The 57165-nt window shown below is 50.3% G+C and carries 58 protein-coding genes, 1 tRNA gene and 4 pseudogenes (1 of these 63 running past the window's edge); 58 read left to right on the top strand and 5 right to left on the bottom strand.

The window, feature by feature from the left end:
* The 24 genes and pseudogenes from B9P82_RS22230 to B9P82_RS22345 form a co-directional block, all read left to right on the top strand.
* On the top strand, nt 1-801 hold the 3' portion of the coding sequence (locus B9P82_RS22230; protein WP_040110313.1) for a major capsid protein. 75 nt of this gene lie to the left of the window's left edge; only the last 801 of its 876 coding nucleotides appear in the window; its start codon lies beyond the left edge, outside the window; its stop codon occupies nt 799-801.
* A 74-nt stretch (nt 802-875) separates the two neighbouring features.
* Nucleotides 876-1799, top strand: coding sequence for an Ig-like domain-containing protein (locus B9P82_RS22235; RefSeq protein ID WP_101700942.1), 924 nt, complete (start codon nt 876-878; stop codon nt 1797-1799).
* Nucleotides 1800-1842: 43 nt separating this feature from the next.
* A complete protein-coding gene (locus B9P82_RS22240; RefSeq protein ID WP_000801184.1) occupies nt 1843-2277 on the top strand; it encodes a hypothetical protein in 435 nt (144 codons plus the stop codon).
* On the top strand, nt 2277-3110 hold the full coding sequence (locus B9P82_RS22245) for a hypothetical protein (RefSeq protein ID WP_000057119.1): 834 nt from the start codon (nt 2277-2279) through the stop codon (nt 3108-3110). The genes B9P82_RS22240 and B9P82_RS22245 overlap by 1 nt, the downstream gene beginning before the upstream one ends.
* A gap of 97 nt (nt 3111-3207) precedes the next feature.
* Nucleotides 3208-3552, top strand: coding sequence for a hypothetical protein (locus B9P82_RS22250; protein ID WP_001027662.1), 345 nt, complete (start codon nt 3208-3210; stop codon nt 3550-3552).
* Nucleotides 3543-4016, top strand: coding sequence for a hypothetical protein (locus B9P82_RS22255; protein ID WP_101700943.1), 474 nt, complete (start codon nt 3543-3545; stop codon nt 4014-4016). Before B9P82_RS22250 ends, B9P82_RS22255 begins: the two co-directional genes overlap by 10 nt.
* Before the next feature lies 1 nt (nt 4017).
* A complete protein-coding gene (locus B9P82_RS22260) occupies nt 4018-4401 on the top strand; it encodes a minor capsid protein (protein WP_101700944.1) in 384 nt (127 codons plus the stop codon).
* A 74-nt stretch (nt 4402-4475) separates the two neighbouring features.
* Nucleotides 4476-5222 (top strand): Ig-like domain-containing protein, encoded by a 747-nt coding sequence (locus tag B9P82_RS22265; RefSeq protein ID WP_023180876.1) that lies wholly within the window; start codon nt 4476-4478, stop codon nt 5220-5222.
* Between the two features lie 59 nt (nt 5223-5281).
* Nucleotides 5282-5599 carry a hypothetical protein gene (locus tag B9P82_RS22270; protein ID WP_000163862.1) on the top strand — a complete coding sequence of 106 codons (318 nt, stop codon included), beginning with the start codon at nt 5282-5284 and terminating at the stop codon, nt 5597-5599.
* Between the two features lie 125 nt (nt 5600-5724).
* Nucleotides 5725-5949, top strand: coding sequence for a hypothetical protein (locus B9P82_RS22275; RefSeq protein WP_000952684.1), 225 nt, complete (start codon nt 5725-5727; stop codon nt 5947-5949).
* A 7-nt stretch (nt 5950-5956) separates the two neighbouring features.
* Nucleotides 5957-10537 carry a tape measure protein gene (locus B9P82_RS22280; protein WP_101700945.1) on the top strand — a complete coding sequence of 1527 codons (4581 nt, stop codon included), beginning with the start codon at nt 5957-5959 and terminating at the stop codon, nt 10535-10537.
* Between the two features lie 41 nt (nt 10538-10578).
* Nucleotides 10579-10914 (top strand): phage tail protein, encoded by a 336-nt coding sequence (locus B9P82_RS22285; RefSeq protein ID WP_000440566.1) that lies wholly within the window; start codon nt 10579-10581, stop codon nt 10912-10914.
* An 89-nt stretch (nt 10915-11003) separates the two neighbouring features.
* Complete coding sequence (locus B9P82_RS22290; RefSeq protein ID WP_044790581.1) at nt 11004-11702, top strand: phage minor tail protein L; 699 nt, start codon at nt 11004-11006, stop codon at nt 11700-11702.
* A pseudogene (locus tag B9P82_RS22295) lies at nt 11695-12491 on the top strand (C40 family peptidase). The gene B9P82_RS22290 and the pseudogene B9P82_RS22295 overlap by 8 nt, the downstream one beginning before the upstream one ends.
* Entirely contained in the window at nt 12479-13066 is a 588-nt protein-coding gene (locus tag B9P82_RS22300) for a tail assembly protein (RefSeq protein WP_001293197.1), read from the top strand. Before B9P82_RS22295 ends, B9P82_RS22300 begins: the two are co-directional and overlap by 13 nt.
* Before the next feature lie 20 nt (nt 13067-13086).
* On the top strand, nt 13087-17469 hold the full coding sequence (locus tag B9P82_RS22305) for a TipJ family phage tail tip protein (RefSeq protein WP_235883022.1): 4383 nt from the start codon (nt 13087-13089) through the stop codon (nt 17467-17469).
* 84 nt (nt 17470-17553) lie between these two features.
* Entirely contained in the window at nt 17554-20421 is a 2868-nt protein-coding gene (locus B9P82_RS22310; protein ID WP_246842147.1) for a tail fiber domain-containing protein, read from the top strand.
* 113 nt (nt 20422-20534) lie between these two features.
* Nucleotides 20535-20858: a hypothetical protein gene (locus B9P82_RS22315; RefSeq protein WP_000064174.1), complete on the top strand. Its 324-nt coding sequence runs from the start codon at nt 20535-20537 to the stop codon at nt 20856-20858.
* 13 nt (nt 20859-20871) lie between these two features.
* Nucleotides 20872-21564, top strand: coding sequence for a membrane protein (locus B9P82_RS22320; protein ID WP_006812500.1), 693 nt, complete (start codon nt 20872-20874; stop codon nt 21562-21564).
* Nucleotide 21565: 1 nt separating this feature from the next.
* Nucleotides 21566-21817 carry a hypothetical protein gene (locus B9P82_RS28550; protein ID WP_168188457.1) on the top strand — a complete coding sequence of 84 codons (252 nt, stop codon included), beginning with the start codon at nt 21566-21568 and terminating at the stop codon, nt 21815-21817.
* A 350-nt stretch (nt 21818-22167) separates the two neighbouring features.
* On the top strand, nt 22168-22590 hold the full coding sequence (locus B9P82_RS22330; protein ID WP_101700947.1) for a hypothetical protein: 423 nt from the start codon (nt 22168-22170) through the stop codon (nt 22588-22590).
* Nucleotides 22575-23324: a hypothetical protein gene (locus B9P82_RS22335; protein ID WP_223600244.1), complete on the top strand. Its 750-nt coding sequence runs from the start codon at nt 22575-22577 to the stop codon at nt 23322-23324. Before B9P82_RS22330 ends, B9P82_RS22335 begins: the two co-directional genes overlap by 16 nt.
* A gap of 154 nt (nt 23325-23478) precedes the next feature.
* Entirely contained in the window at nt 23479-24144 is a 666-nt protein-coding gene (locus tag B9P82_RS22340; RefSeq protein ID WP_022649960.1) for a division plane positioning ATPase MipZ, read from the top strand.
* A 5-nt stretch (nt 24145-24149) separates the two neighbouring features.
* Nucleotides 24150-24503 carry a hypothetical protein gene (locus tag B9P82_RS22345; protein ID WP_168188462.1) on the top strand — a complete coding sequence of 118 codons (354 nt, stop codon included), beginning with the start codon at nt 24150-24152 and terminating at the stop codon, nt 24501-24503.
* Between the two features lie 40 nt (nt 24504-24543).
* Here B9P82_RS22345 and B9P82_RS22350 read toward each other — a convergent pair whose 3' ends face one another.
* Nucleotides 24544-25341, bottom strand: a complete 798-nt coding sequence (locus B9P82_RS22350) for a DUF2971 domain-containing protein (protein ID WP_101700949.1) — start codon at nt 25339-25341, stop codon at nt 24544-24546.
* Nucleotides 25342-25603: 262 nt separating this feature from the next.
* On the opposite strand from B9P82_RS22350, the gene B9P82_RS22355 reads away from it, so the two are divergent.
* The 4 genes from B9P82_RS22355 (at nt 25604) to B9P82_RS22370 (ending at nt 30084) form a co-directional block, all read left to right on the top strand.
* Nucleotides 25604-26329, top strand: a complete 726-nt coding sequence (locus B9P82_RS22355; protein WP_101700950.1) for a hypothetical protein — start codon at nt 25604-25606, stop codon at nt 26327-26329.
* 60 nt (nt 26330-26389) lie between these two features.
* Nucleotides 26390-27730 (top strand): DnaB-like helicase C-terminal domain-containing protein, encoded by a 1341-nt coding sequence (locus tag B9P82_RS22360; protein WP_006812582.1) that lies wholly within the window; start codon nt 26390-26392, stop codon nt 27728-27730.
* Between the two features lie 156 nt (nt 27731-27886).
* Nucleotides 27887-29002: a DNA primase gene (locus B9P82_RS22365; protein WP_168188463.1), complete on the top strand. Its 1116-nt coding sequence runs from the start codon at nt 27887-27889 to the stop codon at nt 29000-29002.
* A gap of 413 nt (nt 29003-29415) precedes the next feature.
* Nucleotides 29416-30084 (top strand): helix-turn-helix domain-containing protein, encoded by a 669-nt coding sequence (locus B9P82_RS22370; protein ID WP_101700952.1) that lies wholly within the window; start codon nt 29416-29418, stop codon nt 30082-30084.
* Nucleotides 30085-30180: 96 nt separating this feature from the next.
* Here the strand turns inward: B9P82_RS22370 and B9P82_RS22375 are convergent, their stop codons facing one another.
* A complete protein-coding gene (locus B9P82_RS22375) occupies nt 30181-30771 on the bottom strand; it encodes a hypothetical protein (RefSeq protein ID WP_101700953.1) in 591 nt (196 codons plus the stop codon).
* A 230-nt stretch (nt 30772-31001) separates the two neighbouring features.
* Between B9P82_RS22375 and B9P82_RS22380 the strand changes: the two genes are divergently transcribed.
* The 17 genes from B9P82_RS22380 to B9P82_RS22475 all read left to right on the top strand — a co-directional run bounded on the left by B9P82_RS22380 (nt 31002) and on the right by B9P82_RS22475 (nt 42333).
* Nucleotides 31002-31796 carry a hypothetical protein gene (locus tag B9P82_RS22380; protein ID WP_101700954.1) on the top strand — a complete coding sequence of 265 codons (795 nt, stop codon included), beginning with the start codon at nt 31002-31004 and terminating at the stop codon, nt 31794-31796.
* Between the two features lie 81 nt (nt 31797-31877).
* Nucleotides 31878-32354 carry a hypothetical protein gene (locus B9P82_RS28710; protein ID WP_172687907.1) on the top strand — a complete coding sequence of 159 codons (477 nt, stop codon included), beginning with the start codon at nt 31878-31880 and terminating at the stop codon, nt 32352-32354.
* A gap of 34 nt (nt 32355-32388) precedes the next feature.
* Entirely contained in the window at nt 32389-33711 is a 1323-nt protein-coding gene (locus B9P82_RS22395) for an ATP-dependent DNA ligase (protein WP_101700955.1), read from the top strand.
* Nucleotides 33712-33722: 11 nt separating this feature from the next.
* Nucleotides 33723-33887: a hypothetical protein gene (locus B9P82_RS29075; RefSeq protein ID WP_172687143.1), complete on the top strand. Its 165-nt coding sequence runs from the start codon at nt 33723-33725 to the stop codon at nt 33885-33887.
* Nucleotides 33871-34083 (top strand): hypothetical protein, encoded by a 213-nt coding sequence (locus tag B9P82_RS22405; RefSeq protein ID WP_168188459.1) that lies wholly within the window; start codon nt 33871-33873, stop codon nt 34081-34083. The genes B9P82_RS29075 and B9P82_RS22405 overlap by 17 nt, the downstream gene beginning before the upstream one ends.
* Before the next feature lie 148 nt (nt 34084-34231).
* Nucleotides 34232-34537: a hypothetical protein gene (locus tag B9P82_RS22415; protein ID WP_023180935.1), complete on the top strand. Its 306-nt coding sequence runs from the start codon at nt 34232-34234 to the stop codon at nt 34535-34537.
* A gap of 749 nt (nt 34538-35286) precedes the next feature.
* Nucleotides 35287-35361 (top strand) — tRNA-Asn (locus tag B9P82_RS22420).
* 747 nt (nt 35362-36108) lie between these two features.
* Nucleotides 36109-36837 (top strand): hypothetical protein, encoded by a 729-nt coding sequence (locus B9P82_RS22430; protein WP_101700957.1) that lies wholly within the window; start codon nt 36109-36111, stop codon nt 36835-36837.
* 78 nt (nt 36838-36915) lie between these two features.
* Entirely contained in the window at nt 36916-37470 is a 555-nt protein-coding gene (locus B9P82_RS22435; RefSeq protein WP_101700958.1) for a hypothetical protein, read from the top strand.
* A gap of 40 nt (nt 37471-37510) precedes the next feature.
* Nucleotides 37511-38299, top strand: a complete 789-nt coding sequence (locus tag B9P82_RS22440) for a hypothetical protein (RefSeq protein ID WP_223229471.1) — start codon at nt 37511-37513, stop codon at nt 38297-38299.
* A 113-nt stretch (nt 38300-38412) separates the two neighbouring features.
* On the top strand, nt 38413-39186 hold the full coding sequence (phoH, locus tag B9P82_RS22445; RefSeq protein WP_045339937.1) for a phosphate starvation-inducible protein PhoH: 774 nt from the start codon (nt 38413-38415) through the stop codon (nt 39184-39186).
* Nucleotides 39187-39196: 10 nt separating this feature from the next.
* The gene (locus B9P82_RS22450; RefSeq protein ID WP_000159906.1) at nt 39197-39400 is read left to right on the top strand and encodes a crAss001_48 related protein; all 204 of its coding nucleotides are present in this window, start codon (nt 39197-39199) and stop codon (nt 39398-39400) included.
* Nucleotides 39401-39415: 15 nt separating this feature from the next.
* Nucleotides 39416-39781, top strand: coding sequence for a Gp49 family protein (locus B9P82_RS22455; protein WP_101700959.1), 366 nt, complete (start codon nt 39416-39418; stop codon nt 39779-39781).
* The gene (locus B9P82_RS22460) at nt 39781-40026 is read left to right on the top strand and encodes a GrxA family glutaredoxin (RefSeq protein WP_101700960.1); all 246 of its coding nucleotides are present in this window, start codon (nt 39781-39783) and stop codon (nt 40024-40026) included. The genes B9P82_RS22455 and B9P82_RS22460 overlap by 1 nt, the downstream gene beginning before the upstream one ends.
* A 96-nt stretch (nt 40027-40122) precedes the next feature.
* A complete protein-coding gene (locus tag B9P82_RS22465) occupies nt 40123-40647 on the top strand; it encodes a hypothetical protein (protein WP_101700961.1) in 525 nt (174 codons plus the stop codon).
* Entirely contained in the window at nt 40638-41054 is a 417-nt protein-coding gene (locus B9P82_RS22470; RefSeq protein ID WP_101700962.1) for a type II toxin-antitoxin system YafO family toxin, read from the top strand. The genes B9P82_RS22465 and B9P82_RS22470 overlap by 10 nt, the downstream gene beginning before the upstream one ends.
* 172 nt (nt 41055-41226) lie before the next feature.
* Nucleotides 41227-42333 carry a tyrosine-type recombinase/integrase gene (locus tag B9P82_RS22475; RefSeq protein WP_101700963.1) on the top strand — a complete coding sequence of 369 codons (1107 nt, stop codon included), beginning with the start codon at nt 41227-41229 and terminating at the stop codon, nt 42331-42333.
* Here the strand turns inward: B9P82_RS22475 and B9P82_RS22480 are convergent.
* A complete protein-coding gene (locus B9P82_RS22480) occupies nt 42325-42711 on the bottom strand; it encodes a transcriptional regulator (RefSeq protein WP_000224608.1) in 387 nt (128 codons plus the stop codon). The genes B9P82_RS22475 and B9P82_RS22480 overlap by 9 nt on opposite strands.
* Nucleotides 42712-42975: 264 nt before the next feature.
* Here B9P82_RS22480 and B9P82_RS22485 point away from each other — a divergent pair, with 264 nt between their 5' ends.
* The 7 genes and pseudogenes from B9P82_RS22485 (at nt 42976) to B9P82_RS22520 (ending at nt 51868) form a co-directional block, all read left to right on the top strand.
* Nucleotides 42976-43188, top strand: a complete 213-nt coding sequence (locus B9P82_RS22485; protein ID WP_004110118.1) for a hypothetical protein — start codon at nt 42976-42978, stop codon at nt 43186-43188.
* Nucleotides 43189-43297: 109 nt separating this feature from the next.
* Nucleotides 43298-45663: pseudogene (locus B9P82_RS22490) on the top strand (porphyrin biosynthesis protein).
* A 96-nt stretch (nt 45664-45759) separates the two neighbouring features.
* Nucleotides 45760-46995: an AAA family ATPase gene (locus B9P82_RS22495; RefSeq protein ID WP_058806268.1), complete on the top strand. Its 1236-nt coding sequence runs from the start codon at nt 45760-45762 to the stop codon at nt 46993-46995.
* Nucleotides 46996-47175: 180 nt separating this feature from the next.
* Nucleotides 47176-49539: a DNA polymerase III subunit alpha gene (gene dnaE, locus B9P82_RS22505; RefSeq protein WP_101700964.1), complete on the top strand. Its 2364-nt coding sequence runs from the start codon at nt 47176-47178 to the stop codon at nt 49537-49539.
* Nucleotides 49540-49541: 2 nt separating this feature from the next.
* On the top strand, nt 49542-50237 hold the full coding sequence (locus B9P82_RS22510) for an NUMOD4 motif-containing HNH endonuclease (protein ID WP_168188460.1): 696 nt from the start codon (nt 49542-49544) through the stop codon (nt 50235-50237).
* A 51-nt stretch (nt 50238-50288) separates the two neighbouring features.
* Nucleotides 50289-51428 (top strand): annotated as a pseudogene (locus B9P82_RS22515) (DNA polymerase III subunit alpha); the annotation flags it as partial.
* Nucleotides 51425-51868, top strand: a complete 444-nt coding sequence (locus B9P82_RS22520; RefSeq protein WP_023180925.1) for a DUF7740 domain-containing protein — start codon at nt 51425-51427, stop codon at nt 51866-51868. The pseudogene B9P82_RS22515 and the gene B9P82_RS22520, both read left to right, overlap by 4 nt.
* 93 nt (nt 51869-51961) lie before the next feature.
* On the opposite strand, the gene B9P82_RS22525 is transcribed toward B9P82_RS22520, so the two are convergent.
* Nucleotides 51962-52552, bottom strand: a complete 591-nt coding sequence (locus B9P82_RS22525; RefSeq protein WP_101700966.1) for a hypothetical protein — start codon at nt 52550-52552, stop codon at nt 51962-51964.
* Nucleotides 52553-52797: 245 nt separating this feature from the next.
* On the opposite strand from B9P82_RS22525, the gene B9P82_RS22530 reads away from it, so the two are divergent.
* The 6 genes from B9P82_RS22530 (at nt 52798) to B9P82_RS22555 (ending at nt 57022) form a co-directional block, all read left to right on the top strand.
* A complete protein-coding gene (locus tag B9P82_RS22530) occupies nt 52798-53229 on the top strand; it encodes a hypothetical protein (protein WP_101700967.1) in 432 nt (143 codons plus the stop codon).
* A gap of 119 nt (nt 53230-53348) precedes the next feature.
* Nucleotides 53349-54377, top strand: coding sequence for a hypothetical protein (locus tag B9P82_RS22535; protein ID WP_004110098.1), 1029 nt, complete (start codon nt 53349-53351; stop codon nt 54375-54377).
* A gap of 60 nt (nt 54378-54437) precedes the next feature.
* Nucleotides 54438-55382 (top strand): 5'-3' exonuclease family protein, encoded by a 945-nt coding sequence (locus tag B9P82_RS22540; RefSeq protein WP_101700968.1) that lies wholly within the window; start codon nt 54438-54440, stop codon nt 55380-55382.
* Nucleotides 55382-55648 (top strand): hypothetical protein, encoded by a 267-nt coding sequence (locus tag B9P82_RS22545; protein WP_101700969.1) that lies wholly within the window; start codon nt 55382-55384, stop codon nt 55646-55648. The genes B9P82_RS22540 and B9P82_RS22545 overlap by 1 nt, the downstream gene beginning before the upstream one ends.
* Nucleotides 55649-55650: 2 nt before the next feature.
* Nucleotides 55651-56727 (top strand): recombinase RecA, encoded by a 1077-nt coding sequence (locus B9P82_RS22550; RefSeq protein WP_001051805.1) that lies wholly within the window; start codon nt 55651-55653, stop codon nt 56725-56727.
* Nucleotides 56728-56818: 91 nt separating this feature from the next.
* A complete protein-coding gene (locus B9P82_RS22555; protein ID WP_101700970.1) occupies nt 56819-57022 on the top strand; it encodes a hypothetical protein in 204 nt (67 codons plus the stop codon).
* Nucleotides 57023-57031: 9 nt separating this feature from the next.
* On the opposite strand, the pseudogene B9P82_RS22560 reads toward B9P82_RS22555, so the two are convergent.
* Nucleotides 57032-57165 (bottom strand): annotated as a pseudogene (locus tag B9P82_RS22560) (IS110 family transposase); the annotation flags it as partial.

The following is a 57165-nucleotide window of genomic DNA, read 5'->3' on the forward strand; positions in this document are numbered from 1 at the left end:
GATCGCGATGACCTGTTCGCTGTTCTGCCTTTCATGAAGATTAATTCTAAGGCATACCTCTACAACCGCGAAGCTACCCTGAGCGAAGCAACCTTCATTGATGTGAACGACACCATCACCGAAGGCGCTGCAACCTTCACCGAACACGTTGCGAAGCTGCGTATCCTGGCAGGCGACGTAGACGTCGACAAATTCCTGGCGACCACTATGTCCGACACCAACAACCAGCTGGCAATCCAGGTTCGTCAGAAGGTGAAAGGTCTGGCTCGCGCATTCCGCCGCAACCTGATTCTGGGCGACTCCAGCACCAACAACAAAGCGTTCGACGGTATTCCGAAGCTGATGCACGACGATCAGAAGATCGACATCGAAGGCGCTTCCATGACCTTCTCCATGTTCGACGAGCTGGTCGACGCGGTGAAAGATCTGGGCGCAGACTGCATCATGATGCGTTCCGAGCACCTGCGTGCTTACCGCGCTCTGCTGCGTACCGTTAGCCTCGGCCCGTCCGAAATCATGATGGAAAACTTCGGCCGTCCGATGCTGTGCCACAACGGTGTACCGTTCATCGTGAACGACTTCATCCCGACTGACGCGGGCAAAGCAAGCATCTACTGCCTGCACCTGTCCGAAGAGAACGGTGTGACTGGTCTGTATGGCGGTGAAAACGCCGGTATCGTTGTTGAGAACATCGGTACTGTTCAGAACAAAGACGCAACCCGTACCCGCGTTAAGTGGTACTGCTCTCTGGCGAACAAGCACGACAAGGCTATCGCCGCGCTGACCAACGTAAAAATTTGATCAGTATAGTAGGTAAGTAATTATCTACCGTTTAAGGGTGGGCTATACGCCCACCCTTTTTATAGGAGCGAGAAATGCCAGAACAAAAGATGAAGATCACGGAAGAGGCGTTTGCGGATTTCACGGGGCATATGTGCCGTGCCGGATTCACCAATTCCATCTCCAACGAGCCTCTGAGCGAGCGCCAGCAGAACCATCTTGCGGCTTGCTTCCGGGCAATTCCGTTCACTCAGTCTGTCACCATTACACCGGCTGCGCCGTCCGTATTGGTGGGCAAAACCGTTCAACTTAGTGCAGGTATCACTACGAGCAAAAGCGCAGATTCATTCACCTGGACGTCGGCCAATGACCAGATCGCCACAGTCAGCGGTACGGGTCTGGTTACTGGCGTGACTCCGGGCAAAGTGAAGATCACCGCCACCGATAAGCAGACTCAGCTTTCTGCATCAGTCGAAGTGACCGTTAAGCCTGTCAGCGTGGAGTCCGTTACGGTAACGCCAGACTCTACCTCCGTTGAGAAGGGGAAATCGGTCAAGTTGCGCGTTGATGTACAACCGTCAAACGCAACCAATAAAAGAGTCACCTGGACTTCCAAAAATAGCGACAAAGCGACCGTTGACCAGAACGGTAACGTAGCTGGCGTAGCCGTTGGTACGGCAACCATTGAAGTGGTTTCGCAGGATGGTAGCCATAAAGCTACTGCCACGGTGGAAGTCACTGAGCCTGTCGTTGCTGTTACTGGCGTCTCTGTCGATCCGAGCACCACCAGCGTTGAAGCCAACAAAACGGTACAGCTGACCGCGAACATCGAACCGGCTGGCGCAACCAATAAGCGCGTAACCTGGGCGTCAAAAAATGCCGAGTTTGCGACGGTTGATAGCGCAACTGGACTTGTGACCGGTGTGGCTGCAGGTACTGCCACTATCGAAGTCACCACGGAAGACGGTAGCCACAAAGCCACTGCGACCGTTGAAGTGACCGCAGCACCGGCTGCGTAACGAACACATGGGCGGCTATGCCGCCCATTAAGTGAGAAGAAGAATGAAACCAGCAAAAATTCGTTTATTGGAGCCTCAGTTTTTGGGGTACACGGGCATTCTCTGCGGTATCCAGTTTGTCGACGGCATCTCGGTTGCCGAACTGCCATTCATCGATCAGCAGCGGATTTGTGCCTCCATGCGTGCCACTACCGTTGAAGGCAAAAATGTATCTCCTTCTGCCGCGTACAGCAGCCGCAATGATTTGACTGCGGACGACATTGTCGAGACGGCGGCCCCGGATATTGTGCCAATGAAACGTGGTACGGCTGAAGTGGAAGCCAAACCGGTACAGCGCTTTACTCGTGAAGAGCTGGAGTCGATTGCGGACTGTGAGGGTATTGCGGGTCTGCGTCAGATTGGCAATCAGATTGGCGTGAAAGCCAAAGGCATCGTTGAAATGATCGAAGGCATCCTGAAAGCACAGGGCGGTGAGTAATGGCGCAGATCGACACGTACCGTAGCGGGGAAGCAGTTTCCCTGTCGTTTGCATTTAACGTTCTGGATATTGAGTCGGCCACGTATACCGTCAGAGATGGCGCTGGTGCGATCATCGTCGATAACGAACCTCTCGATATTACTGAGGGGCAGATGTCCATTCCGGTTGTCGTGTCGGCCGAACACAACCTGCTTTCAGATAAAGAGCGCGATCTGCGACACGTCATTGTCAAAGCGGTGGCATCCGGGCTGACGCATGAAGAGCGCAAGATGTACGTTCTGCTGAATAGCTTCGAGTTGTCAATTCCAGGCCAGTCATTCGCAACGGTCGCAGACGCCCAGATGCAAGCTATCGATATGCTGAACGGCGACACCCTGTTAGCTGATGGCGAAGGGCTGATGCGCAAACGTCTCATTGAGGCCACCAGACGCGTCAAAACGTTGCCGTTCTCAATCCGCAAAGTCCTGCGTATCGACTTCGACCGGTACGATCGCCCGCAAAACATGCTGAACGTCTATGACATTCCGTGGGGCGCTGACGGGGCATATCGTCACGATCTGATCGATTGGGAGCAGATGACGCCGGAGAAATTCGACGAGTTCCCGGACTACTTCAAACAGGCATTAATGCTGGCCGTGGTTAATGAAGCCTGCGAAATCGCTAACGGTAATGACGTAGCGGCAGCCCGCGAGGACGGCATTCTGTCTGAGTCCATTGGTGAAACGACCAATATGTACCGCACCGGCAAAGCGGCAAATGTGCATGTGGCTCGCAGTACCTGGCGACTGCTGGTCAGTTACATCAATAACCGCATGATTGTTCGCCGTGCGTAACGCCAGTCGCATTATTTACTTCTGGTCGAAAGGCTCAAGACGAGCAATCGCGCCTTCGCCTGGTAATGAGTGCGGCTGCCAACCACAGGGAGAGTGCATGAACATTTCATGGCAAGCCGAGATAGCGATTTACCGTCTGGGTTCGAAGAATGTCTACGGTGAAGCGCAATTGCAGTTCGTCAGGAAGACGAACGTCGGCGTCGTTAAGTTTGAGCAAAGTAACGAGAAGTCATCGGTACGTGCGGACAGCTCCGGCAGTCGCGGTAAAGCGAATCTGGAATTGTTCGATGCTGTTCTGGTGATCCCACTTGAGGCCGCAGTGCAGCTTGATGACGTTCTCATTCTGGAGGGGCAAAAGCTGAAGGTATCCAGCGTGCATCGTCGCTGGGGACTGCGTGGGCGCCCTGGGCATCTGGAAGTAGGGGCAAACATATGGGTCTGAAGTACGACGCGCATCAGTTTAAGCGTGCTGGCGACAGGCTCAATAACAGCCAGAAAGCCTTTAAGCGTTATCTCATCCGTGACATGGAGAAGCTGGCGCGTCTGGTTGAGCGTCTGGCGCGGGCAATGGCCCCGCTGGAGACTGCCTCACTCGAAAGCGCGATCTTCGCGAGAGTGGTCAAAGAAGGCTATACCGGGCTGCGTATTGAGTTATCGGTATCTGGAGCCAAACCACGCGAAGGGCATCCGGGTGTTGAGGTTGGCGATTATGCGGAGTACATGGAGTTGGGCAAGTATCGTCTCGGCTATCTCTCCCGCATGAAGAGCGTCACCAACCCGCCAGTTGCTGGTGTGAAGCCACGAGTTGGGCCTTTGTTCCTTGAGAGAGCCGTGCAGATCAGTGAGAAGCAGTTCACTCAGACGATAGCAGAAGCGGCAAGGAAAGCAGGTTTTACGAGAGGTTGATGTGTTTATTGAAGCATTTGCGAGCCTGATGCAGAAGGCGAAGATCGGTACAGTCGGCACTGACATTTTCTGTCACTACATGCCAGCCAATGTGAAGTCCGGTGTTCTGTTGGTTACTCCCAATACGGGGATCACCATTGACCATGAGTTAAAAGGCTTCTATCACGACTCTTTCACCGTCATCGTGCGTAATGCGACGATCACAAAGGCGGTGGCGAAAGCCAATAAGATCATGGACATGTTCCCGGTTGAAGAAACCGTGTCAGAGGGCGTTTACTTCCGGTTGGTTCGGCCAATGTCGATGCCGATTACTTATCACAAAAACGAAGGTTCGTTGATTGAAGCGGGTATCCCGATTGAATTTGCGGGCTATTTGTTGAATTAATAAAATAAGTAAGTATATACTTACCATTGGCACCATGAAGGTGCTGATTTAACGGAAAAAGGAGTTTTCCAACAATGTCCAATACCCATGTAAAAAACATCAAACTTGGCGCCTGCAAAGTGTCGTTTGGTGGCGTTGATCTGGGTTACACCAAAGGCGGTGTTCAGGTTGAAGTTGCGACCGAAACTCTGAAAGTCACCGTAGACCAGCTGGGGCAGACCACCATCTCCGAGCTGGTGCAGGGTCGTAACATTACTATCACTGCGCCGCTGGCCGAGTCTGTGTTGCAGAATATGGTCGATCTGATGCCGGGTTCTACTCTGAGCGAAGACGATAACGCTGTGACCATCACTTCCGCACAGGGCGTCAACCTGATCGACGTAGCCAAAGAGCTGGTTCTGACCCCGCAGGATACCACCGACTACGTTCTGACCATCCCGAAAGCTGCGACCGCAGGTAACTTCACCATGACCTACCAGTCTGATGATGTTCGCGTGTTCTCCGTTCAGTTCACCGCTTACCCGGATGACGACGGCGTGCTGGGGAAAATGAGCGGCCCAAAGCCGGTTAAAACCGTCTCTATCTCTCCGGAATCTCCGGAAGTTAAAGCCGGTGAGACCGTGCAACTGACTGCCCAGATCACCCCTGCAGATGCCGGCGACAAAACCGGTGTGTGGGAATCAGACAATCAGGAGAAAGCCACCGTTGACCAGACTGGTCTGGTTCGCGGAGTAGCTGAAGGTTCGGCAAATATCTCCTTTACCAGCAATAGCGGCGGCAAGAAAGCGACCAAAGCAGTAACGGTTAATTCTGCCCAATAATCGCGATCTAACTAAGCAGAGGCTCAGGAAGAGCCTCTCTTTTAAAAGGACTTTAACCAATGACCAAATTACTCGATCTCGACTCCATTCTGCCTCCGAAGAAAAGCATCAAGTTCGGCGGTCAGGAATACCCCATCGTTGAAATGACTGTTGGCCTGTTCGTCTCCATCAAGCAGATGGAAGGCAAAGACCTCCAGAACATGTCGCCTGTTGAGCAGGTAACTGCTTACGCCGACCTGGTTCGCAAGGTCATCCCATCCGTGCCGGACGCTGTACTGGAAAAACTGACTGTTCCGCAGCTCCAGCAGATCTTCACCTTCGCTATGGAAGTGATTGATGAAGAGAACGAAAAAGCGGCTGGTGAAGGGGCAAAGTAATTTCCCGCGATGAATCCGGGGTAAAGACCGTATCGATAGATCTCGGATTCTATTTCAGTCGTGTAGTTGCTCACTACGCCGTGTCGCCATTAGAGCTGCTGGGCGTCCCTCTAACGATGTTCTGGATGCTCAGTCGCAACATCGACCGTCTGCGCGCGGAAGAGGATGTCCGCAACCTGCAAGTCGCTCGCGCTGCCCAGGCAGATGGCGAGGGCGTGAAGGCGTTCATGGAGGGTTTGCAACTCAGGATTGGAAGACCAGTCGTAACCGATAAAGTCTACGATCCACGCAAGGATAAGGCAGACCCTGACGCCAAAGAGCAACTGATGCAAATTTTTGGCAGAGGATGACAAGGGAATGTCACAAAACGTAGAGTTTATCCTGTCGCTGGAAGACAAGCAGTTTACAGCGTCAATCGACCGGGCGGGTAAGCTACTTACCAGATTCGGGGAGCAGGCCACAAAGCCAGCTCAGAAAATTAACAATCTGGAACGCTCGTTGGGTTCGGTCTCCCGCATCATCGGCGTTCTGGAGTCCAAACTCGATGCCACGGCAGACAAACTACAGGATGTAGCTGCCGGCTTCGAGCTTGTGTCCGATGCTTCGCGCAAGACGCGAGGCAACATTACCAGCCTCAACTCAGGTCTCAAAACCCTGATTGAGCGCGTCGACACAACCACCTCATCCGTTAATAAACTCACCACATCGCTGCGCAAGGTTCAGTCTGAACTCAATGAGTTTTCCGATTGGGCAACGTTCGCTGGCAAGAGCGCCAGCCGCTTCGGTACGGAGGTAAAAGAAGCCTCTGCCTCCGTGAGTGGTATGAATACGCGCCTTAACACCACGACGAAGCGTCTCAGTAATTGGGGTGTCACAACTAGCCAGGCTGCCGAGGGGCTGAAGAAAGTCCGCGATCAGATGGATGCCGTGATTGGTCGCCAGCAACTGATCAGCAAGCCGGTACGTGTGCGCACCAGCGGCTACGGTGAGGGCGGTGGTAATGGCGGTGGCGGTCGACACAGCGGTTCCTATGGCCACGGCGGGCGTGGTGCTGAAAGTGGTGTGTTCTCTGGTCTGCGCGGCAACATTTTCCTGCTTGGCGAGATTGGAGATGCGGCAAGAACGGTAACTGACATCCTGTTCGGCTGGCAGAAGCCAATCGTCGAAGCTGCCTCCGAAATGGAGCGTATGCGCGTCATGTTGCGCGGGCTGAACAAGGACAAGGCCAACCCTGGCAAAGCAGCCGCAGAGGATATGCAGTACATCGTGGATATGGCGCAAAACGCCCCGTTTGCGATGCAGGCGCTGACCGATTCCTTCGTTAAATTCCGCTCGGCAGGTCTCGATCCTACTGACGGATCGCTGAAAGCACTGGTGGACTCTGTTGCACGCTTCGGCGGCGATAGCGAGCTGCTTAAACGTGCTGCCGTGGCTGTCCAGCAGATGTCCGGTAAGGGCGTCGTGTCGATGGAAGAACTGCGTCAGCAATTAGGTGAAGCCGTTCCTAACGCGATGAAAGCGATGGCAGACGCTGCCGGTATCACTATGGGGGAACTGACCAAAGCAGTCTCCACCGGTACTGTGGAAGCGAAACAGGCGCTATCGCTGATGTTCGTTGGTCTGCGTGCGGAGAACGAAAACGCCGCCAAAGACATGATGCAAACCTACACTGGTGCGCTGGCGCAACTGCAAACCTCCTTTACGCTATTTGCCGATCGTGTCGGTCAGGCGGGCTATCTGGATTCTCTCTCAAAGGGGATGAAAGAGCTGGCCTCCATCATGAACAGCGCAGAGGGCATTTCGTTCGCTAACTCGCTGGGTTCCGGACTCTCCACGGCGATCGACGGCTTACGCGAGCTGGCGCAGTGGCTGGCTAAAAACCAGGAACTGGTTATCAGCTTGGGCAAAGTCGTTGCTGCAATGGTGGCGTTCAAGCTGATGCGCGCCGGGATTGCTGGCGTGATTGGCACTGCCGGGCAAATGGTTAACACATTTACCAAGATGTCGACCGTTCTCCAGGCTCCGTTCAATCTGGGCGCGACAGCTGTCACCCGCTTTAATCGTGCGGCTCGTATGGGGCTGGCTCCAATCCCATCGCTGATCTTCGCTATCCGTGGCGCGATTACGGGGCTTCAGGGCGCATTTGCTGGGCTAACTGCATTCATTGCAGCAAACCCCATTGGTGCAGCGTTCACCGTAGCTACCGTGGCTGTAGCCGGTCTTATCACGTATATGACCATGCTCCGCAGCGAAACGTCCAAAGTCGTGGACGAGATCCGCAAAATCCCGGAGGCGATGACGGCGGCCAAGCGTGCGCAGATGGCAGCGCGTGCAGCCGAGCTTGAAAAGCAGATCCAGCGAGACCAGCAGGCGCTTAAAACTGGCGAAAGCGTGAACTACTACTCCACAGTGGCTGGCCCTGTCGCCGTGAAGGAGTCCAAAGAGGTTGTTGAGGCTCGCCTGAAGAAAAATCAGGAAGAGTACGAAAGAACAACCGGCACGATGGCGTTGGGTGATGGCGCGGTAGCCAAGCGCCTAGCAAAAGAGGCTGCTGAATCCCAGATTGAGAAAATCCGGGCAGATAACCAGGTCTTCTCTGCGACGTTTGTGAAAGCCCGTCAGGAGGCTCTGGACAAGATCCAGAAAATCAACGACGACAAATCACTTTCGGACGACGAGAAGAACAAGTTGCTCGCGCCGCTTCGCGAGAAGGTGAACAAGTCTTATCTGGAACCTGCACAGAAGCTGGTCGACGACCTGTCTTCTCGTAAAAACGCCACCGAGAAGCAAATTGCCCATTTCAGCGACCTGCTGGAGAAAGCGAAGAAAGAGGGGAACACAGAGCAGGTTCATAAGCTGCAAGGCAGCATTCGCGGGTATCAGGAGCATCTTGAAGCTGTTGCTCAGGAGCTGACTCAGGCGGAGTTCGAGCGTGATAGCGCGGCGAAAACCGGTAAGGGCGTAATGTCCAACCAGGGAACTGTTCTGGGGTTAGGGACGACCGATAAGGCGGCTCAAAAAGCACTGGCACAGTATATGCGGAACCAGATGGACTCCGCGACCTACCAGCGCACACTGCCAGACGGTACGCCTATGATGGACTTCGAAGGCAAGCCGATCATCGGGCCGAAACAGCTCAAAACCCAATTGAACCTGCAGAAAGCCTCCAGCGCCACCTCTCTGGAGAAAATGAGCGACGAGGAGCGGGCCGCCGCGATCGCCGCGCTGACCAAAGCGCGTGAGCAGGATGCCGCAGCAGCGGAAAAAGCCGGGAAGCGCACCGCCAATGCCTCTCAACGTGCAGCGAGGAAGGAAGAAAACGCGCAGCGTAAACTGGCGGCCGGCTACCAGAAAGCTCTGGATAAAGCCGATCAGCTTATGGGGCAGATGGGTGAAAGCTCAAAAGCGACCGTGTCGTTTGATCAGTCTCTCCGCGATACCACCAAATCGCTGACCGAACTGGCCAACGCCGTACCGAATGAGTTCATCACTCAGGAGATGATCGACAAAGCCAAGTCACGCCTGGCTGACCTGGCGAACGCGAGCGACGACTATCGCGAGATGTTCAATCGCCGCAATGTCGAGCAGATGATCTCCACCTGGGCGCCGGAATCCGATTCCATCATCAGCGCAGGTTACAAGCCGTCTCGTGAAGAGAAGGTGGCCGATTTCAACGATACCTACAATCGTAACCTGAAAGCGTTGATGGATCTGCGTTACCAGGCTTCTGATCCGAAAATCGTGGCGCTCTACACCAAGCAGATTAACCAACTGGTGGCGGCAGGCAACACCGCTCTCATCAAAGAGACGGGTACGGCGACACAGAAGCTGGCGCTTGAGTACGAGAATCTGGCCGATCAGTTGGAAAACAGCTGGAGCAACCTGTTCAGCAATATGACGGATACGCTGACCGACTTCGTCATGAAAGGTAAATTGGACTTCTCCAGCCTGGCAGAATCCATTCTCCGCGATATCACCAACATGGTTGTGAAGACGCAGATCACCCTGCCACTCATGAACATGCTGGGGATGGGAACGACGGCAGCGGGCAGCTCTCAGAGCGGTAATCTGCTTTCTGGTGTCGCGTCAGCGGTTGCCAACCAGGGCGTCCGGATGAATGCGATCAATGGCGATAAGAGCGTGGGCGAGGCGACGAAAGAGACCTCCAGCTCAGTCTCCGGTCTGGGGCAGACCACTCAGCAGACGACCAGCGCGATTGGATCTGCAACCAATGCGATCGGCAGCTGGGTAAATGGACTGTTTACCAGTACTGAAGCCAAAGACGCGGAAACCAAAGCGGTGAAGACATCCATCTTCTCCATGCAGAACCTTAGCTCTGTCACTGGCGCGCTTTCTGCCGCGTTTGCCATGCTGGGCGCAAACATGTCCGGCTCTGGCAATAAGTGGTTGAGCTTCGGCGCAACCATTGCCTCCGGGCTGGTGTCTGCCTGGGCTGGTGGTGGCTTCGACAACATCGGATCTGGTTCCTCCGGCTCTAACTCCGGGTTCAACAATCTCACCGGATCGGCATCTGATGGTACTGGCGGCATCCCGGCAATTCCGAAGTTCGCCAAAGGCGGCATTTTCGGGAAAGACGGCGTGGTTCCGCTGCGTGCGTACCAGAAAGGTGGTATCGCTGACTCTCCACAGCTGGCGCTGTTTGGTGAAGGGGATATGAACGAAGCCTACGTTCCTCTTCCGGATGGGCGTTCCATCCCGGTCACGCTCAACGCAGAGAGTGTTAAAGGCGGTGGCGGCGTTTTCTCACCTGTCAGCATTGAGATCAACGTCAACAGCGACGGCAGTGTCTCGGAGAACAGCAATTCCGAAGGCGCATGGAGTCAGGCAGCTCAGCGCATGAAGGCGATCGCGCTTGAAACCATCGCTCAGGAGAAGCGGCCAGGCGGTTCGCTCAACCCTAACTCTCAACGTAACTAACCACGACTGCCCCGTAAGGGGCAGTCTCACAAGGATGTGAGATGGAAAGACTGACTTTTAACTGGTATCCCGACTACGAGTCGGAAAAGACCGTGAAGCCTAACGTGACGGTGCTGAATTTCGGTGACGATTACGAACAGCGCCAGGCCAAAGGTCTCAATCGCATTAAAGAAGAGTGGAGCCTGACATTCACGCGCTCTTACGACGTTATTAATGCCGTCGATGACTTTCTGACGGCACGCGCGGCCGTTGAGTCGTTCTACTGGACGAACCCTCGTGGCAAAAAGATGGTTGTGGTCTGCGACAGCCATACTGTGAAGCGTTACCAGGGCTATCTCGTTCTCACTGCGACCTTCCGACAAATTTATGAAGGATAATTTAACCCACTAGATAAGTAATCACTTATTTATTATTATTTGTAGGCGCTGACAGGATGTTGGCGCCTCTTTATTTCAAGGAAGAAACGATGGGTATTAAAGCTGATATTCAGAGCTTGTCGCCTTCGGCGCACATTGAGCTGTTCGAACTTGATATGTCGAACACCACCTCTGGGGGCAAGCTGTTTTTCCACGCCGGTACAAACGAACTGATGGAGCCAGTCGTTTGGCAAGGTGTGTCCTACGAACCGTGGCCAATCAAAGCGTCAGGCTTTGATAAGACTGGTCAGGGTACTTTGCCGCGTCCAAAAATCCAAGTCTCCAACTTTGCCGGTACTGTCTCCGCTGAAGTCCAGGCAAACGACGATCTGGTTGGTTGTCGCATCATCCGCAAGATGACGCTGGCGCGTTTTCTCGATGCGGCCAACTTCAAAGACGGGAATCCAACCGCAGATCCAAATCAGCATTTTCCGGATGAGATGTGGTTCGTCGAGCAGAAGACTCTTGAAACCCATGAGGTTGTCGAGTTTGAGCTGTCGAGTGTGTTCGATCTGATGGGCGTGCAGCTGCCGTACCGCCAGATCATCAAAAACACCTGCCCGTGGAAATACCGCGGCCCAGAGTGCGGCTACACAGGCCCATATTTCGACAAAAACAACCAGCAAACCACCATGTCAGGCGCGGATTACTGCACGAAACGCTACGACTCATGCAACGCACGCCGTAACTACTTTGCCAATGGCGTAATCCACTTTGGCGGGTTCATTGGAGCAACGCGTTATGGGTAATAGAGCTTTCCCTGAGCTTGGGTCGGACATTATGCAGCAAATCTATCTGACAGCCATCAAACGCTACCCGAACGAAGCGTGTGGCTTTCTGGTGCGTACCACTGGCGAGAAATATCGCTTCATGGAGGCCCGGAACGTGTCGGAAAACCCGGAAAACACGTTTGTTATGCACGCTGACGACATTATCGCAGCGGAAGATGCGGGAGACGTGGTTGCCATCTGGCACTCCCACACTGACGAATCAGCTGATGCGTCAGACGCCGACCGTGCCGGATGCGAGGCAACGGAAGTTCCGGGCTGATTCTGGCAGTTCGGAAGAATGTCGAGGGCGATGCACCATTTCACTTCAGTGAGATGAATGTGATCACTCCAGACGGCTTTGAGATGCCTTATCTGGGACGACCCTATGTGTTTGGTGTCTTCGACTGCTGGATGCTGTGCCGCGACTATCTGAAGCGTGAGTTCAACGTCGAGCTGAATCCGAACCCGCACCTGCATATTCCATCGTGGTACACGGGCGATACCGACATTCTCGATCAGAACTACCGCAATGAAGGGCTTGTTCGTCTGGCGCCGGGGACGGAACCCCAGCGTGGTGACGTTTTCTTCATTCAGTACGGAAAGATGCCTGACCACTGCGCGGTGTACATCGGAGACGGAATGATCCTGCACCACCAGATCGACCGCCTGAGCTGCCGCGCTTATTACGGTGGCATGTACCAGAAACACACGACGCACCACCTGCGTCACAGAGACTTACTCAAGGGAGATGAGACGTGTCTGAGTTAGTTCATGTGCAACTTGGTGGCCCGATGGCCAGACATTTCGGCCGCCACTGGCATTTAAAAGTGCGCAACACCAAACAGGCGTTGGATTTGGTCGAAGCCAACCGTCCGGGCTTAAAAGCCTGGATGAAGCGCAACATGAAGACCTACGACAAGTATCACATCCAGATCACCAATAAGCAGGGGCATAAGTGGTCGGTTGATGAGAGCGAGTTTCAAATGATGGGGCAGTCCGACAACATCGCGAAGATCCGCATCACACCGGTTCCTCGCGGTAGCGGCGGCAAGGCTTTTGGGTGGTTCCAGACAGTTGTAGGGGCACTCGTCATGGTTACTTCATTCTGGTTCCCTGCGCTGGCCCCGCTCGGCTTATCACTGATGATGGGCGGTATTTCTCAGCTAATTTCGCCCCAGGCGACCAATGACAGCGTAAGGCAGGCAGATAACTCGAACTCGTTTTATTTCGACGGGCCACAAAACACCACTAACCAGGGCAACCCGGTTCAGCTCATTTATGGTGAGGAAATTCTGGTCGGCTCACAGGTAGTGAGTTCTTCGATCACCATCGACCAGCTTTAGTAAGAAGGGAATTTTTGAACATGGAACAGTTCAAGAAGAAGAGACTGCCTCTCCTGATTGCAGGTGCTGGCGGTAAGAAAAGCAGTGGCTCCAGCCGCACGCCGGTTGAAGCTGACGATACCGTAAACTCGCGTGCTATGGCGTCAATCCTCGACCTGCTCGGGGAAGGTGTCATTGGCGGGCTGGTGGATGGCGCAAAATCGATCTTCATTGATGATCTGCCAATCCTCAACGAAGACGGGTCACCAAACTTTAGTGGTATCACCTGGGATTTCCGTGATGGTTCACAAGACCAGACGCCGATGGCCGGGTTCGATTTCGTTGAAACGCCGAAGTCGGTCAACATCCAGTTGAAAAGAACTCACGACGTCACGATTGCCATTGATAACGATGAGGCAGACCGTGTCCGCGTCATTCTGAAGTTCCCGTCACTGCGTAGCGTCGACAAAAAGACCGGTGATACCAACGGTACGACCGTGAAGTACAAATTCCAGATTGCCAATGGCGACAATGCCTTCAAGGACGCCATCGCAGAAGGGGAGAGCACTTCCGAAGTTACGCTGACGGCAAAAAAGACAGGCGTCTACTACCGCAGCTATGAACTGAAACTGCCCAAGCCAGGTCGTGCCTACAAAATTCGCGTGATTCGTATTACCGAAGACAGCAACACTCAGTACATTTTTAACGATACGTGGGTGGACTCTATCGGTGAGATCGTCGATACACCGATGAACTACCCGAACTCAGCGTTGGTTGGCCTGAAGGTTAACTCAGAGCAGTTCGGCAGCTCGATGCCGTCTCGTTCGTATCTGGTTCGTGGCCTGAAGATCCGCGTCCCGTCCAACTACAATGAGAATACAAATACCTATATCGGCGTATGGGATGGCACCTTTAAGCTGCTTTCGTCTTCAAACCCAGCCTGGATTCTTTTCGACGTGCTTACCAACGCGCGTTATGGCCTGGGGCAGTTCGTTTCTGAGTCCATGATTGACCTCGGGCAGATCTACCAGATTGGGCGCTACTGCGACGAAGAAGTTGACAATGGGTTCGGGGGCAAAGAGAAGCGCTTTGCTATCAACACCCAGATCACCAGCCGTCAGGACGCGTACCGACTGATTCAGGATATCGCTGGCGCCTTCCGCGGTATGGTCTTCTGGGCTGGCGGCATGGTTAACGTCATGCAGGATAGCCCGTCAGATCCGGTCATGATGTTCACCAACGCGAACGTCAAAGACGGCATGTTCAGCTATAAGGGATCTGCGCGCAAAGACCGTCCGTCAGTGGCTCTTGTGACCTACAACAACAAGGAAGACGGCTACAAACAAAACATCGAGTACGTAGAAGACCAGGAGGCGATGCGTCGTTATGGCGAGCGCAAAACCGAAGTGGTTGCGTTCGGCTGCACTAGCCGCGGCCAGGCGCATCGTGTCGGTCTGTGGTTGCTGTATACCGCACGCATGGAATCGGACGTTATCAGCTTTACGGCAGGGCTGGATGCTTCCTTCCTGATGCCGGGCGAAACGGTGCTGATTCAGAACAAATACCGCGCAGGTAAGCGCAACTCTGGCCGCATTGTGGCGTTCACAAAGAACAGTATCACTCTCGACGCACCGGTTACGCTGAATAAGGCCGGTAGCTACATCCGGATCTTGAATCAGGAAGGTGAAATCGTTGAGCGCGATATTCTTGAGACCGGGGAAGACATTACCAAAGTGACCTTCTCCAAAGCGCTCAATTCCGGCGATATGCCGGTAATGAATGGCGTCTGGACGATTACAGAGCCAGATCTGGAGCCAATGCGTGTGCGCGTTATCAACGTTGCTCAGGGGGATGCCCAGGGGACATTTGACGTTACGGTTGTCCAGAATAACGCATCGAAGTACGAAGCCATCGACAACGGCGCGACGCTGATCCCCGAGAACAACACCGTTCTCGATCCGACTTATTCGAAGCCGACTAACCTGCAGGTGACGGAAGGGACGTATATCTCCAGTCCGGGCAACCTCTCAATCAAACTCGTTGCCACCTGGGAGGGTAAGTCTGCGGAATATTGGATCAGTTGGCGCCGTTCCGATGAGAACAACGTCTCTAACTGGCAGTCCGCACGCGTTACCGAAGAGCAGTTCGAGATCCTCAATATTGCCGAGAATGGTCAATACGACATTCAGCTCTATGCGGTTTCGTTCAGCGGCAAGAAGACGGACATCATCAGCACCGTTTATCAAGTAAAAGGTACGATGACGCCGCCAGGCTCTCCTACCTCTCTGACGGCTGTTGGCGACTACCGCAACGTGATTCTGAATTGGGTCAACCCGGACTCAATCGACCTCGATCACATCAACGTGTACGCCTCCCAGACCAACGATTTGGAAACAGCAAAGTTGATTGCAGAGGCCGCCAGCACAACGTTCACCCATGCCGGTTTGGGAGATAGTGAGACCTGGTACTATTGGGTTCGTGCGGCGAACAAGCGTGGCATGTTAAGCCCGCCGAACTCAAATCTGGGTACGGAAGCGACGACAAGAGACGTTCTTTCATTCCTGACAGGTAAAATTACTTCGTCCGAGTTGGGTCAGGAGCTGCTTGAGGAAATCGATACGAAGGCGTCTCAGGATGCAGTCGACAATCTTCATAAGCAGATGGAAGAGAGCCTTAAGGAACTGGCCGCAGCCGATGAAACTCTCCAGCAGTCTCAAACCGATCTCAAGAATGAGGTTTCAGGCACGCTGGATAAGGTCAATGACGCTCTGCAGCAGGTTGAGGACTCTAATGCGGCTCTGGTTGAGTTGCAGGAGACCGTTTCTGAGCAGGGTAAAGCCGTCGCTGGCGCTGTTGAAGCGGCACACGCTGCGCTCGACAATGCCTCCGCGCTGATTGCTGAAGAGCGTGAAGCCCGTGTCGAAGGCGATAAGGCTAATGCCAAGCAAATTGAGGCAATGAAGTCATCCGTTGATGATAGCGCTGCGGCAATTGAAGAAATGAAGAAGACTGTTGCCGAAATTGATCGCGCAAGCTCCGAGGTCACAACAAATATCGACGCTATTGCCAAGACAAATATCGATCTTGCTCTCCGTCAGGATGAAGACCAGCACAAGCAGATGATCAACAACGCGAAGATTGCCACTACGCAGAAGGCTTTCGCTGATGATATGTCGGCAATGGCAACTAAGGTCGAAGAGATTCGTGCTGAAATTGGTGATGAAATTAAAGCGTCAATTACCGAGGAAACGACGGCTCGTGTGGAAGCGGATAAGGCTATCTCGAAGCGAATCACTGCGCTTCAGTCTCAGCTTGATGACGATATTAAGGCTGCGATTGCGACGGAACAGGAGACAAGAGCTACCGCCGATGAGTCCCTGGCTCGCCAGATAACCACACTAAAGGCGCAAACGGGGGAGGACATTAAGGCAGCGATTGGCGCTGAGAGCAGTGCCAGGACGGATGCAGATAGTGCCCTGTCTTCTCAAATTAACTCTCTGGCAGCTCAAACATCGGAAGACATTAAAGCAGCTATTACATCCGAGGCTACTGCTAGGGCAGATGCAGATGGCGCACTTGGTAAGAGAGTAGATACGATTAAGGCTGAGGTTGATGGCAACTCTGCGATCATTCAGGAGCAGGCAAAAGCGATTGCGGATACGAACGAGAAGGTGTCTACCGCATGGACTCTGAAGATGGAAACCTCAACCTCTGGTGGCCAGAAGTATGTTGCCGGTATTGCACTTGGTATCGATAGCACAGGGCTTTCGCAATTTCTTGTTCAGGCGGATCGCTTTGGATTGGTTAACTCTGTTAATGGGCATATTACAACACCATTTGTAATTGAGAATGGCGTTGCCTATATGAATGGGGCATGGATTAAAAACGGGACTATTGATAACGCAAAGATTGGGCAAGTAATTCAGTCTGATAATTATGCTGGTTCGTCAGCAGGATGGTCGATCAATAAAAACGGTAACGCTGAGTTCAACCAAGTGACAGTAAGGGGTACTGTCTATGCAAATCAGGGGGTGTTTAGAGGCAGAATTGAAGCACAAGAAGGCTACTTCAACGGAACTGTTTATGCTGAAAAGATTGAGGGCGATGTTGCCAAAGCGGTCGTGTTAGGTTTCAACTCATCTATCGGCATACCTGCGGCGAGCTATGACAGACATTTGGTAATCCCTTATATCGGTGTGCATGGGTGGACATATTCCGGAGGGTATGGACAAGGTGGTGGTACTGTGTGGGTTGATTCGTCTTACGGTGGTCGAATCGCATCCGTCTCTTCGACGGCAATGCATGGCGGCGGTAGCGCCTATCTATTTCTGCCTCGAAATGTCTCGACCACACTGTCTTATGGTGGACAATTAGATCATGCAAATGCCGTTGGCACATTAACAGTTTTATTATTTAAAGTCTAAATAAGTAGGTATGTAATTACTTATTTTGTGTGTGTATTATATGAGTTCAGCAGGAAGCTGATTTGTCCGTTTTAAGGAGTTAACATGTGGTACAGGGAAGGTACTATCTCATTCACTCAGGGGAGTAACATAGTAACAGGCGCAGGTACAGCCTGGAATGTGACGGCCAATGGTGTATTGCCAGGCATGATCGTAATTGGGCCTGACAATAAGCTACACGAGATTAAGCGCGTCGATAGTGACACCAGCATGGTTCTGGCGGAACCATATGCTGGTGAGACGCAGGCAGATGTACCTTGCGTAATCATTACAACATATGAGGGCGATCTGACACAGTTCAGTGCTCGCTTCACTGCGCTTATGACTCGCATGTCTGCTGACTCAAAAGCGATGCGCAGCTGGTTGACGGCGCTCGATGAAGTCACCTTGGAAGCTGCTGATGGCACTGAGATAAAGGTAAAGTCGCTCTTACAGATTGTTAATGAGCACAACGAAAACCAACAGTGGTATCGAGATCACGTCGATACCATTGAGTCGGAGTCCTCAAAGGCTCTGGCTGCAGCCGCCAGATCGGAAGCAGCGGCTGCAGAGGCGTTAAATTCTAAACAAGCAGCTGCGGGCAGCGAAGCTAATGCTAAGGCAAGTGAAAACGCTGCAGCTGCCTCTCAGCAGGCAGCGGCTACCAGTGAAAGTAACGCCCGGGCAAGCAAAGAGGCTGCCGCAGCATCACAAACAGCTGCATTACAAAGTGAGCAGGCTGCAGCCGCTTCGCAGAATGCAGCGCACCAAAGTGAAGAGAGCGCCGCTAATTCAGAGGCTTCCGCGTTAGCGAGCAAAGAAGCAGCCTCCGTGAGCCAAACCGCTGCCGCTAATAGCGAGCAGGCTGCTAAGGCAAGCGAAGCGGAAGCCGCTCGCTATGCGAATGACTCACTCACTTATTCCAACAATGCGAAAGCCAGCCAAGATGCGGCTGCTGAAAGCCAGGCTTCTGCTCTTGAGAGTAAAAATACTGCCGTAGCAAGCAAGGATGCGGCGGCGGCGAGCCAAGCGGCGGCGGCGACAAGTGAAACCAATGCAGCCGCCCATGCAGATACAGCAAAGAGTGAAGCAGAAAAGGCGAAGCAATTTGCCGATCTGTTAGATGTAAACAATGTGCTGCATAAAGATCAGAACCTTGCCGACCTGCCAGATAGGAGTGCGGCAAGAAAGACGTTGCAGGTTCAGGCGGTTATTAGTCGCGATCCGGAAATTAACGGCACTCAGGGAGATTACAACTCATTTACGAACCCTCAATCCACTTATGAGTTGAGGATTGCAAACAATGGCGAATGGCGCGTTGCACGTAATGACAATAATAGTACATCGGCTCTATCCATTGGTGCGGGCGGTACTGGGGCAACAGACGTATCACGCGCCAAAAAAAACTTTGAACTTGAAAGGTTCGTACAAACATCAAATTCAACAGTAATGAGGTTCGGGACATTTGGTCTTAACCTGACAAGCGACGGTACATGGGGGGTTACACAATCAGGGGTTAGCGGGTGGATTCCGCTTGGCATGGCGCAAGGTGGCACAGGAGCTACAACTCTTGACTCAGCAAGAATAAACCTAAACGTTGACAGGCTAAAACAGCAGGATAACGGTACGTTTTTGCAATCAAAGAACGGCTTTTATTCCTTGTTTATCTACGATAGCGGTGATTGGGGTTTTATTGAGAGCGCCAGTGCACAAGTACACCCATTGAAAGTTAATTTTGGAGGTACTGGGGCGACAACAGTTGACGGGGCAAGGCATAATTTAGGACTGGCAACAAATCACTCCCCTGTTTTTGCTGGTATTGATTTGCAAGGTCTTAACGGCACAACGTCAGGGATCATGGTTTTAAGAAATAGAGATGCTGGAGGCGCTCAAGTTTCATACTCAAGAATTTACCATGAAATTCAGGCTGGAGTTGCCAAAACAACAATCCAAACAACAAGAGAAGGCGGCGGAACAAACTATTTTCAGATTGATGAATATGGAAATATTGGAAACATAAATGCCGCAGTAATAACAAGCTATGCTTGTGTTGGTGTTGCTGGAAGCGCTCTTGGTGATAAATCTCTTGTGCTTGGTGATTCTGACACAGGTTTTAGATGGGGTGGCGACGGCGTTTTGCAAGTAATGTGCAATGGTAGAAATATTGCAACATGCCAAGCTAATGATTTTAACATGTACGGGTTATTGAGTATATGGCCTATTAGTGACAATGCAAACGGCATTAGGGTTGCTGGCATTAGGTCTGGTGGGGCAAATGCCATGATTGGCGGTCAAATTCAGGGAGGCGCTTTTACTGCCTGGCGTGATCGTGGTGCTGGAATGCTTTGCGAGATTACAGCAAAAGACGCAGCCGTTAACGTATTTAAGGTTGTTCATTGGGGTGATGATTGGATTACTGGAATGGATGCCGTTAACTGGTCGAGTGGCGGTGCTGAAACACATCTTTATGTTAAGGGATCGCAATTTATATTTGATCACGCCGGAAATGCAAGTTGTAACCAATGGATCAGCACTTCGGACATTCGGCTGAAAGCACATCTTAATGATATCGAAAATGCAAAAGACAAAGTAAGGACGCTAAGAGGTAGAACCTATTACAAACGCAATAATATCGTTGAGGATAAGTATTCCTACTATGAAATTGAAGCTGGTTTAGTTGCCCAAGAGGTACAGGAAGTATTGCCGGAAGCGGTAAGAAAAATTGGTGATACTGAGTTTTTAGGGGTCAACTATGGAGGCGTTGCTGCGCTTCTGGTTAACGCAATCAATGAAATGATTGATGATGAAGACGTTCAGAGTAAGCGTATTGAGGCGCTTGAGGACGAGGTGACAGCTCTCAAATCAGAACTAACGGATCTCAAGGTTCTGGTAGCGTCTTTAGTGAAGTCTCCTGCCATTTTGAAAGGGGAATAGGGTTATTGGCGCGGATGTTTTCGCGCCAATAAATAGGTAGGTGGTTACCTATAAAAAATTAACCATTTATGCTATAAATCCCTCATTCGATTTTACTTTTCATGGAGGAAAAAATGTCGAATGAAATGGCTGGAGTTACGCCGCAGCAGGTTGAGCGTATCGCCGCTATTGTTGCTCGCGAAGTTGTCGGCAAATTAGGTAAGGAGCTACGTGAGGAAATTGGCCAAGAGGTCAATGATCAGCTCAGAACCTACTTTGGTGATATGACACCAGCGCAACACAGCATTCAGCACTCCAACCTGGACAAACTACTTAATCGGCTAGACGCCATCTCCAGTGGGTTCTTTGGCGGCATTATCTCAAAGATAACGTCGTTCCTGATTACCGCGCTGCTGCTGGGTCTGGCCGCTTATGGCGTGAAGAATGGACTGCAATAACAGGAGATCAAGGATGAAAACTCCGAGAGGCATTCGTAATAACAACCCTGGCAACCTCGACAAAGGTTCGCCGTGGCAGGGGTTAATCGACAACCCTGCTGAACCGCGTTTCTGCACGTTCAAAGATCCTGTATGGGGTATTCGAGCGCTGGCAGTGACGCTTATTACCTACCACGACAAGCGCCGCGCTAAGGATGGCTCCAGCATCGATACGATCCGCGAAGTCATCGAACGTTGGGCGCCTCCGCATGAAAACAACACCGTGGCTTACGTGAACGAGGTATCTAAAGCCGTGGGCGTCACCCCGGACATGATCATCGATCTGCACGACTACGACACTCTGCGTCCGCTGGTGGAGGCGATTATCCGTCATGAAAATGGCCGTGGCCCGCTCAAAACGCCGAACACCTGGTATGCGGCAGAAGTTATTGAGGAAGGTCTGCGTCGCGCTGGTGTCGTTAAGCCGGTGAAAACCGTGAAGGCTGTTCCTGTAACCAAAGAGACTGCCGGTGCGACCGTTACGGCAGGAATTGGTCTGGCACAGCTGGCAGACGTCATGCCACAGGTCTCTGCGGCAATGGACAAGGCGCAGGGACACATCACAAGTGGTGATACGGTTCGGATCATCTTCGGTATCGCTACCATTGTGGTGGCCGGCTTTATCGCCTGGTCACAGGTGCGAAAACACCAGAACGGGATGGTCTGATATGACCGGCAGCCTATTTTCAAAGCTGAAGTTTGCTCTGATGACTCTGGCTGCCGTTCTTTTCGTGCTTGTCGGTGCTTATACGATGGGAGGTCGTGCGGCCCGGCAAGCAATCGAAGAGAAGGCCAGACAGGAGGACAGGAAAAGGCTTCGAAGCACAGTGGACGTCAAAAATGAGACACTTAATGAGGTGCGGCGGAAAGATGCTTCTGCTGTTCATCGCGAGCTGCATGATAAGTGGCTGCGTGATTAAGACACAGACATCAGGCGTGCTCTTCTGCGATGTTGCTAACCCTATCTATGTGAGTAATGAGGATTTAATGACAGAAGAGACAGAACGGCAGATTTTGACTCACAATATGGTGGGCGAGCGTTTGTGCCAATGGAGCGGCAAAAAAGCAGAAGAAAGCGCGTAAGCGCCCGTGGTTAGCGGGGTTTTGGGGATTGGTCAGGTTGCAATTAGTTTGTGACTGATGTAGATTTAATCAACGAGTGTCAAGACATTCATACATTATTTCAAAGAAGCGCTGCATTCTCGTAGCCTCTAAACCCCCGATGGGGTCGCCGCAACGACATCAACGTCTTAACGGCTAAGGTGGAAACATGCTCAACTATCATGACAAAACACGTACTATGCAAACGATCCGCACGAACACTGCGGTAGTCGATAGCTTCCCTATGCGTTTTCACAACAGTGAAGACTCAGTGGAAGTGCGCCGCATGTTATGTCGCGAAACAGCTGACCGCCAGCACTTCATTGTCACATTCAAAAGTGATGTTGCTCGCGCAGAGAACATCTCCAATAGCACCTCAACTGTAACACCGTTGGCAGAGGTCGTTGTGCGCAATAACAAATTGCGCTTTGTCCTCAAGCCGCAAGAACAGTACCCCGAAATTGTTGATGTTAAAGAATCCATTGTTCCAAAAATTGAGAAAGCCGTTGTACAATTCATGAAGAATAAGTTCAACGACCTCAAGGAAAGCGTTTTACCAGAACGCAAAAAAGAACAATGGCACCTTCTTTAATTGATGAACGCTACAGCAAGCAGTTGAACAAAATGCCGCTCTCTATGGGCGGCTATACTATTTTAGAGACCTTTCATTTCTCGACACCAGAAGGCGATGTTGTTCGTCTGGTGGAGATGCGTGCCGATAATGGCGAGTTTGACAACTTTCTCGTCGTGTATCTTTTGCCCTCCTATAACTCAGATTATCAATTTGAAGAAATCACGCGGGTTATGGATGAAGAGGGGCTGAATGCGTTTCAGGCCGCCGAGCACATCATCAAAATTGAGATCGTGGATGCGACTCTTAGCCCAGAAGAGCTGAAGGTTGTGGGCCGGTTTGCCTATAACGATTTTCCGTTTATCGGCGTCGATGGGAATGAATACCTCGGTAAGCAAATCAAAGGCGCTTATCTTGAACCGCCTTATGAATCAGCACGCATAGGTTCTACGGCATATCGCTTCATACTGAACAAATACCGCCACCTCGTTTGTGACAATATGCAAACCATTCTGGGCGCGTCAATGTGGTCAGGTACTATGCGAAGATATGGCGAGGTTATGATCTACGATACCGTGAAAAAATGCTGTCTTGACCAGCTCGGCGACAAGGCAAAGGGTTCCGCCACCGGCTTCCTGCCGTGGGATATTGGCAGTTTGCCTTTAAGTCGCGTAACAGACGAGTGGGGAGACCGCGAGCTGCGACTTGAGAAAGGCTCTTGTACGCACATCGTCAACATCATCTCTCTCCCATAAACCCGCTACGGCGGGTTTTTTGATCCCACGCCTCACATTCCCCAAGTACCTATCATTTAACCTTTACACCGCAGCCGTAGGCATTTAGGCTATATCACATATAAGAAAACAAGTTGTTTCATACGACAATAATTCACGCAAAGGGAACTCACCAATGACCAAGATCATTGTGGTTGGCGGCACAAAAGGCGGCCCAGGCAAATCTACCGTTGCCCAGCAAATTGCGGTATGCCTCAAAGTTAAAAAGAAAAAGAAGGTTCATGTAACCGATATTGATATTCAGCGCACAACTACGAGCTGGTGTGAAGATCGTCGCCAGAATGACGATCTTGAGCTGATTCCCTTCGCATATGTCCAGGACGACATCGTCAAACATCTTAAATCGCTTCAGGGGCGCACCGATTATGTAGTGGTGGATGCTGGTGGCTTTGACTCCGAAATTCAGCGTCTGGCGATGCTTATGGCTGACGTGATTATCATCCCGTTGCGCCCTAAACGTCGTGATTTGAAATCCCTGCGCGATATCGACCCGATTATCGACAACGTTCGCAACGTGAACGAGACTGTGAAGATCCGCGCGGTAGTGAACCAGTGTCCGTCACTGCCTTCCCAGGCATCACGTATTCTGGCGGCGAAAGAAATTGTCGAGACATTCGGCATCGAGGCTGCGCCGGTTAACCTGTACAACCGTAACGTTTATGACGACGCGGAAGAGGCTGGCCGTTCTATCTTTGAAATGACTGGCGCCGAACGCGATAAGAAGGCAGAAGCCGAGTTCGAAGAGTTTGTAGATTACATCATGAGTCTGGAGGAAGAATAATGTCCATGAGAATGGGAGACCTTGCAAAGCGCAAAGATCCGGAAGAATCGGTAAAAAGCAGCACCCCAATGCGCCAGCCAGTCAGACCGCAGGGGCGTCCGACTCGTGGGAAAGAGAAGATTAAGAGCCGCACAATGTCGCTGGAAGACGAGTATTTCGATCTGCTGGAGATGATGAAGTTCATCCCTCGTTTCGAGAAGTTCACCCGTTCTGACGTGATTCGTGCAGCCATTTTCCATCTGGCAGAGAAGTCGCCGCAGGAAATCGAAGACATCGTGAAACTGAACGAGGCGATCACCGCTGCCGACGTCACGATGCGCACCGATGAAATCAAGCGTGAGCTGATGAAGAAAGGCTAGTTAGATGAAGCGAACACAAACCGCTTGTGTTCGCTTCATCTCAAATTTCGTTTTTTTCGAATGCTGATATCACACCGGCAAGAATATCGAAATCAGCGCTAGGCCAATTAGTTAGCAGACTTATATCATAATCAGTTTTATCTAAGTCCCAAGTTCCCCTCTTGAAACAACACTTTTGGATTTTAATATTGTTATCCAAAATGGCATTTCTTAAATTATCATTTTCGAGTGTTGTAAGTTCAAAATCATCATTGTTGATTCCTATGAATATCTCTTTAATAATATTTGTGCCTGGTGCCTTGTATATATAAAACCTATCTTCTTCATCATCACCGATAGGTATCAATTTGTCACTTTCAATAACAATCCGAACTTCTTTCTCATATTCCCAATGTTGGCTTTTTCTAAATAAGACCTTTTTAACTATATCCTTGTTTTTAAAGTTTTTATCGGAGATGATGACTCTGGATTTGTCTCGCTCATCGACATAATCAATACCACCTTCATTCGCAGTGATTAAACAAAGATTCTCATCGTGAAACCCTGCTAATTCGGTATCAATGCCAACAACATAACCTCTGTGGTGTTGAGCATAGTGAGACCACATTAGGACTTCTAAAGGTGATCTGGATAAGCATAGACTGGCTAGGTCTGAATTGATCTTTGAGCGAAACGTCAAATGCGCTAGCGAGTCTTTATCTTCAGAGGCAAACGATACACCGTATGTTTCGAAAGGATCATTGAACTGACCAACTGGAGTAAATTTGAAGCTGGTTGCGTCATGATCAAAAAACAGTTTTAAAGTTTCTTCTGGGACGTATTTGTACAATATCATCATGTCGCCTTTTGTTGAGGTTTAGAAAGGATTATGCACTTTTTTGTGTTTCATGACAGTACTCATAATCTGGTGGGTACTTTGAGTTCAGAACCTGCTTCTGTATATAAATACTAAGTTACTTATTATTATTTATACAGAAGCAGGTCTTTTCTATGCCCACTTCCCAGACACATTCCCTTCCGTTTCCACTTCCAAAAACAGTCTCCAGTCGCTATGATTCGCTCATTATGATAAGTAAGTAACTACCTATCAGACGGAGCACATGAGCCAGATTTTCTTTAACACTATTAACAACGACCAGTACGACTTCATGACCGAGTGGGGCACCACAGTCATGGACAAGTGGGTGGCCGAGAATATTGGGCTGTCACGCTGCAAGGATGAGGCGGAGCTGTTCGAGACAAAGTGGTTTGATTACCGCGACATGCACCCGCTTATGGCCACATGCCTCTTCACTGAGGCATACAAGCGCCAGTACTCATACATCATGCTGTCGCATGGTCGCGAACACTATGAGACGGCCCAATTCACTACCGGTTTGAAACGTGTGCCGTATCAGGAGCTGTCGACGGCCAACAAAACGTCTCTCTGGAAAGCACGCCAATTTGCCGACCAGTACTGCTGCTCTTATGACTACTTCATTTCTACCGTTCTTTCCGCAGCTGCACGCCGTCTGTGGGACAAATTACCTCGCCCCCAACATCTCTGGCAGCCCGAGCTGATTGAGATATTCGAAGAGAAGTTAGCCAAACGCGCTGTAACCCGTCTGGATGACTCTCTGGTGAGTTTTAAGCATCTGGGAGACATGCAGCACGACCCGATTCAAGAACGCTATTTTGAGTGGGTTCTGGAGCGTCTGCGTGGCATTACCCGAGACAAACGCGTCCGCATCATCTTCTCCGCTGTCTGGTTGATGGAAATCGTGCCTGAGCGTGTGATTTACGCGCACTTCCCGGAAGAACTGGAAGAAGCACGGCGATTCTGTTGATCCCCTATTTGGCTTTTTTAGTATTAGAAAACAAATTGTTTAAGCACCAAAGGAAAGCACATGACCGAACTTTGCCACACAGGACGAGGGTTGTCTGAAGAGTTCGACGACGACTTCCAGAATCGACTCGCAGCCTACTTCTGTCGCGACCATGAGTTTCTGACTCGCGCCGGTGATCTGGTTGCGCCAAACCAGTTCTCCAATGCGGCCAACGCTATTCTGGTGAACATGGTGTCGGGCTACTACAGAATGTATAAGAGCGCACCATCATCGTCGGCCATCCTCGACATGCTCAAACGCGCCAAACGCGATAAGACGATCCGCGAAGAGCTGTTCCCCGACGTTGTTGAGGCGTTTAAGCGGATTCTCGCTGAGAAGCTGTCAGACACGGCGTACATGGTCGACCAGGTCGCGACGTTTGCCAAAAGCGTAGCGTTCGACGACGCGCTGATTAAAGCGGCTGAGATGAAAGAGAAGGGCGATTTCCAGGGCGCAATGGCAATCATGGCCAAAGTCCAGCAAATCGGCTCTAACGAAGCGACCGGCATTTACGATTACTTCTCTGAATCAGCAGAGCGTTACAAGGCGCGTGAGTACGAAGCGTCCGACGATTACGTGCCAAACAGCATCACAACGGGTCTACCGTTGCTCGACAAGCTGCTTTACCAGAAAGGCTGGGCAAAGCGTGAAATGGTGCTGTTCATGGGCTTCGCGAAGTCAGGTAAATCGACGGCGATGGGTGAGTTCTCCATCAACGCCACGCTTGCCGGTTACAACGTCCTGTATCTGTCGCTGGAAGTTCACACCTCCATTCTGTCAGATCGCTTTGACGCCCGTCTGTCTGAGACCGAAATGTCCAAGCTGGTGGAACGCCGCGACGACGTCCATCGCAAACTGGCAGAGCTGGGCGCGACGAAAGGCGTGGGGAGCTTGTGGATTGTTGAACGACCGTCCGGAAGCATGTCGCCTGCAGATCTGGATCGTATGTTGGGCAGCATGAAAGCCAATGGCATGATCCCCGACATGGTCGTGGTCGACTACGCCGACCTGATGCGTGCCAGCTACGACCTCCGCGACGACCGCGCCAACATTCGCAGCATCTACACTGACCTGCGTGCGCTGTACGACAAACACAACGTGGCCGGCATCACTGCATCGCAGACTAACAGGGAAGGTGGTGCTTCAGAGGTGGCCACAATGATGCACGCAGCGGACAACATCGAGAAGGTGCGTATCGCGGACCTCGTTATCACGATCAACAAAACGGAAGAGGAAGAAGCGAAAGGCGAAGCGCGTCTGTACTTCGCTGGTTCACGTAACCAGAAAGGCGGCGTAAGCATCCGCGTTAAGCAGAACCTCGAACAAATGCGATTCATCGAACGCATTATGGACGTCCTCTAAAAAAGAAGGCGTGGGGAAACGCTCTCCACGCCGGTCTCCATAAGAGAACAAACTTCTCTTTTGCCAAAGCCACAAAAGAAAAAACACATGAGCCTTTATGGTATTCAAATACCGAGGTTTATCAAGATATTACCTGCAAAAAGTAGGGTTAAGAACGTGAGCGACTTGAAAGAATTACTGACCGAGCTGGATTTTGAGCAATGGCTCGATATGGAAGGAATCATCTACCGTCGTGGTGGCGTCAGTACTCGTGGACGTGAGGTGAATATCAAGGAGTGCCCGGTATGCGGCAGCTCAAACTGGAAGGTTTATTTCAACCTGACCAATGGTGTCGGCAAATGCTTTGCTGGTGATCATCCCGAAGAGATTCAGTTCAACAAGCTGGTCTTCCTCAAGCACTACAGCGGCAAATCCCGTCGCGATTTTGAAGAGTACGTCCAGAACGCGCTGATCTCACAAGGATGGGCGCCGAAGAAGGAAGAGATTGTGCTGGCCAGCAAGGTTGAACTCGAAGGGCCAGTAGCTCTCCCGCGACATTACGAACTCCCCATTGACGGTCGTCTTCCTGATTATCTGGTGGAGCGCCATATCTCCCCGGAGCTGGCCAAATACTTTGATCTGCGTTACTGCGTCGAAGGCAAGCACGCATACGTCGATCCGTACACAGACCAGGTCAAGGGGCAGGTGTTTGATATGCGCATCCTGATACCGGTTTACGATCTGGATGGCGTGATGAAGACCTTCCAGGGGCGTGACATTACCGGTGCAGCAGAACGCCGTTATCTCTTCCCCATGCAGCTGCCGGCGTCGGGTAAGTTTCTCTACAACGGCCACAACGCAGTCGGAAAACAAACGGTGGTTGTGTGTGAAGGGGCATTTGACGTAATGGGCGTGAAGCGAGCCATCTTCGACGAAGAGACGCTGCGGGATTATGTAGAGCCAATTGGCACGTTCGGGATGCACTTGTCCGGAAATATGAATGAGGACGCTGAAGATCAGTTAGGTGCGTTCCTGACGCTCAAGGCGCGTGGATTACGCAACGTCATCATGATGTGGGACAGCGAGAAGCAAGCGATCCGCAACACCATGTCGGCGGCCAAACGTCTCACCAGCATCGGACTAAATGTCAAAGTGGCCTGTCTGGGCGAAGAAGGTCTCGACCCGGGCGACGCGACGCCAGAGCAGATCCTCAAAGCCTATTACCGTGCCAAGTCGTACTCCAAACAGCTGGAGTTGCAAAGCAAAGTGCTAGGCATTAAAGCCCTAATGTGAGGGTGTAGCCATATTCATCTCGTCCATAATCTGTTTTGACGTTAGATCTATAGGACATCATTTTTTAAAATGTCCTATAGCAAAAATTATAGTTCATGGTGTACCATAATTCAGTACTTGTAGATACTTAATTCATTAATTAACTATATGATTTATATGCAATTCATTAAAGCAGGATGAAATGTTACCTTTCTAGATAGATTATTGTTCAAGTAGATACAAACGTGACGAACACATGGATAATCCTCATATCGATAGACTTGAAGGGGATAGGAAAATGTTCGATTTTGATCGGTTTGTAACGTTAGCAGAGCGGTTGGGGAAGGTTGCATCTTCTCTTAGTAATCTTGCGCTTTCCATTTGCGTACTAATTCTGATTTATTCCATGTTTATTTCGGCCTGAGGACGTAGAAATGATTTTCTGGAAAAAAATGCCTTCTCTGTGGATTGGAAACAGACTCACTGAGTTTAATTGCTTGGAAACCTCACAGGCTATTGCGGCAATAAAAATATATATTACTTTCTGTTTGTTTGGTAAGGATCGTGGAGACGGTGTTCGTACTGTTGAACTTACTTTTAGTGAAATTAGTGAAATTGCTTCTATTAGTAGGTCTTTGGTAAATAGTGGCCTGAAATTGCTTTACGACAAAAAATTAATTGAAAATTTGTCACTTACTAAAAGGAAGAAGATTTACACTGTAGACGTCGGTGGTGAAGTTAAAGATGGTTGGTGCAAGTTGCCGATGGCGGGAGTTGTTAGCGATGACCGTACCATTTTGGCTTTCCAGTCGATGCATAACAGGTATCATTTTGAGCTTGTTGCGCTTCAGCTATACTTGTATATCCTGTACGCAAGAGATAATCAGCAAGAGTATGTATTGGCGAGGAAGCAAACAATTTGTAAAAAACTAGCGTGCCGTCTCGCTGATTTAAATAAAGCTATAACTTACCTGATCCATATAGGCCTTCTTAAAAAAATGAAACAGAAAGCAGTTGAATCTTATCCAGTAGAGCTTTTTCATGATTCATTTTATTTTTATGTAAAAACCGGTGCAAATAATGCTCTTACATACAAAAAGTAATCTGATTTTATTCCAGATGACCTGATGCTCCTTTAACAATAAACTATGAGGATCTGATAATCCCGACCGGAACACTTCTCACCTCTAACTTGCGGCCTATTTTGTGATATCAGCCGAGCCTTGCGACTTTGTACTCAAGTTTCTCGCAACATTGGTAAGAGAGGTTACGGCATCCGTCAGGCTGTTCACTGCATTAATCAGATCCGCGATTTGGGCGTGTTCGACGATTCCAGTGGTATTTGCCTTCTTAGTTGATTCCTTCTTATCTATTAAGAGCTTTAACAACGATACGATGTTATTGATCTTGCTAAAGTCAAATGCCTCTATGAGCAAGCTTGGCATTTGCTCAGACCGGAGTGTGAGATCCAATGCGACAAGCGGAATGGCATAGACTCCATGCTTTGTGTGTGTGACTTTGATATCGAGCATTTGTGAGGCATCAAACCAAAAGAAATACCCCTTTTTGTACACAGCGAACCGCTCGTTATGCATATCGATGGCGATGCCGCCCCACGCCCTGATGTAAAGGTTACTTCGCGGGATGTTATTCCCAACAAGGCGAAGGAATTTCCAACGTCGGATGGATACAATGAGAAGGTAAACAGCTGCCAATGGTATAAGTACAATTGCACCAGCTAGTAAGATCGAGAGAGCATGTACGATTGCATCGGTTGATTCGTTTCCCATTGCTTCACCTTTTTAATTTTGATTTGTGCTTACTTCAGGCCTGCATGAAAACGATTACCAGCGAGTCGTGCTGACATAAGTTTAGACGCATCAGCAGATAACTACTTAATGACTTCACCTAAGGCGCAGGCAACCCGCACAACGCTAGCAATGTATAGCCTGATAAAGTAAGTAGATACATACTTATTTTTCTGTAAGAATATGCTCGACGAAGGAATTGAGGAACCTTTATGAAAGCAGATATTCAGAAGTCCGTTACCGAAATCGTCGACAAATCAGGCGTAGAAATTGATACAGAAGAGCGCCAGAAGATTATCGATGAGGCGATCCAAACTGCGCTGGAGCACATCGCCACGTCTGTGAGCACCGCACCTCTTGGGGAAGGCTCGAAATACATGCGGGTCTGGGTTCGTTTTGGAGAGTCCCCGGAGCTGCCTGGTGTTAAGCAGAAACGCGCTGCACTCGTGGCGTTCACTCGCAAGATGAAGGATGCAACGGTCGAAGTACGCGCCGGTGCATGGTACGACGGTCGCGTTGTCTACACCAATCAGGCGGTGTGCGATGAAGGTGAACGGTTTGAGGAAATTGTCGACGCGACTCTTCGCGCGATCAATGGCAGGGCTGGTGTAGAGGATGATCCGTCTATCGCGGCGTTCCTGAGCATTGTCGAACTGCCTGAAGTTACCGAACGCGTTACAGATCTGACAACACCACAGGGTTTGCTGGAATTGGTGGTCAGTGGCGATACCAAAAAAGCCGTTGAGCGCATTCGAGAGGTGGAATACGGCATCATCTGCGATATGTGCCGCAGCGACTTAGACCTGGTGCGCATCATTGTCGACGCGGGTCAGGCATGTGACGGTGTGCTCGCCAGTTTTGCAGGGCAGGTGGCACGCCTGGCCAACGAGCTGCCGATGATTAAACAGGAGGCAAAATCCTACGCCGTCCACCATGCCAACGATTTACTGGAGCCATACCGGTTCGAAGCCGCTCAGGACAAAATGACTGGCTGGGCGACCTGGTAAGCCTCGAAAAACCATTTAGCCCCCTGGTGGGGCTTTTTTAAACTGCGCTCAATAAGTAAGTACACGACTTCGGTTAGAAGCATGTCCACAAGAACAGATTTGTCGAAAATCCCGTCTATCTCCGGAAACAACGGTTATTCGCTGCGCTGTCCGGAAGTGAAGATCAACGGCCATGAGGCCCATTGCAGCTATACAGTCTGCCAGCACACCATCCTTGCCTACAAAGAGAAGCGTCTCCCGGCGACATCGTTCCAGTCCTGCGCTGCGGCCATTGCTGCTGGCAAATGCCAGGCGCTGAAGATGATGGTCGAAGAGATCCGCAAAGGCGAACAGCTCTACTTCATCGATATGGCTGCGCTTATCAAAGAAGTGGAAGAGCAAAACGACCATGCCAGAACGCTCACCCGGAAGCGCAACACCATGACGATTAACAGTCTGGTTCAACGCACGAAGAAAACAGAACCAGCCAAACCCGAAACCACGTCCACCGATTCACTGGCGCCCGTCACTGACGTGTACGCGGCACTCATTGAAGAAGCAACCAAAGAAAACACATGAAAACTCCCGAGCGACCGATGGAGGTTAAACACTAATGGAAAAACTGATCGCCCTAAAGCACAAGCTGGATGCCATAAAAACGATGGGAACCAACGCCAAGAAAGAGGCGCTGGCCAACCTTGATGAATTTGAGCAGAGCATGGTCTCGCTAATGCTCAACCCATTCATTCGATTCGGTGTGAAGAAGTACAAAGTGGCCGAGCCACTCGATACTTCCGTACCCAGCGACCAGAAGGTAGTCGAGCTGCTGGAGAAGCTGGCGGCGCGCGAACTGACCGGGAACGCGGCCATTACTGCCGTCGAATCACTCGTTGCCTCAATGTGCGCTGACGGACAGGACGTGTTTCGTCGCTTCCTGCTGAAAGATCCGAAAGCCGGCGTCGGTATCAGCCTGTGCAACAAGGTGTTCGAAAACCCAATTCCGAAGTTTGAGGTACAGCTGGCGTCTCCGTACAAGGAGAAAGGCGACAAATACCCATTTAAACCAAATCCAAAGGCCAAGTGGCCAATGATCGGCAGCCTCAAACTCGATGGTCTCCGGGTTATCTGCGAAGTCATCGTTGACGAGGAAGAGGTGAACTTCCTGACTCGCACCGGCAATCCGATTACGTCACTCGATCACCTTAAACCAGCCATGCTGGAGCGAGGCAGACTCTCCGGTTTCAAGCACATCTTTTTCGATGGTGAGGGTACTGCAGGTACGTTCAACCAGTCCGTGTCGGCGCTTCGCAAGAAGAACGTGAAAGCCATTGGTGCCGTTTACCACATCTTCGATTTCTTCTTACCGGAGTGGCGTGCTCAGGCAAAAAGCAAAGAGTACCTGAAGACCGGCATGAAGCTGAAAGAGCGCCTGGCTATGCTGGTGGCGTTGTTCCGCAACACTTGCGGGGAAGATTACGCGCAAGATGTCCACCTGCATCCGTTCTACATCATCCATAGTCATGAAGACTTCATCGAACGCTTCATGAAGCGCCTGGACGAGAACGAAGAGGGGGAGATGGGCAAAGATCCGGATTCTGTTTACGAGTTCAAGCGTACCCGCAGCTGGTGGAAGCTGAAAGACGAGGATTCCGAAGATGGTGAAATCATCGACTTCGAGCCAGGCGACCCGGACTCTGGCTTTGCGCATACGCTGGGCAAGATAGTGATTCGTCTGGAGAACTGCGTCATCGTTCGTGCCAGTGGTATCAAGCATAAGTACCTGGATGAGATCTGGAACAATCAAGAGAAGTATCGTGGACGCATCGTCGAGGTTCACTGCCATGAGAAAACGCCAGACGGTAGCTTACGCCACCCACGTCTGAAGTGGCCGAAATGTTTGCGAGATACCGAAGACCGTATTGGAGATAAAGACTGATGCTCGGCTGGATGATTGTATTTTTGGTCGTCGGAATTGTTATCGGCAGTCTGGTTATGTCCAGCTGCATCAACGATTACGTAAAAGCCGGTGTCATGCAGAGGCGCGGCCGCATTTACCGCATTGTAGATATCACGTACACACTGAAGGAGATTAAGGATGATCATGTTAAGTAAACGGGAGAAAGAAACTCTGCGTGAAATCAGCCAGTGGAAAGAGTTCTACGCCAACTGGAAGCCAAAGACCCGCGCCAAACTGGAACGTATGAATCTTGTCGCTAACGTTTCGCCAAAGGGATGTGTGGAGAACTATCAACTCACTGAAAAAGGGCACTCACTGTTGCAGCGATTGACTGAGGCGGGGGCGTTCTGATGATTCCATACATCCTATTGTCTTTTGCTGGGGGCGTGGCCCTCGGCTTCAGTATCTGTCGCGATCTGGTTAGGCAGGAACTGAAAACCAAAACGCTTCGCATCGGTAGGCGTCTGTATCGGGTTGTTCACGAGACGGGAGTGCGGAAATGAGCAATTTGACCTCTTTCGACTGGTGGCTGGTAACCTACCTTGTGGCGGCCGGCTTCGGATATGCCTTTTACATTGGTCAGTTAATCGTAAAGCTACTGCTGATCAGATTTGCCAGCCATAAACGCATAGACGACGGTCTGTGGCGCCTGGGTTCTCTGCTGGAGACTCACTACGGTGAACTCAAGGAGAACGAAACTATCACTATTCAAGCGAAGCGTTTTACGGCCATCATCACGAGAACGCCGGAACAGAAGGTGAGTTTGATCAAAAAGATAGCAACTGAACGAGTTACAGAAAAATAAGTATTTACTTACTTATTTAATATGTATAAGATTCACTTGTTTTCGTTGAGACGCGACTGTTTGAACGTTAAATATAACTGCAAACGAAGATACGTACCTGGCAGTAGCCTAAGAAGCCAAACACCAGCGAGGTCAGTTTCCAGCCTCGTCACCAAAATGGGACACACTGAGCGAGTGTGATTGCAGAACGCAGGATAGGGCATGTTGCACCACCCATGCCCTATTCGATGAAGTAACAGGATGGGCGGTTGGTTTTCCTCATTCCATTCCATCATCCCGGTTTCAGCCAGCTGACCGTCCATCCTGTTACGTCATTTCCATTACTTATGTCGTTTGATCTTGGGTTAAAAGCGGCGACGTAACCCGGCTGGCTTGGTTAGCCAGCGCACAACGTTGAGGTCACTGTTTTTCTTTTAATCATACAGGTGATTCCACAGAGCTGTAGTGACTGATCAATATGTTGGGTCGAACATAAATCGGTTCAGTGGCCTCAACGTTGTGAAAGCAGGATTCTTTAACCCTCTGGTGAAATCATTGTTGCCTATGTAGCCCCTGGTTTCACAACATGGATGATTCCATACATCCAATAAGATCGAAGAATCTGGCGGCCGTCAACCACCGAGAAGGATTCCAGATCTTTGCTCTATGTAAGCGAGCCACAAGCCTCGTCTGGCACTAACGTAAAGTGCAAGTTGCGGGAAAGTTCCTGGTTGCCTAGTTGTCCATGAACAAGTACCGCCGCGAAAAATGATGGTGTAGCTCTGTGGTAGAGCGGTTGACTGTTAATCAACTGGTCGGTGGTTCGAGTCCACCCACCATCGCCAACACAGCGCTGAACGGTTTGGAGTTCGCCACCACCGTCCGAACGGAAAGACTCCGCAAATGTCGCCAAACCGTTCAGCGCTGTGATAGACACGGCAGACGTTCTTAACCATTGCTTCTTAGCATCGTAGCAACACTTTTTTAGCGCAAACCATAATCCAAAGGGGCTTCGGCCCCTTTTTTCTTTGATAATCATAAACTTTTTTGTACGTAGTGGGGCAATTTCTGTCAGTCCTACATGCGTATATGGGTTGTGCTATCATATGCAAATTCTAAACAAGCTATTGGAAATGCTACAATCCGAGTTTTCATACAACGAGAGGGAAGTGCAATGGGGAAGTGAATACTACGCAAAAAAAAAGAACCCCCGAACGGGAGTTCTTTCTGGTTTTTTTACGACGCCATCGTTAAAAAACCTCATATCGCGTTACGAGAACGGATACGTCAATACAAGTTCATCTTACAACTAAGATGAATCTACGTCAATTTGGTCTCGTAGCGCATTTGATTAATCGAATAGAGGTATCTTTCGATGAGTGAAATGCTAACGACTTTTATTCAGGCTCCTTTGCTGAGCCAGGTCCTAACCGTACTTGCGCTTTACCTATTGTTTAGGTGCCAACAGAATAAATAGTTTTAATAAAAATGGGGCTTCGGCTCCATTTTGCTTTGCGGTCGTACATATGAATTCAGCAGCATTAGGTTGACGCTATTTGAGACTTCTCAGAACATTCTAAGGAACAAAGAAGATGGCAAAGATATTTTTCAGCTTACAACTTTGGGGGGCAAAGACATCAATTGCGGTCATGAATATGCTTGCCGAACAGGCTGAGGCAAACATTGTTCGCGCTCTCAGTGATGCCGATCTTCCGGGAGCAGTCTCGGAGGGCGAGTATGACGATTATCACGAGGACGATGAGGGTAATATTTATCGGTACACTGTTCCGTACTTTACCTGCGGTTCATGTTCTGGACTCGATGCTGATGAAGTCAAAACGGAATACAAGCACTTGATTTCACAACTTACGCGTCGTTCGGCATTTCTGACGATGTTCGGGTTATTTGAACACCGCATGGTTGAATGCCTTGATGTCATGGATAGATTGTCGGGCGAGGTGACAGACAAAAGGTTCAAAACTGTCGAAGATTGCCATAAGCGACTTACTGGAACCATAGGAGGCAAAGGCATCAGGGACATTGATCATCTAGCTGCCATCAGAAATATCATGGCTCACAACGATGGCGTTGCCGAAAACTATCATAACCTTTTAAAATCAAACGCAAAGAAGTCAGAAACACAGAAGCGAGATATCCGCGCAATCAATCGTGCAAAGAATGAAAACGCCGGTATAACAGTAAATTTCTTCAACGGCGTTCTCATGGACAATCAGTTTTTGGAGTATGTTGTGGGTGAGTTTAATCGATATGTTAGTGAGTTGGATGCGGCAGTACGCCAGTATCAAAGCAGCATCGGTTAATATCGCCCAAGAGCTAAAATATTTATCTGAAGTGCCACCAGTAATAGGTGCGTGGCTGTTTGCATGGAGATAGCATAAATGAAAAAGCGCAACCTCAATATTCTCGCCTCTCTGGTGATCGCGCTCGCTCTAACGGGATGTAACGAGTCTGAAGTAGATAAAATCACGCTGATAGGCCAAGACAAAAACTCTCTTGAGAGCCAGTACAAAACCCACTTTGAAAAACGAACCCCAAACATCGAAGCCTTCGTTCTGTTCGATAAAACTGCGGCTGAAGGCAAGGAACCGCATACCACTGGTGGATTAATTGACGGCAAAGTTGAGTCGAGCATGACTACTAACGTCGGCAAATATACCTTTATGCAGCTCGACGAAATGCTTACTAAAGAATACGGTAAGCCGGTTGCCACTAAAGACCAGGTATTTGATGAGACAGCCTTGAATGGACTGGAATGTGCCAAGACAATGTCATGTGCAGCGGGAAAGTATTATGAGGTATTCCGCGGCAAAGAGCGCCTGATCATGATGATAAACGGTGCCGGTTTCATGAATAAAGATGAGGGCGTAACGTTACTTACCTTTACCGACAAACACTTAAAAACGGCGCGTCTGGAAGAAGACAAACGCCACTAACAAATAACCATAAGATTGTTTAAACACAGCGAGGTTAATCGTGAGTAACAGAGATGATTTTCCCCAATCGGTGAAGCGAACACTGGCCGAACGCGTAGGCTGGAAATGCTCTTTTCTTGGCTGCAACCAGACAACAGTAGGCCCGGATAGCAGTGATACAAACGGCAGGATTAATAATGGTATTGCGGCCCATATTACAGCAGCAGCGCCAGGTGGGCCGAGATATGATCCTAGCTTGACCCCAGAACAGCGAAGCTCGATTGATAACGGTATATGGATGTGTCGTTCACATGGCGCGCTCATTGACTCTGACCACACTATCTATTCTGTTGAGCAATTGAAAAACTGGAAGCAACTGGCCGAAACTCGGCAATCTTTACTGCTTCAAATGACGCACCAGGTGAGCCAGAACAATTACTCAGATAGAGACATCGGTGTTCTAAAAGCTATTACTGATATTTTCAATTATAACTACCTCCAAATGCTGAAGAGCGAACAATTCCGGGCAAAAGTTAGCACCAACATTACCGACCCACTCTACGCATTTGATAATATTGCCTATAACCCCTTTTACAGCTTCAATGATGTTGTTTTAGAAACAATCCGTATGGAGTTGGTCGGGAAAGTGAACAACTTTTGGGCGCTTTTCAGAGAATATTCCGCGGGTGGGCTTGGGTATTATGATTATATCGACATCCCCCATATCAGACGTTTTTATCCTGAAGAGGTTGAGCGCTTTTACGGAATCATTAACCAAACCCAAGATCTGGCTTATGACATCAGCGTCACGGCACAAAAATTACTCGAAATTAGAGCAAAACTGCCGTGAGTCATGAAGATATCCCTCTATATGGTAGAGGGATAATACACACAAAATAGGTAATGACTTACCTATAATTTGTCGGTATAGTTCTTTCAGTTACTCACTTGAAAGGACTCAATATGGGAAACAAACGTAAACAGGCGCGTCGCGCAGCTCGTCAGGCACTGAAGTCAAAACCACGCATCCACGGCTACGAAATTGACACAATCATCGTTGACGAGCTGGCTGCCGCCCCTGCTCTGCCACCAAAACCTAAACGTGACAACTCTCCCATCGAAGCACGTAACGAGGCCCAGGCCCACTATCTTATATCCCTCGATACCAAACCTCTGACGTTCGCCACTGGTGAAGCCGGTTGCGGCAAGACCTACCTGGCTGCTGCCGTCGCAGCGCAGCGTCTGCTGGATAAGGAAGTCGGGAAGATCATCGTGACGCGTCCGGTATTGCAAGCAGAAGAAGATCTGGGCTTCCTTCCGGGCGACATGAGCGAGAAGTTCGCTCCGTTCTTCCGTCCCGTCTATGACGTGTTACAGAAGCGTTTGGGTGGCTCGTTCCTTGAATATTGCTTAAAGCCAGAGGTGGCCAAAGTAGAGATTGCCCCCTTCGCTTACATGCGTGGGCGCACGTTCGAGAACGCTGTAGTCATTCTGGATGAAGCGCAAAACGTTACAGCGTCACAAATGAAAATGTTCCTGACCCGTATGGGCGAGAACGTAACCGTCATTGTGAACGGAGACGTGACGCAATGCGACCTGCCAGGCAATGTTAAGTCTGGCCTGGAAGATGCACTGGAGCGTTTTAAACCTTCCTCCCATGTTGGCCTTATTGAGTTTGCGACCGAAGACTGCGTGCGTTCTGAGCTATGCAAAGTCGCACTGGAAGCCTATCAGTAAGGGAAAGCCAATGACCAAAGAGTACCTGCCACACCAGAAACGTGTCATGGATGAACACGAAGCACTGTGTGGCCGCATCAAAGAACTGGAGGCGTACATTGCCGGCGACGAGTTTGCTCGCCTGCTGTATGTCGACCGCATCATCCTCATCAAGCAGCTGGACACGATGAAGGCGTATGACCTGATTCTTCGTGCCCGGATTGCTCGCTTTTAACGTAAGGAAACCAAAATGACCGATATGGATATCGAAAAAGAGATTGTGGCCAAAGGCAAAACGGCCGCGCGTGTTACCCCGGAACGCATTGAAGCTGTTATCTCAGGCGAGTTTTACTTTACCGGCGCGGACGAATATCGCAGCTCACCGTTGTGGCTGAAGCAGGAAGAGCCTGAACCGGCCCTGCAATCACTCGAACTGCTGACCTTCTGCGTTCTTGTGCTGGAGAACGGCTACACCGTAACCGGCGAGTCTGCGTGCGCCAGCCCGGAGAACTTTGATCCGGAGATCGGACGTAAAATTGCACGCCAGAACGCGATTGCCAAAATCTGGCCTCTGGAAGGCTATCTTCTCAAGCAGCAGTTGCACGAGGTGAAGTGATGAAGGTCGTTATCTACGGACGCGATAATTGCTCATACTGCAAACGTGCGGTCGAGCTGGCGAAGCAGCTGTACGTCCACGGCTTTGGCGATTACGAATACATCGATATTGTGTCTGCCGGGATCAACAAAGAGAAGTTGAGCGACCTGGTTGGCAAGCCGGTGGAGACCATACCGCAAGTGTTCGTAAATGGCGAACCTATCGGGGGTTATACGGAATTTGCTGCTTTTGCGAGCACCCTGTAATACAATACGGCTCCTTTTGGGGCCGTTTCTGTTTGTCGCAGTTTCAGGGAACGCGTACACTTAGTTACGAGCCAGCAAAAAGCAGGCAGATAAATCATGAAAGACTCAATCACCAAAATCGCAATGGTTGTGGCACTGGCACTAAGCAGCCTGTCACAAGGATCTTATGCCAAAGATCACACCGATGAACGCAGCGCTATTACTTCAGGTGCGAGCGCACCATCTCTCGCAGAACTGCGCGAAAGTGTGGGCAAAATCCAGGAAATCACCGCTGATGGCCGTGAAATTTACGCCAGGCTGGATGCGCTGGCAGAACATGATTTTGAGCAGGCAAAGTTTGCCGCAGAAGGCTTGCGTGCTGATGTAATAGGCTCCCTGGCAATGGCCGAGTTCTTATTCCAGGCATTACCAGAGATGTCTATCATCCGGTCTTACGACAAAAACTCCACTGAATACAAGCTATGCAGGGCTGTCGCTGAGATGCGTCACGGGGCTAAAAATCTCGATAATCTGGTTAATCAGATCCTGACAGTTAGCCCTCTTCGCGAATCAGAAATTAGCCATGCGGCTCTTGCTGTTCTGGCCGCCAGTGGCACAGAGGCTTCGACCAAATGGCTCTGATTGTCGAGATAAACCCCGATACACGCGCCGAATTTTTAGACCCCACTTTCAATAAGTTCCCTGGATTGGAACAGCAGCTCATAGACGAATTTATTTACTGCAAGGAGCACAACGCCACAACGGATATCTTCGGCAATGACGCCGTCTTCACTTTTCCACCTTATGCCGTAGACGCTCAACTCGCTCGCATCCACATCAAGCTACCCGACGAACAGCCCTGGCCACCTCGCACTCCAGATCGGCAGAAGAAGAGTAATACTTATTTAGTTTATGCACAGTATTTGTGGCATCCGGATAGGTACTCCATACTCGCGCTTGTTACCCCTGCACACGATCTCATGAGCGCCGCCAACACACAGTTAATCTCCCACTTTTCGGCCTGCGCTGAAGATTTTCACAAGCGCTAAAATCATCTTGCTTGTTTCTCAGATTTAAAGAAATCGCCCTCTAATGATTCCATACCTATTAAGTATGGAATCATTGTACAAAACAGGCTATTTTATGGTTGATCATACAAAAACTTATGCCTAATATACTGTTTATACATACAGTAAAAAGGCTTCACTCAGTGAGTGGACGATGAAAAACACCTTTGATAAAGCACGCGCAGCAGAAAACACCTCTCGGGAAGCCATCGAGTACCTCGAACGCGCTTCCGGTTTGTCGGCAATGTCGACCGCCAAATTCGACGGAGACATGTCGTTTTCTTCCGCCTTCATGTTATTCACTCGCTTATCTTTACTGATAACGAGGCGTCGACCTGAAATAGCTGTTCATTGTGTTTTGATACATGTAATGCCGCATATCTCTGAAGTAAAGGTAAGTGATATAAGTAGGGTCTTGGTCAACCAGCTGGTGAACCCGCTGATACTGGAAGGCAAGATCGTCCAGGGCAGACGTGTGTTCTCCCTGATGAAACAGTTCCTGAGCTGGTGCGCCTTTCAGGGGCTGATTGATACATCACCGTTGAATGATATGTCGCTCAACAGAGTTGCTGGTGGCGCAAAGCCAGTACCGCGCGAACGTAAGCTGACCGACGCCGAGGTCTGGGTATTCTGGAACGTCTGGGATTACTTCAACGTGTGCGAGGGTACAAAGTGGGCGGCCAGGCTCTGTCTTGTCGCTGCCAGACGACCCGATGAGGTGCTCCGGGCCAGAAAGGATGAGTTCAACCTTCAACGTGATGTATGGAATCAAGGTACGCGAAACAAATCTGCCAGGCAGCACGCGCTGCCGTTAAGCCCATTGATGCGTCAATGCGTGGAAGAGTTGTTCGAGTACGGGAAAGGCAGCCAGTGGCTCGTTCCTTCGAATAAGAAGAAGGGCGTGGATACGCCAATGTCTAAGGTGGCCGTCGCCCAGGCACTGAGAAGGATACTAGAACGACCTGAGTTGATGGAGGTTGAGTCATTCACTCCACGCGACCTGAGACGTACAGCGCGTAGTTATTTCCCTGCTCTGGGGATTAATCAGGAAGTTGCTCGTAAGATTATGAACCACAGCCTTGAAGGGATAGATCGCGTCTATGATCGCCACGATTATATGGATGAGATGCGAGACGCCTTGAACAATTTCTCAGCGTACATCGCATCTATCGTTAATCAAACAGACTTAGACGAGATAGACCACAAATTCAAGGGAGATCGTCTAGCCACCGAGCTTATTCGTGTAAATTTCTCACAGTGACTTGATGGCCTCGACCACCTTTTCTGATGCGCCCTGCTGACCGTTAAAACGGTTACGGAACGCTTCTAGAACAAGTTTTTCATCAGCGGAGAGAGGCGCAGTTCCCTCTTCGCGAAAAAATTCGAGTAACTCAGGGTGGCGTTCTTCCAGAACCATCAGCATCAGTCGAACCGGGTCTGCATCCAGCGCTTTAGCTAAAGCTCGAACTTTATCTACCGGCAGAGGGATTTTGCCACTTTTAATGAGGGAGAGGTTGTTGGCGTTCTTGTACCCAACCTCTTTGGCAATGGTGGCCTGACTTTTAGGCGAGATTGTGATTAACGAGTCAATGTAAGCTGCGTAGCGACCTTGTTTGATCTCTGTTTCGTTGGTAGCCATGTAGTGAACCTTGCGTGTTTTGTTTATCTCTGGTAAGTGCTTACTGATATTACAGCAAAGGCCAGGGTTGTAAAGACTTATCTATTTAATTTCGATAGGTACTAAGTCCCTGGAACACCGCCATTATACTATGTTTTTTAGGCAATTTGTCACTATTAGCTTACAGGCAAAAGTAAGACGTATCTGATATAGATGCATTCCATATTGATACAATAGGTAGTAGTATTGCCAAACTTTCAAATGTGTTCAGTTGGATGATATGAAATGAAAAATATAACTTCTAAATTGACCGCCCTTGAGGTTGGACACGCGTATGCGATTGGACTGGATGGCGTGGCGACGATCCTGACGGAATTGGAATCCGAAGAGCTTCCCGTGGAGATGGTTGATACGACGGTTTTCACTTTTGAGCTAAAAAATAAACATTTCACTCTCATCAATACTGGTTGCGGCTCTCTAGCCGTGAGAACCATTTAAAACACATTCCTGCCGATAGAAGCCTGTACGAACAGCTTAGTCGCCTGTTCGTACAGTGATAAATTACGCACATCAGAAAACAAATTGTTTTAATAACAAGGAAATTCTCATGTCCAAAGCCATGACCAGATCTGTGCTGAAAGAGGTACAGGACTTCCGCGACTGCGTAAAACGAGTTGTAGCGATGCTTTCAGGTAAACAGATACCTGTTGCAGAGCGAGGCAATGAAGCATATGTCCGCTACAACCGGCGCGGCGAACCAGTGCTGGTAAATATCCCATCTATACCTGACGACGCATCGCCAACCCTCATGAACGCAGTGCGTGGTTTTCTCGACCATGAGGTAGCCCATATCCTCTTTACTGATCCGAAAGTCGCAATGAAGATGCGCGAGAAAGGAAAGGCTCCGTCTACCGGGCTTTGGAACGCGCTGGAAGACGTTTTTATTGAACGCAGAATGGGACAGGTATTCAACGGAACTCGTCGCAATTTGCTGGCCACACAGAACCTGGTGATCGACAAATACTTCAAGGGCAAAGTGTCAGAGGCGGTTTCAATCTGCCACGGCAACCAGCGTGAATTGTTCCTGAAATTCTTCCTTTGCCCGGTCGTCCGCGCCTGGGATGGCCAAAGCCCTTTCATCGACTTTATGGAAGAACACTGGCACCTCATCAATAAGCCTGTAGCCTTGCTCAAAGAGCATGGGATCGACGTGGCCGTTCGCAATATGTCGAACACAGAAGACTGTGTGAAGGTCGCAGCTGCTATCGCCCAAATCATGCAGGATATGAAAGACAAGCCAGAGGGCAAATTACCAGAGCTGAAATCGTCTGCTAGGAAGCCGTCGAAGAGTGAGGACGAGTCAGAGGAAACCCCAGAAGCCGGTGATGAACCGACTCATAGTGAATCAGCACCAAAGCGTACCAAAGGCGAAGACGACGACAAGGAAGAACAAGAAGATGATGCCTCAGAAGAGGAAGAGTCTGGGGATTCTGATTTGCCTGAATCAGTAGATAAGGACTTACCTACAGAAGATAAAGAAATTAGTGATACAGAAAGTAAATATACAGAAGCAGGCGAAGAGGAATCAGGATACACCCCAGAATCCGATGATGCCGGCATGGAATCAGGTGATTCTGATGACGAAGGTAGTAGTGATGACACTGGCTCTCCAACGTCTGGTGATGGCATTCGCGAAGACGCCGATGACTCCGATGGTTATGGCTCTGGCGCCGATGGCGATGGTGATAGTGATGACGGCGAAGACTCTGATGCTGGTCACGGGGAGTCCGAAGGAGAAAGAGAAGAGGAAGATGACGCAGCCGATCACACAGACGGCGAAGGCAAAGAAAATGAAGATGCCGCGGAAGTGCCTGAAGACAGTGAGTCAGGTTTTGTTCCCGCTCCGGATGAAATGACTCTGGAGGAAGCACTCAAGGCGCTCGACGAGATGGAAGACGGAACAGGCGAAATGACCGAAGACGCGCTGTCGGCCACCATCAGCAAAGAGCTTATGAGTACCTCACTTTCTGAGTATCGCCCATACGATCGTTCATACGACTTTATCGGTTGATTGATGAGGCTGAAGAGCATGTAAAGCGCACCAGAAAGACGTTCGGCGCAATCCCAATGCACTCACCGGTCGATCGCTACCGCATGGTTCCGGAAGGCAGAAAGCTCTTTGAACTGAAAATCGAAAAACATCTGTCAGCAGGCGTTTCTTCGACTCTGGCCAAAGACCTGGAGCGAGCTATCGCCAGCCGCAACCGAGTTCAGTTTATCCCAGGCCAGAGACGTGGGCGGATACATGGCGCGAACCTGTATCGTCTGGCAATGAACGACGACCGCGTATTCCGCAAGAAAGAAGACCACAGAGCCGTGAACGCGTGCGTCCAGCAGGTGATCGACTTGTCCGGCTCAATGGGCGGCAGGAAGATTCAACTGGCACTCGCCAGCGCCTACACCATTGCGGATGCTCTGGATCGTATCAATGTGCCTAACATCATCACCGGCTTTACCACGTTTGGTAGTCCGGATTATGAAACCATGTCGAAGCGCGGGTTTACTCGTTTCGAGGCGCTAATGCTGCCCATTATCAAAAACTGGAATGAGAAAGCTAACTCTCCAGAGATCCGCGCCCGCATGGGCTGCGTGTGTGAGACGTTCCCCCTGCTCAATAACGTCGATGGTGAGAGCGTCGCGCAGCTGGCGACTCTGTTTGCAGGGCGAATGGAGGACAAGAAGATCATGCTGGTTATGAGCGACGGGGCGCCATGTGCTGCAGGCGATGGGTTCCATCAGCATTTGCGAACCGTCACCAAAGAAATTGAGACGTTGAGTGACATCGATTTGATGGCTATCGGCGTTCTGACCGACGCACCACGGCGTTACTACAAAAATTACGCACTGGTAAACAGCGTAGAAGAGTTAGGGGCGTCAGTCGTCACTGAGCTATCTCGTATCATTCTTGGGTAATAGCTTTACCTGTAAAAATAAGTAATCACTTACTATACAGCCTAATATATTTATATAAGATATACCCCACGAACGACAAACAGTAAGGAAAAACACATGACCGCTACTGCACTACAGCAAGAAGAACATTTGCCGGAAGCCATCGTCTGCAAGTGGTGTGGCAAATCCTTTCATTACCTGAAATCCCATATCTCTATGGGCCGCTGCGAGAACATTCCTGAGTCCGCGAAAGGTATGGACGTGGACGAGGTGGTGAAAATGTACACCACTGCGTTTCCGGATGAACCAACGATCTCTCGCACGGCACTGGCCAAACTCAATGAGAAGCGTGCCGAAAAGCATTCAGGTGAAGGAAAAGTGGCGGACATTAGCGCACATCCGGGCTACGCAGGAACGGTCGAATACAAGACCGAACTGGTGGCCGCGCACGAGCTGCTTGGCGTAACGATCAAAGAGCTGGGAACGCCACGCGGAAAACCACTACAGGTGACAGTCAACGTCAACACGCCATATCCGGAGTTCGTACCGGAAGCGAAGAAGAACTATGTGTATGGCGACTTCGACCTGATTAAAGACATCTTCATGATGCTGGAAATCGGAATCCCAGGCTATCTCTGGGGTCATGCAGGAACCGGTAAATCTTCTCTTCCTACGCAGCTATGCGCCCTGCTGAATCGACCACTGATCCGCGCCCAGCATACGGCGTCTATGGAAGAAGCACACGTTACAGGCCAGATCCTCGCTCGCGATGGCTCCACCTACTTCGAGCCGGGTTTGCTGGCGCTGGCGATGAAAAATGGCTGGGTGTACCTAGCTGATGAATATGACTTCGCGTTCCCGCAGATTCTGGGTGTGTACCAGCCAGTTCTTGAAGGAGAGCCGCTGATCATCAAAGAGGCAACTCCGGACTGGCGCCGTATCACTCCGCATAAACGCTTTGCCTTCATTGGCACTGGCAACACTAACGGCTCTGGCGACGAAACGGGTCTCTATCAAGGTACGAACATCCAGAACGCGGCGAACTTCTCGCGCTTCGGCATTGTTTCGAACGTGAAGTACATGAGCACTAAGGCTGAAGTCAACATGCTGGCTGAGGCAGGCGTCATCCGCGAATACGCCGAGAAGATGGTGAAATTCGCGAACCTTGTCCGTGAAGGTTATGAACAGCATCTGATCAGCCAGCCAATCGGCCCTCGCGAGCTGCTGCTGTCCGCAAAAATCGGAATGATGCGCGGTGATTTCTCTGCCGGCATCGAAAAGTCGTTTATCAATAAACTTCCATCCACGTCTGCACAGGCAGCGCGTGAAGTGGTTCAGAAGATCTTCGGTTAATCGTGCGTAAAGGATGTTTCGGCTCTCTTATCGCAGCGTCTGAAACTGGCCGGGCTTGTCTGGCGTGTCCGGATAGGCCCGAGTGCCACCAGTCAGCCAAAGAGGTTGCGATTTCGATGTATGGGAAGTTCGTTGGCTTCCCCAATGACAAAATCAAGAAAACCAGAAAGGTAAAAACACATGAAGGCTCTGATGGTCAGAACTGACTTCTCCCTGGGAGAGTCGGCTCTAAAAGCAGAAAACGCGGTGAAAATCGCGAGAGACGCTGGCTACACCGCTGTCATTTCCGCTGACAGCATGAACATTGCCAGTGTGATCCCCCTGCAACGTGCCGCTGGCGACGACATGGCGGTTATTTGTGGTGTTAAGCTGAATGTTGTCGACGATCCGACATACGAGCACCGCGCCCGCCTTGCGAAAGAGTCAGGGGGATGTATGGAATCATTGGTACGTGATCGCAGCTACTGCTTCACGGCACTGATAAAGAATGAGCAAGGTTATCGCGACGTGTGCGAACTGATGACCTTTGCGAACAAGCGCGAGCAATTCTATTTTGTCCCGCGTCTGGCACTCGACCAGCTGGCGGCCGCATATGCCAAAGGCAACATCATCCTGCTGACGTCCGACATTGGCAGTGTATTCCAGCGCCGGGACTTCGCAAAGATTATCGGGACGCTGGTGACAGCTGGAGGACGCGATAACTTCTACAGCGTGGTTTATCCGCACCCTACCCCATTCTACGACCAGATTAACGTCCGGGCGATGAAAGTGGCGAGCGCACTGAAAATAGAGCCAGTGGCGTTCTATCCCGCTTATTACGAAGCGGTCGACGACGCTGACATTAAAGACATTGCGCACATGGTTACGAACAACATCAAAATAGACCAGCCGCATCGTCTGCGTATTCCCCACCAGCGAGATAACGCCGTTAATGGTCGCCGCCATCTCCTTGAAGCACTGAAAGCCTTCTCCGTTCGAATGGATGTGCCGGTAACAGCTGCAATGGCCTCAACAACGCAGGACACCATTATTGAAGCCTGCACATGGCGCTGGCATGAATTGCCACCAGCACTACCCAAGATGGCAGACGACGAGCCTGCAACGCTGATGAAGCTGGCTGTCGCGGGGCTGCGCAAGCGTCTTACTACCAAAGAGTTTGGCTACACACCACCGGCTTCTGACCACCGTGTGTATGTTGATCGCCTGAAGTACGAAATGGACACGCTGACCCGTCTGGGCTTCTGCGGCTACTTCCTGATGGTGCGCGACCTGATGAATCACAGCCGTGAAACTGGCATTCCTGTCGGGCCAGGTCGTGGTTCCTCTGCCGGTTCTCTGGTGGCGTGGTGCATAGGTATAACCAACGTCGATCCTATCCGTCACGGTCTTCTGTTTGAGCGTTTCATCAACCCTGAACGTCTCGACTTACCGGATGCGGATTTGGACTTCAGCCAGGCACGTCGTCATGAGGTGATCGAGTATCTGAATGAACGCTATGGCGAAGATTACGTTGCCGGTATTCCGAACTTCACCTATCTGGGCGCTGCTTCGGCGCTGCGTGACACTGCTCGTATTTACGGTGTCGACGCTGCGGATATGGCGGTATCCAAAGAGTTCAAGAATCTGGAAGACGATAGCCTGTCGCTGGAAGAGCTGCGCGAGCAACTGGCCAGCCTGGACAAATACGCCACGAAAAACCCGGAAGCGTTCAAAGCGGCGTGTAAGCTGCAAAGCCTGATGCGTGGTTTTGGTCGTCACGCTGCAGGGATGATCGTCGCTGGTGTTCCATTGGTAGAGCGCACGCCCGTCGAGCTGCGTGGCAATGCTCGCTGTATTGCGTTCGATAAACGTTACTGCGAGGCGATGGGGCTGATTAAGCTGGACGTTCTCGGTCTGGCAACGCTCGATCTGCTGGATAGCGCGAAACGCTACATCAAAGAGAGTACCGGGGAAGACATCAATCTCGATGCTATCCCACTGGACGATCGCAAGGTTCTGGATGGGTTCGCTGCAGGGTACACGCAGGGCGTATTCCAGCTGGAGTCCGGCCCCATGCGCAAGCTGCTTAAAGATCTGGGCGGTGGCATTGAGCCAATGAGCTTCAAAACCGTTGTCGCCACGACCGCACTCTTCCGACCTGGCCCGATCCAATCCGGCATGTTGGACGACTATGTCTCCGTGGCCAAAGGCTTCATGGCTCCACATTCAATTCATCCTCGTCTTGAGGAAACAACCAAAGAAACTAACGGCGTTTTACTCTATCAAGAGCAAATTATGAAAAGCTCTCGTGTGCTCGCTGGATTCTCTATGGCGGAGGCTGATGCTCTGCGTTCCGCCATCGGTAAGAAGAACATGGAAAAGATGAAAGCGATCGGCAGCGATTTTGTAGAACGAGCGCAAGCAGGCTGGGTGACACTGTCACTTGAAGACGGAAGCACAGTAGAAGTCCACAAAAAGGCAAAGCTGATGTGCTCTGACGGCAAACGCAGAACCTATGACGAAGCGATGAGTGACAACGCTGATATTGTTGATTTTGGAGTTTGACGGTGGAAGAAGTTTGGAAATCTATTCCTGAATTTGAAGGTTATTACGAAGCATCCAGTTTAGGGCGCATTCGCTCATTAGATGTTATACAAACATCCCCCAAAGGGGGCGAATGGGTGAAGAAGGGGCAAATCCTCAAACCTCGCGTAATCAATGATTTTGGACATCTGGGTGTGAAACTAAGCGTCAACGGCGTCAAATGCGACCGCACAGTTCATTATCTGGTAGCAACTGCATTCCACGGAGAACGACCAGAAGGCTTACTTATTCGTCATCTTGACGGAAAACCATCAAACAATGCGCCCTTCAATCTCGCGTATGGTACTCAAGTCGACAACATGGCTGACGCCATTGCACACGATACCGTTGAGTTTGGTGAGAGGCGCTACAACGCCAAGCTAACCAACGAAGTCGTCATTGCTATTCGCATTAAAAAGTCAGAGGGCGCTCTGAACAAAGATCTCGCGGCCGAATATGGTTTAACGGAGCTTTATATTCACCATATCGTCACCGGGAAGAAATGGGCACGTGTTGGTGGGCCGATCGTTGTCTCGAGAGCATCCAAAAAGCTGGATGCCGAAGCAAGAGCTGAGCTGGTCGCCTTGCGCAAGGCTGGCGCAACCTATGAAAAGTTGCGAGAAAAATTCGGCATCTCTAACACTCAAATCGCAAATATCTTAAAAAAAGCAAGCATTTGAAGATAACGACGGGAAAAACACATGAAAATTGCAAAAGTTATTTCCGAGCAGGAAGGTCTTAGCCCTGAGAAAGCCCAAGAAATATGGGACGCCTTTGAGAAGTTCGGTGGATATGCCTTCAACAAATCACACAGTGTTGCTTATTCTTTAATCAGCTATCAGTCTATGTGGTTAAAGACACATTACCCTGCTGAGTTCTTCGCTGCTGCGCTCACCATTCTGGGCGAGGATAAGCACCAGGGGCTGGTTAAGGATGCGCTGACCTATGGCATTCGAGTATTGCCACCAGACGTTAACGTGTCATCTAACCGAATTGAGATCCGCACGCTGGAAGACGGCAGCCAGGTTCTGTATGCGCCATTCTCTGCTGTGAAAGGCTGCTCTGAGAATGGTTGCCAAGCCATCATGAGAGCGCGTGAGAAAGTTGGCGGCAAATTCGAGTCACTTGAGCAATTTGAGGAGGCGGTCGAGAAGCGTGCGTGTAACAGCCGGGTACGCGAGTCACTGCAAAAAGTAGGTGCGTTCGCATCGATTGAGCCTGGCAGTCTGCCAGCGACAGATCCGGAACGGCTGCGCGACCAGGCAGAGTTGATGGGCAATCTGGTGATCGACGCTGTAAAAGCCTCTCGACCGTTCGAGATGAACCCTAAGCGCTCTGCTGAAGTGAATGTACTGATGACTCGCATGGCGGCCGAAATGGGTCTGGGAGACGACCTGATTCGCCCAAGTATTGGCATTAAGCCGAAAATCATGGTCATTCTGGACAACGCGAACGGCAATGATGGGCGTACCGGCTACTTCATGGAGAACGGCTACGACGACTTTAAGGCGAAGTTGCTTACTGCAGGCGATCTGCGCATGGGCGATCTCTACGTCACCGGCGTGTGCAAAAAGGTGAAGGACAAAGAGAAGGACTACACCAAAGACGAGATCGGCCAATTCACCGACTTTATGCGTGAAGAGATCAATCTGGTGCGTCCGACCTATGTGCTGACGTGTGGCAGCCGGGCGACGTCACTCTTCAACAACAAGAGCAAACCATCCGACCTGGTTGGACGCAAAGAGTATCTGCCAGAGCTGGATGTGACCGTTTTCTACGGATTTAACCCGAACATTTTGTACTTTCGCCCAGAGGAAGGCGAAAAGCTGGAAGCAATTCTGGCAGAGGTAGCGGAGACTATTAGCAAATGAACAAAGAGAACACCATGAACGAGGCACAGAAGATTGCACAAGCGCTGGCGGCTATCCCAGCGGATTTTCAGGATAAAGCTGTTGCGGCCACCATGCGGTCGCAGTTCTGGGAAATCATCGACTGCCCGGTCACGTTAGATTTGGCGCTGGCGTTCGCCGGGCTGGATGGCGCCGATAGAATCAGTCGTCTGCGTAAATGTGCCAGAGCGCTGGCGCTCAAAACGCAAGATCCGAAGGCGTGCCAGTATCTGCTGGAGATCTACGAATCGGATAACCCAGAGGAACAGTTGGAGGCGTTCAAAGTGTTCCGCAATAGGCTGGTACTGAAGGTGGCCAAAGAGTTTATGGAAGTGAACAAGATTGGTGATGTGAGACAGTACAGGCTGAAGCGCCAGACCAGAGTCACCCTATCCAACATTTTTGGTAAGAAAGTCGCTTAATTATAAGGCTCGCCGGATGGCGAGCCTTATTGTTGAAAACAGCTTAAGACTTACCGCAGAGATTGTTATTAATCATGTTACACCAGTAAGATGCTAACTTAATTCTTTAATCTGCTTCCATGTTTCAATGCCAATTTCTGTCAAGGCATTAAAATACTGATTTTTTATTTCTGCGTATTTTACATCATCAAAATTAAAACTACCTTTATTTCTTAGTTCTACACATTCCTGAAAAAAAGTAAGAGCCTCATTGCATTTGTCGCGCATTGTTTGTTGATTATGTTTTTTTGGATTAAGTAACAAAATTATCTGATTACACTCAATCATTACAGTTTTCGCCAACTCGTCCCCAGCTTGTTGATATGCCGGGGTTGTCTGCGGATTTATTTGTCGTTTTAATAAGCTGTAATTCATATCGAGATTCGCATAAAACTCACTACTTCTTGACCTTAGTTCTTGAAGCCAACGAAGTCTTTCTGCGGTAATTATAGTTGCTTTTAATTTTTTATCTTCAGTAGCAGCAGCAGACTTAATTTGCTTGTTTGTGCCTCGATATAACAAAAATGCACCAATAGCAGCGCCAGCAATAGCTGATATTGAAGATATTATGGCAATCCAAATAGCAGAATTATCAGGTTTCGTATTCTCTTCTATTTGCTTTAATAAATTATAAATATCAAACATGATGATAACATTTCCTTTTAATTTGAATAATTAATGATAAATACCGTGCGGAAACATGAAGGCTCTATCCCTTTCAAAATCCATATTTCTTTCAATTAAAATTCACGAACACAATAGGAGAGACTTCTGCAATTAACAAGCCCTAAGAAGTAGTTGTTCGAGCAGATAGCATAACGGTCTATCTTGGATTAGCGTTAACTGAATCTTTATAATCAATACACATTAATAAGTGAGAGGCTATCAAAATGAGCACCGATATCTACGAAAAAATCATGTCCGATCTGGAGTTCGACCGCGACAATCTGGAGGAAGTCTGGCGTCAGCAACCGCGCCTGTTGATGGAGTATGGCTCTAAGCTGGCGCAGGCAGAACGTGAGGTCGCGGATGCAAAACTCTCCCTCGATGCGATTGAGGCAAAAATCTACGACAATGAGCGTAAAAACCTGAGCATGAACGGCATTAAGTTCAATGAATCCGTACTGGAGGCGAAGGTTAGAACCAACCCGCAATACCTCGCAAAGCGCCAGAAACTCGACGATGCCCGGCACATTGCAGATCTGTACAAGCACGCTGTAGCCGCCTTCTCTCACCGCCGCGACATGATTGTCCAGGCGTCCAAAATGGCTATCGTGGAGATTGAACGTTTGGGCGCCGAACGTTTCCACTCTCCCCGTTAATTTATGCTAGATCGTAAGTAAGTACTGATCTATCATTCTTCTCGCTCGAAAGAGCCACGAATAAACGAACGCCCAACGCGCATAGCGCCAATGGCCACAATCACAACAAGGAGAAATACATGTCTAAGTCATTACTTGATCTGCTTAACAAGACCCGTGGCGATATTGCTTCTAAACGTGGCAATAACGTTGATTTGACCCGTCTGAAAGACGGCAATAACTATCTGCGCATTTTTCCGAACAAGGACGACCCGAATGGCGTGTTCTTCCAGACTTTCGGTATGCACTACGTTAAGCATCAGAATGAGGAAGGCAAAGATGTAACCACCGCCTACATCTGCGAACAACACACCCACGGCCACGCTTGCCAGCTGTGTGAGATGGTTATGGAAGGTCGTGCTCGCTTTAAGGGCAACAAAGCGATGGAAGAGCGCATTAACAGTATGCGTGCTACACCGCGTTATCTGGTCAACGGTGTTCTGTCTGCGCGTGAAGACTTTGCAGACGCAGAGAAATGCCAGCTGATTGAGCTGCCGTCTACGGTCTTCGACGATATCTGCAAAGTGATGTCCGAAGATATTGCGGATGATATCGGCAACCCACTGAGCAAAGAAGAAGGCTATGCGTTCCTGATTAAGCGTACCGGTTCCGGTCGTGACACCAAGTACGACGTATCCCCGAAACGTAAAGTCTACAAAGGCGACATTCCTGAGAAGCTATGGACTACTCAACACGATCTGATCGCATACGCGAACCAGGCTGACGAAACCCGTCTGCTGTCTACAGCTCGCACTATGGGTCGTCTGATTGGTATCGCGGCTCCGGCAGCAACAATGTCCTCTCCGGCCATTTCTTCCGCTGCAAAATCAGCTGCTGCTGAACTGCCAGGCTTTGGCTCTATCACTGGTCATACGGAAGGCGCAGCGGCTGTCGCTACAGCACACACTCCGGCTCCAGAGTCCACCAGCCTAGTTGATGAAGAGATTCTGCGTGCCGCTGAAGCTGAGTTCAAGCCGGAAACTAAACCGGAAGAAGTTAAAGCTCCGGAAGCCGCCGCAGCTGCAAGTGCTTCAGCATCTGCTGCCGCTGCATCTGCACCAGCTGACGAAGGTCTCGACGACCTGCTGGCTGAACTGGACGCTCTGTAATCCCATAACGTGACCAGTAAGGCGTCTACGGACGCCTTACTTTTTGGAAGGAGTGTACCGGTGAATTATCTCTTTGTGGACGGTAACAGCCTGGGCTATTACCACCAGCAGTCCGACAAATTACACAACGGCAAGATGGAAGTTCAGGCGGCTTTTGGCTTCGTGAAGAACGTTCGTCGTTACGCCTCAATTCTCCATGCCCGGCCAATGATCTTGTGGGATGGATTCAGCGACAAACGTCGCGACTTCTACCCGGAGTACAAAGCGAATCGCGATGACGACCCGGATATGAAGAAGATGAAAGAAGGTTTTGCCATCCAGAAGCCGTACATCTTGAAAATGATGACCGCGCTTGGCGTTAACCAACTCATTGCAAAGGACGCAGAAGCGGACGACCTGGCAGGAATGCTGGTCTCTCGCCTGGCTCCGCAGCCAACCGTTGATCATATCTACCTGCTAACAGGTGATGGCGACTGGCTCCAGCTGGTTCGCGAGAACGTGAGCTGGGTAAGCCTGCGTGAAGATGCCAAGCACAAGCAGGTGAACTTCGAACAGTTCGCAGAGCTGACCGGTCTGCCAACGCCACGCGCGTTTCTGGAAGCGAAAGCGCTGCAGGGCGATAACTCGGACAACATCAAAGGCGTCGGTGGCATTGGTGATGGTGGCGCGAAAGAGCTGCTTCATGAATGGGGAAGCGTGGCCGCAATGGTACGCGGCATTAACGACGGCTCCATTGTCATCAATAAGGGTCGCTATAAGACGGCATTCAACAAGCTGGCAAAGAACGCCTTCAACGAGAAGACGGGCTGCCGGATGCTCGAAGCCTTTAAGCGCAACATGATGCTGATGAACCTTATCGACACAAAATTCCCACCCAGCGAAATCGAGTCGATTAAAGGCGCACGCGACATGAATGCCTTCGAACAGATGTGTTACGAGCTGAATTTCCGGTCGTTTCTGGAAGATCTGGAAGTGTTTGTTCTGCCATTTGAGAGGTACTGCTGATGCTGAAATCCATCATTAATGGCGGGGCAACTACGCCAACCATGCTGGCTAAAGAGATTGTCTTCTGCCACGGCGAGCACGCTGTGGTGGCGCTGCCGAACATTCTGGGCGCCGCTGGCATTTCTGCAACTGAGCGCGAGTTCGCGCTGGTCAGCGAGCAGGTCGTGAAGATCATCGCTCGCGTCGCCAAACACCTGAACCACGACGCAATCAAGTTTGACGAAGCCGCTGCTTCGAAGCGAATCAACGAAACAAAAGGAGCCTAATCATGGCAAAAGGCAAATCCGCACTGGCACTGGCGCTGAAAAAGAAAATCGGCAGCAATGACGAGATTCAGAAGGTCTCCCACTGGATTGACTCCGGTTTCCCTCCACTGAACAAAGCCATTTCCGGACGTTACGACGGTGGTTTTCCGTGTGGGCGTATCGTTGAAGTCTTCGGGCCACCAAGCGCCGGTAAAACCTTTTTGGCGACGGCTGCGATGGTGTCAGCACAAAAACAGGATGGTCTGGCAGTATTCCTTGACCACGAAAACAGTTTCGACGTTGGTCTGGCGGTAGCGAACGGACTGAACGCCGACGAAGACGACGGTCAGTGGGTCTACAAACAGCCGGATACCTTCGAAGACTCCGTAGAGCTGATAGGCACAATCCTCAAGCTGGTGCGCGACGAAGAGCTTATTCCGGAAACAGCCCCTATCTGCATCGTAGCCGACTCTCTGGCGTCGATGGTTCCGAACTCGAAGGCTGAGAAGTTCGACAAGATGGCAGAAGGCACTGCGAAGGACAAAGATCAGCTGAACATGAACGACAACACGGCGCTGGCGCGAGCGACGAGTGCGAACTTCCCTACTCTGGCGCTCTGGGCGCGTAAGTACAACGCGTGCATCATCTTCTTGAACCAGGTGCGTACCAAAATTGGTGTGATGTTTGGCGATCCGACTACGTCTCCGGGGGGCGACTCTCCGAAGTTCTACGCGTCGGTGCGCATCCGTCTGGGCGCATCCGTTATGAAGGATGGCAAAGAGAAGATCGGACAGGACGTAGGCGCCGAGTGCATTAAAAACAAAGTCGCGCCTCCGTTTGGCAAATGCTCATGGAAATTCTACTTCGATCCGACTCGCGGGCTGGACGTCATCGAATCGCTGGTTGAGTACATGCTGGAGGAAGGATACCTGCCCAAGAACGCCAGCGGGCGCGTGGAAATTGGCGATAAGAAATACACCAAATCGCAGATCGTCGAGATGTACCGCGAGAAGCCACTCCCGGAAATCATCGCAGCACTCCAGGCGATAGACGAACGGCGAGCGAAAGAGTCGTCCCCAGCAGAGACAGAAGAAGCGTAATCACAAGGCGTCCATTGGACGCCTTTTTTATACTTGAAAATATATAAGTACTTACTTATCATTTCTGCACCAAAACGACAAAAGGAAACACATGATCAAGGGTTATCTCATGGCTGTTTCAGCGGTGATATCAGTCTGCTTTATCTACGGTTTACTGGTTCCATCGCTTATCTCAGCTAAAAGCGATCTGGCCTTATTTATCGGACTTGCCATCGCTGTAGTCTTCCCGGTTGCCTTGTTAAAAGCTGGCCGCAGGTATATCAACTCACTCAATAAAACTAAGCAACTGTCTTGAGCGATAAAATTATGGAGCTACATGATGGTACGACTCATTCCATTCTTCGTTCTTTCTGAGCATTGCATTCAGGATGGTCAGCAGTTTACGCATACAGGCAACCAGCGCTACTTTTTTGGGTTTTCCTGCTGCAACCAGCCGGG

Source organism: Citrobacter sp. L55 (genome assembly GCF_002850715.1).
Lineage (GTDB): Bacteria > Pseudomonadota > Gammaproteobacteria > Enterobacterales > Enterobacteriaceae > Citrobacter > Citrobacter braakii.

What these genes read in the sequence shown, in the direction of transcription:
- B9P82_RS22235 (WP_101700942.1), top strand. Translation starts at nt 876, where the DNA reads ATGCCAGAACAAAAGATGAAGATCACGGAAGAGGCGTTTGCGGATTTC.
- B9P82_RS22240 (WP_000801184.1), top strand. Translation starts at nt 1,843, where the DNA reads ATGAAACCAGCAAAAATTCGTTTATTGGAGCCTCAGTTTTTGGGGTAC.
- B9P82_RS22245 (WP_000057119.1), top strand. Translation starts at nt 2,277, where the DNA reads ATGGCGCAGATCGACACGTACCGTAGCGGGGAAGCAGTTTCCCTGTCG.
- B9P82_RS22250 (WP_001027662.1), top strand. Translation starts at nt 3,208, where the DNA reads ATGAACATTTCATGGCAAGCCGAGATAGCGATTTACCGTCTGGGTTCG.
- B9P82_RS22255 (WP_101700943.1), top strand. Translation starts at nt 3,543, where the DNA reads ATGGGTCTGAAGTACGACGCGCATCAGTTTAAGCGTGCTGGCGACAGG.
- B9P82_RS22265 (WP_023180876.1), top strand. Translation starts at nt 4,476, where the DNA reads ATGTCCAATACCCATGTAAAAAACATCAAACTTGGCGCCTGCAAAGTG.
- B9P82_RS22270 (WP_000163862.1), top strand. Translation starts at nt 5,282, where the DNA reads ATGACCAAATTACTCGATCTCGACTCCATTCTGCCTCCGAAGAAAAGC.
- B9P82_RS22275 (WP_000952684.1), top strand. Translation starts at nt 5,725, where the DNA reads ATGCTCAGTCGCAACATCGACCGTCTGCGCGCGGAAGAGGATGTCCGC.
- B9P82_RS22280 (WP_101700945.1), top strand. Translation starts at nt 5,957, where the DNA reads ATGTCACAAAACGTAGAGTTTATCCTGTCGCTGGAAGACAAGCAGTTT.
- B9P82_RS22285 (WP_000440566.1), top strand. Translation starts at nt 10,579, where the DNA reads ATGGAAAGACTGACTTTTAACTGGTATCCCGACTACGAGTCGGAAAAG.
- B9P82_RS22290 (WP_044790581.1), top strand. Translation starts at nt 11,004, where the DNA reads ATGGGTATTAAAGCTGATATTCAGAGCTTGTCGCCTTCGGCGCACATT.
- B9P82_RS22305 (WP_235883022.1), top strand. Translation starts at nt 13,087, where the DNA reads ATGGAACAGTTCAAGAAGAAGAGACTGCCTCTCCTGATTGCAGGTGCT.
- B9P82_RS22310 (WP_246842147.1), top strand. Translation starts at nt 17,554, where the DNA reads ATGTGGTACAGGGAAGGTACTATCTCATTCACTCAGGGGAGTAACATA.
- B9P82_RS22315 (WP_000064174.1), top strand. Translation starts at nt 20,535, where the DNA reads ATGTCGAATGAAATGGCTGGAGTTACGCCGCAGCAGGTTGAGCGTATC.
- B9P82_RS22320 (WP_006812500.1), top strand. Translation starts at nt 20,872, where the DNA reads ATGAAAACTCCGAGAGGCATTCGTAATAACAACCCTGGCAACCTCGAC.
- B9P82_RS28550 (WP_168188457.1), top strand. Translation starts at nt 21,566, where the DNA reads ATGACCGGCAGCCTATTTTCAAAGCTGAAGTTTGCTCTGATGACTCTG.
- B9P82_RS22330 (WP_101700947.1), top strand. Translation starts at nt 22,168, where the DNA reads ATGCTCAACTATCATGACAAAACACGTACTATGCAAACGATCCGCACG.
- B9P82_RS22335 (WP_223600244.1), top strand. Translation starts at nt 22,575, where the DNA reads ATGGCACCTTCTTTAATTGATGAACGCTACAGCAAGCAGTTGAACAAA.
- B9P82_RS22340 (WP_022649960.1), top strand. Translation starts at nt 23,479, where the DNA reads ATGACCAAGATCATTGTGGTTGGCGGCACAAAAGGCGGCCCAGGCAAA.
- B9P82_RS22345 (WP_168188462.1), top strand. Translation starts at nt 24,150, where the DNA reads ATGAGAATGGGAGACCTTGCAAAGCGCAAAGATCCGGAAGAATCGGTA.
- B9P82_RS22350 (WP_101700949.1), bottom strand. Translation starts at nt 25,341, where the DNA reads ATGATGATATTGTACAAATACGTCCCAGAAGAAACTTTAAAACTGTTT.
- B9P82_RS22355 (WP_101700950.1), top strand. Translation starts at nt 25,604, where the DNA reads ATGAGCCAGATTTTCTTTAACACTATTAACAACGACCAGTACGACTTC.
- B9P82_RS22360 (WP_006812582.1), top strand. Translation starts at nt 26,390, where the DNA reads ATGACCGAACTTTGCCACACAGGACGAGGGTTGTCTGAAGAGTTCGAC.
- B9P82_RS22370 (WP_101700952.1), top strand. Translation starts at nt 29,416, where the DNA reads ATGATTTTCTGGAAAAAAATGCCTTCTCTGTGGATTGGAAACAGACTC.
- B9P82_RS22375 (WP_101700953.1), bottom strand. Translation starts at nt 30,771, where the DNA reads ATGGGAAACGAATCAACCGATGCAATCGTACATGCTCTCTCGATCTTA.
- B9P82_RS22380 (WP_101700954.1), top strand. Translation starts at nt 31,002, where the DNA reads ATGAAAGCAGATATTCAGAAGTCCGTTACCGAAATCGTCGACAAATCA.
- B9P82_RS28710 (WP_172687907.1), top strand. Translation starts at nt 31,878, where the DNA reads ATGTCCACAAGAACAGATTTGTCGAAAATCCCGTCTATCTCCGGAAAC.
- B9P82_RS22395 (WP_101700955.1), top strand. Translation starts at nt 32,389, where the DNA reads ATGGAAAAACTGATCGCCCTAAAGCACAAGCTGGATGCCATAAAAACG.
- B9P82_RS29075 (WP_172687143.1), top strand. Translation starts at nt 33,723, where the DNA reads ATGATTGTATTTTTGGTCGTCGGAATTGTTATCGGCAGTCTGGTTATG.
- B9P82_RS22405 (WP_168188459.1), top strand. Translation starts at nt 33,871, where the DNA reads ATGATCATGTTAAGTAAACGGGAGAAAGAAACTCTGCGTGAAATCAGC.
- B9P82_RS22415 (WP_023180935.1), top strand. Translation starts at nt 34,232, where the DNA reads ATGAGCAATTTGACCTCTTTCGACTGGTGGCTGGTAACCTACCTTGTG.
- B9P82_RS22430 (WP_101700957.1), top strand. Translation starts at nt 36,109, where the DNA reads ATGGCAAAGATATTTTTCAGCTTACAACTTTGGGGGGCAAAGACATCA.
- B9P82_RS22435 (WP_101700958.1), top strand. Translation starts at nt 36,916, where the DNA reads ATGAAAAAGCGCAACCTCAATATTCTCGCCTCTCTGGTGATCGCGCTC.
- phoH (WP_045339937.1), top strand. Translation starts at nt 38,413, where the DNA reads ATGGGAAACAAACGTAAACAGGCGCGTCGCGCAGCTCGTCAGGCACTG.
- B9P82_RS22450 (WP_000159906.1), top strand. Translation starts at nt 39,197, where the DNA reads ATGACCAAAGAGTACCTGCCACACCAGAAACGTGTCATGGATGAACAC.
- B9P82_RS22455 (WP_101700959.1), top strand. Translation starts at nt 39,416, where the DNA reads ATGACCGATATGGATATCGAAAAAGAGATTGTGGCCAAAGGCAAAACG.
- B9P82_RS22460 (WP_101700960.1), top strand. Translation starts at nt 39,781, where the DNA reads ATGAAGGTCGTTATCTACGGACGCGATAATTGCTCATACTGCAAACGT.
- B9P82_RS22465 (WP_101700961.1), top strand. Translation starts at nt 40,123, where the DNA reads ATGAAAGACTCAATCACCAAAATCGCAATGGTTGTGGCACTGGCACTA.
- B9P82_RS22470 (WP_101700962.1), top strand. Translation starts at nt 40,638, where the DNA reads ATGGCTCTGATTGTCGAGATAAACCCCGATACACGCGCCGAATTTTTA.
- B9P82_RS22475 (WP_101700963.1), top strand. Translation starts at nt 41,227, where the DNA reads ATGAAAAACACCTTTGATAAAGCACGCGCAGCAGAAAACACCTCTCGG.
- B9P82_RS22480 (WP_000224608.1), bottom strand. Translation starts at nt 42,711, where the DNA reads ATGGCTACCAACGAAACAGAGATCAAACAAGGTCGCTACGCAGCTTAC.
- B9P82_RS22485 (WP_004110118.1), top strand. Translation starts at nt 42,976, where the DNA reads ATGAAAAATATAACTTCTAAATTGACCGCCCTTGAGGTTGGACACGCG.
- B9P82_RS22495 (WP_058806268.1), top strand. Translation starts at nt 45,760, where the DNA reads ATGACCGCTACTGCACTACAGCAAGAAGAACATTTGCCGGAAGCCATC.
- dnaE (WP_101700964.1), top strand. Translation starts at nt 47,176, where the DNA reads ATGAAGGCTCTGATGGTCAGAACTGACTTCTCCCTGGGAGAGTCGGCT.
- B9P82_RS22520 (WP_023180925.1), top strand. Translation starts at nt 51,425, where the DNA reads ATGAACAAAGAGAACACCATGAACGAGGCACAGAAGATTGCACAAGCG.
- B9P82_RS22525 (WP_101700966.1), bottom strand. Translation starts at nt 52,552, where the DNA reads ATGTTTGATATTTATAATTTATTAAAGCAAATAGAAGAGAATACGAAA.
- B9P82_RS22530 (WP_101700967.1), top strand. Translation starts at nt 52,798, where the DNA reads ATGAGCACCGATATCTACGAAAAAATCATGTCCGATCTGGAGTTCGAC.
- B9P82_RS22535 (WP_004110098.1), top strand. Translation starts at nt 53,349, where the DNA reads ATGTCTAAGTCATTACTTGATCTGCTTAACAAGACCCGTGGCGATATT.
- B9P82_RS22545 (WP_101700969.1), top strand. Translation starts at nt 55,382, where the DNA reads ATGCTGAAATCCATCATTAATGGCGGGGCAACTACGCCAACCATGCTG.
- B9P82_RS22550 (WP_001051805.1), top strand. Translation starts at nt 55,651, where the DNA reads ATGGCAAAAGGCAAATCCGCACTGGCACTGGCGCTGAAAAAGAAAATC.
- B9P82_RS22555 (WP_101700970.1), top strand. Translation starts at nt 56,819, where the DNA reads ATGATCAAGGGTTATCTCATGGCTGTTTCAGCGGTGATATCAGTCTGC.